36 protein-coding genes, 1 tRNA gene and 1 rRNA gene (1 of these 38 cut by a window edge) are annotated in these 43,160 nt (G+C 45.6%); 13 read left to right on the forward strand and 25 right to left on the reverse strand.

Features of this window, described 5'->3' with window-relative positions:
* Positions 1-987 carry the start of a hypothetical protein gene (locus HNP76_RS04380; RefSeq protein WP_184657873.1) on the reverse strand. It extends 2,214 nt beyond the left edge of the window, so only the first 987 of its 3,201 coding nucleotides appear in the window; its start codon is at positions 985-987; its stop codon lies beyond the left edge, outside the window.
* Positions 988-1,081: 94 nt separating this feature from the next.
* On the opposite strand from HNP76_RS04380, the gene HNP76_RS04385 reads away from it, so the two are divergent.
* Complete coding sequence (locus HNP76_RS04385) at positions 1,082-2,395, forward strand: UPF0164 family protein (protein WP_184657875.1); 1,314 nt, start codon at positions 1,082-1,084, stop codon at positions 2,393-2,395.
* Positions 2,396-2,400: 5 nt separating this feature from the next.
* On the opposite strand, the gene HNP76_RS04390 is transcribed toward HNP76_RS04385, so the two are convergent.
* Both HNP76_RS04390 and HNP76_RS04395 read right to left on the reverse strand, forming a co-directional pair.
* Positions 2,401-4,005, reverse strand: a complete 1,605-nt coding sequence (locus tag HNP76_RS04390; RefSeq protein ID WP_184657877.1) for a 1,4-alpha-glucan branching protein domain-containing protein — start codon at positions 4,003-4,005, stop codon at positions 2,401-2,403.
* 5 nt (positions 4,006-4,010) lie between these two features.
* Positions 4,011-4,685 (reverse strand): DUF4912 domain-containing protein, encoded by a 675-nt coding sequence (locus HNP76_RS04395; RefSeq protein ID WP_184657879.1) that lies wholly within the window; start codon positions 4,683-4,685, stop codon positions 4,011-4,013.
* A gap of 110 nt (positions 4,686-4,795) precedes the next feature.
* On the opposite strand from HNP76_RS04395, the gene HNP76_RS04400 reads away from it, so the two are divergent.
* Positions 4,796-6,487 (forward strand): putative bifunctional diguanylate cyclase/phosphodiesterase, encoded by a 1,692-nt coding sequence (locus HNP76_RS04400; RefSeq protein ID WP_184657881.1) that lies wholly within the window; start codon positions 4,796-4,798, stop codon positions 6,485-6,487.
* Positions 6,488-6,677: 190 nt separating this feature from the next.
* Here the strand turns inward: HNP76_RS04400 and HNP76_RS04405 are convergent, their stop codons facing one another.
* The 9 genes from HNP76_RS04405 to HNP76_RS04445 all read right to left on the reverse strand — a co-directional run bounded on the left by HNP76_RS04405 (position 6,678) and on the right by HNP76_RS04445 (position 14,522).
* Positions 6,678-7,715 (reverse strand): GGGtGRT protein, encoded by a 1,038-nt coding sequence (locus HNP76_RS04405; RefSeq protein WP_184657883.1) that lies wholly within the window; start codon positions 7,713-7,715, stop codon positions 6,678-6,680.
* Between the two features lie 17 nt (positions 7,716-7,732).
* The gene (locus HNP76_RS04410; RefSeq protein WP_184657885.1) at positions 7,733-8,434 is read right to left on the reverse strand and encodes an iron-sulfur cluster assembly scaffold protein; all 702 of its coding nucleotides are present in this window, start codon (positions 8,432-8,434) and stop codon (positions 7,733-7,735) included.
* Between the two features lie 193 nt (positions 8,435-8,627).
* Complete coding sequence (locus HNP76_RS04415) at positions 8,628-9,446, reverse strand: LytTR family DNA-binding domain-containing protein (RefSeq protein WP_184657887.1); 819 nt, start codon at positions 9,444-9,446, stop codon at positions 8,628-8,630.
* Between the two features lie 54 nt (positions 9,447-9,500).
* Positions 9,501-10,844 carry an MATE family efflux transporter gene (locus HNP76_RS04420; protein WP_184657889.1) on the reverse strand — a complete coding sequence of 448 codons (1,344 nt, stop codon included), beginning with the start codon at positions 10,842-10,844 and terminating at the stop codon, positions 9,501-9,503.
* Positions 10,845-11,417, reverse strand: a complete 573-nt coding sequence (locus HNP76_RS04425; RefSeq protein WP_184657891.1) for a hypothetical protein — start codon at positions 11,415-11,417, stop codon at positions 10,845-10,847.
* Between the two features lie 24 nt (positions 11,418-11,441).
* Complete coding sequence (locus tag HNP76_RS04430) at positions 11,442-12,020, reverse strand: hypothetical protein (protein WP_184657893.1); 579 nt, start codon at positions 12,018-12,020, stop codon at positions 11,442-11,444.
* Between the two features lie 9 nt (positions 12,021-12,029).
* Positions 12,030-13,244 (reverse strand): LIC_12708 family protein, encoded by a 1,215-nt coding sequence (locus tag HNP76_RS04435; RefSeq protein ID WP_184657895.1) that lies wholly within the window; start codon positions 13,242-13,244, stop codon positions 12,030-12,032.
* Between the two features lie 66 nt (positions 13,245-13,310).
* Positions 13,311-13,964, reverse strand: a complete 654-nt coding sequence (locus tag HNP76_RS04440) for a PTS sugar transporter subunit IIA (RefSeq protein WP_371733669.1) — start codon at positions 13,962-13,964, stop codon at positions 13,311-13,313.
* A gap of 135 nt (positions 13,965-14,099) precedes the next feature.
* Positions 14,100-14,522 carry a cytidine deaminase gene (locus tag HNP76_RS04445; protein ID WP_184657899.1) on the reverse strand — a complete coding sequence of 141 codons (423 nt, stop codon included), beginning with the start codon at positions 14,520-14,522 and terminating at the stop codon, positions 14,100-14,102.
* Positions 14,523-14,601: 79 nt separating this feature from the next.
* Between HNP76_RS04445 and HNP76_RS04450 the strand changes: the two genes are divergently transcribed.
* From HNP76_RS04450 to queA, 6 genes are all read left to right on the forward strand, one after another.
* Positions 14,602-15,690 (forward strand): TP_0783 family beta-propeller protein, encoded by a 1,089-nt coding sequence (locus HNP76_RS04450; protein ID WP_184657901.1) that lies wholly within the window; start codon positions 14,602-14,604, stop codon positions 15,688-15,690.
* A gap of 9 nt (positions 15,691-15,699) precedes the next feature.
* Positions 15,700-16,557, forward strand: a complete 858-nt coding sequence (locus HNP76_RS04455; protein ID WP_184657904.1) for a peptidoglycan DD-metalloendopeptidase family protein — start codon at positions 15,700-15,702, stop codon at positions 16,555-16,557.
* The gene (gene ruvA / locus HNP76_RS04460; RefSeq protein WP_184657906.1) at positions 16,557-17,198 is read left to right on the forward strand and encodes a Holliday junction branch migration protein RuvA; all 642 of its coding nucleotides are present in this window, start codon (positions 16,557-16,559) and stop codon (positions 17,196-17,198) included. Before HNP76_RS04455 ends, ruvA begins: the two co-directional genes overlap by 1 nt.
* An 88-nt stretch (positions 17,199-17,286) precedes the next feature.
* Positions 17,287-18,303, forward strand: coding sequence for a Holliday junction branch migration DNA helicase RuvB (gene ruvB, locus HNP76_RS04465; RefSeq protein WP_184657954.1), 1,017 nt, complete (start codon positions 17,287-17,289; stop codon positions 18,301-18,303).
* 117 nt (positions 18,304-18,420) lie between these two features.
* Positions 18,421-20,508: a methyl-accepting chemotaxis protein gene (locus tag HNP76_RS04470; RefSeq protein WP_184657908.1), complete on the forward strand. Its 2,088-nt coding sequence runs from the start codon at positions 18,421-18,423 to the stop codon at positions 20,506-20,508.
* A 17-nt stretch (positions 20,509-20,525) separates the two neighbouring features.
* Positions 20,526-21,581 (forward strand): tRNA preQ1(34) S-adenosylmethionine ribosyltransferase-isomerase QueA, encoded by a 1,056-nt coding sequence (gene queA / locus HNP76_RS04475; RefSeq protein WP_184657910.1) that lies wholly within the window; start codon positions 20,526-20,528, stop codon positions 21,579-21,581.
* Positions 21,582-21,614: 33 nt separating this feature from the next.
* Here queA and HNP76_RS04480 read toward each other — a convergent pair whose 3' ends face one another.
* From HNP76_RS04480 to HNP76_RS04520, 9 genes are all read right to left on the reverse strand, one after another.
* The gene (locus HNP76_RS04480) at positions 21,615-22,424 is read right to left on the reverse strand and encodes an FAD binding domain-containing protein (RefSeq protein WP_184657912.1); all 810 of its coding nucleotides are present in this window, start codon (positions 22,422-22,424) and stop codon (positions 21,615-21,617) included.
* Positions 22,411-22,899: a (2Fe-2S)-binding protein gene (locus HNP76_RS04485; protein WP_184657914.1), complete on the reverse strand. Its 489-nt coding sequence runs from the start codon at positions 22,897-22,899 to the stop codon at positions 22,411-22,413. The genes HNP76_RS04480 and HNP76_RS04485 overlap by 14 nt, the downstream gene beginning before the upstream one ends.
* On the reverse strand, positions 22,896-25,100 hold the full coding sequence (locus tag HNP76_RS04490; protein WP_184657916.1) for a xanthine dehydrogenase family protein molybdopterin-binding subunit: 2,205 nt from the start codon (positions 25,098-25,100) through the stop codon (positions 22,896-22,898). The genes HNP76_RS04485 and HNP76_RS04490 overlap by 4 nt, the downstream gene beginning before the upstream one ends.
* Positions 25,090-26,280 (reverse strand): DegT/DnrJ/EryC1/StrS family aminotransferase, encoded by a 1,191-nt coding sequence (locus HNP76_RS04495; RefSeq protein WP_184657918.1) that lies wholly within the window; start codon positions 26,278-26,280, stop codon positions 25,090-25,092. The genes HNP76_RS04490 and HNP76_RS04495 overlap by 11 nt, the downstream gene beginning before the upstream one ends.
* A 54-nt stretch (positions 26,281-26,334) precedes the next feature.
* Entirely contained in the window at positions 26,335-27,837 is a 1,503-nt protein-coding gene (locus HNP76_RS04500; RefSeq protein ID WP_184657920.1) for a polysaccharide biosynthesis protein, read from the reverse strand.
* A complete protein-coding gene (locus HNP76_RS04505) occupies positions 27,821-29,209 on the reverse strand; it encodes a GGDEF domain-containing protein (protein ID WP_184657922.1) in 1,389 nt (462 codons plus the stop codon). The genes HNP76_RS04500 and HNP76_RS04505 overlap by 17 nt, the downstream gene beginning before the upstream one ends.
* A gap of 13 nt (positions 29,210-29,222) precedes the next feature.
* Positions 29,223-30,560 (reverse strand): SPOR domain-containing protein, encoded by a 1,338-nt coding sequence (locus HNP76_RS04510; RefSeq protein ID WP_184657924.1) that lies wholly within the window; start codon positions 30,558-30,560, stop codon positions 29,223-29,225.
* Positions 30,561-30,571: 11 nt separating this feature from the next.
* Positions 30,572-31,090, reverse strand: a complete 519-nt coding sequence (locus HNP76_RS04515) for a hypothetical protein (protein WP_184657926.1) — start codon at positions 31,088-31,090, stop codon at positions 30,572-30,574.
* Between the two features lie 62 nt (positions 31,091-31,152).
* Complete coding sequence (locus tag HNP76_RS04520) at positions 31,153-31,857, reverse strand: RluA family pseudouridine synthase (RefSeq protein ID WP_184657928.1); 705 nt, start codon at positions 31,855-31,857, stop codon at positions 31,153-31,155.
* 45 nt (positions 31,858-31,902) lie between these two features.
* Here HNP76_RS04520 and HNP76_RS04525 point away from each other — a divergent pair, with 45 nt between their 5' ends.
* From HNP76_RS04525 to cobI, 4 genes are all read left to right on the forward strand, one after another.
* Positions 31,903-33,096, forward strand: a complete 1,194-nt coding sequence (locus HNP76_RS04525; RefSeq protein ID WP_184657930.1) for a hypothetical protein — start codon at positions 31,903-31,905, stop codon at positions 33,094-33,096.
* Between the two features lie 33 nt (positions 33,097-33,129).
* A tRNA-Pro gene (locus HNP76_RS04530) sits at positions 33,130-33,203 on the forward strand.
* A gap of 80 nt (positions 33,204-33,283) precedes the next feature.
* On the forward strand, positions 33,284-36,046 hold the full coding sequence (secA, locus tag HNP76_RS04535) for a preprotein translocase subunit SecA (protein ID WP_184657932.1): 2,763 nt from the start codon (positions 33,284-33,286) through the stop codon (positions 36,044-36,046).
* 98 nt (positions 36,047-36,144) lie between these two features.
* Positions 36,145-36,861 carry a precorrin-2 C(20)-methyltransferase gene (cobI, locus tag HNP76_RS04540; protein ID WP_184657934.1) on the forward strand — a complete coding sequence of 239 codons (717 nt, stop codon included), beginning with the start codon at positions 36,145-36,147 and terminating at the stop codon, positions 36,859-36,861.
* Here cobI and mnmL read toward each other — a convergent pair.
* Positions 36,845-37,780, reverse strand: a complete 936-nt coding sequence (gene mnmL, locus HNP76_RS04545) for a tRNA modification radical SAM protein MnmL/YtqA (protein ID WP_184657936.1) — start codon at positions 37,778-37,780, stop codon at positions 36,845-36,847. The genes cobI and mnmL overlap by 17 nt on opposite strands.
* Positions 37,781-37,791: 11 nt before the next feature.
* The gene (locus tag HNP76_RS04550; RefSeq protein ID WP_221301052.1) at positions 37,792-39,030 is read right to left on the reverse strand and encodes an aminotransferase class V-fold PLP-dependent enzyme; all 1,239 of its coding nucleotides are present in this window, start codon (positions 39,028-39,030) and stop codon (positions 37,792-37,794) included.
* A 139-nt stretch (positions 39,031-39,169) separates the two neighbouring features.
* Between HNP76_RS04550 and HNP76_RS04555 the strand changes: the two genes are divergently transcribed.
* The gene (locus HNP76_RS04555; RefSeq protein WP_184657938.1) at positions 39,170-39,709 is read left to right on the forward strand and encodes a hypothetical protein; all 540 of its coding nucleotides are present in this window, start codon (positions 39,170-39,172) and stop codon (positions 39,707-39,709) included.
* 30 nt (positions 39,710-39,739) lie between these two features.
* On the opposite strand, the gene HNP76_RS04560 is transcribed toward HNP76_RS04555, so the two are convergent.
* Complete coding sequence (locus HNP76_RS04560; RefSeq protein ID WP_184657940.1) at positions 39,740-42,643, reverse strand: hypothetical protein; 2,904 nt, start codon at positions 42,641-42,643, stop codon at positions 39,740-39,742.
* A gap of 287 nt (positions 42,644-42,930) precedes the next feature.
* Positions 42,931-43,040: ribosomal RNA gene (gene rrf / locus HNP76_RS04565) — 5S ribosomal RNA — on the reverse strand.
* Positions 43,041-43,160 lie beyond the last annotated feature (120 nt).

Genomic DNA, 43,160 nt, shown 5'->3' on the forward strand with positions numbered 1-43,160 from the left:
TCTCTCAACGCGGCTGTTGAAATAAGCGTCAAAGGCTCCGATTATGCCGGTGTCAGGATTTGATTCGTCACCGAGAATGAATTTCTGATGGAAGGTGATGTAAGAAGTTCCGTAAAGAAGTGGGTTACGCTCGTTGGCAAGTATGTCTGCCGCCTCAAGGACTTTGGCATCGGCAATAATTTTATTGCGCAGGGCGGCATATTTTTCAAAGGCGGCGTTCACATTTTTCAGGGCTGCTGAAATTGAATTGACATCCCGGGCAGAAACAGCCCTCATGTACTCGTTGAAAGCCTTCTCGCAGTCATTGATCCTTGACTCCATGCTCGCAGAAACAAGATTTCCGGCTACAAGGCTTCGGATATTGCTGACTGACTTTCTGACAGGCTCGGTTATGTCGCTCTCGTAGACGACAGGAGTACCTTCCGCGGCAAAGGAATGATTTTCGACATCAAAAACCAGATCCGAGACTTCATTTTTGATTGCAAAGCCTTCCTCAAATTTTACGGCCGCATCAGAGAATTTTTCACTTCTGACAAGGGCAACTCCTTCCCTCATGATTCTATCGTAAAGGATAAGGATTTCGCCCAGAGTTACAGTTCTTCGGGCCAGGTTTGTGAATTCAATGACATTTTCGTTTGACTCAAGTTCGGAACTTTCAAGCTCAGCGATTTTTGCCAGCTTTTCAGACTTTGACTCATCGCCGTTCCTGATAAGCTCAACGAGGGAATCTGCCCCCTTGTTGTATTCCTCGCGCAGCTTCATTACCCGGGAAATTCTTTTTTGAGCCCGGTCGAAGTCATTGGGGTGGGCGGCTATATATCTTGAAAGCTCCCTGAGGGCATCGTTGTAGGCCGTGGTGTCGATAAGAAGGTCAATCTGCTTTAAAGACAAAACTTCCCCTGCCTCATTTTCAGCATTTTCTGAAAAAAGAATAGAGGAATGAAAAAGAGAAATAATCAAAATCAAGGCTAAATGTCTTTTTGGCATTTCCTTATTACAAGCGACAAGCCTCCCATTCTATTTTTCGGTATTTTTAATAAGTTTAGCAAGATATTTATCCGAAAATATATTATAATATAATATGATGAAAAAAATCTTCTCCGTAAGCATTTTTTTTATTTTTCTCACACAGGTCCAGGCCCTGGATTTAACGTATGCCCAGTCCACTCTGGCTGATATCTTTCCGTCTTCAATCGATCCAAACGAGGGAAATACGGTTTTCCGCTCAATGAACATTCCATGCGGCGGCCGAACTGAAGCACTGGGCACGGCATTCAGCGCCCTCTGTGACGATTCAACCTTCTTCGACTACAATCCGGCCGCAAGCGCAATTCTCGAGCAGACGGAAGTTTCCCTTTCCCATAACGCATGGATTGCAGATTCAGCCCTGGAGACCCTTGCCCTCACCCGCCGAAACGGCAACACGGGCTACGGTGCCCAGCTCAAATGCTTTTACGTTCCCTTCAGCGAATACAATCTTTACGGTGACAGGGTGGCAGCAAGCTACTACAGCGAAACTTCCGCCACATTCAACCTTTCACACACTTTTTTAGCAGGCTACAATTTCAAGGGAATTTCTACCGGAGCAAATTTCAAGCTGGCCTGGCGCAGCATACCTGACTATACGGACAACCGCGATGACTCAATAATCTCAGGCTCAGGACTCGAGCAGTCGGCCCTGGGAATCATGGGCGATCTTGGCGCAATAGCATGCTTCAACGCCCTCAAATTCTATCAGGACAGGGATCCCAACCTCAAAGTCGCCCTGACCCTCAACAATTTCGGCGCATCCCTCACAGGCTTCGGCTCTTCAATTAAAAAGGACGATGACACGCCCGCAAGGATTTCAGCAGGACTTTCCTACCGCCCCTTTGCAAGACTGCTCATTACAAGCGAATTAAGAAAGCATGTCCTTTTAAGCGATTTTTCTTCCAGCGGCAAGATTTCATTCGCTACAGGAATCGAAGCAAAAGTTACGCCGGTATTCGCCTTTCAGTGCGGCTTTCTCCTGCAGGGAGCCAATCCAAGGTTCAGTCTGGGCAGCGAATTTGACATCAAGAGAATCAAGATGGACGTGGCCTACACCCTGGACTTAACAAGCTCGGCAAATCCAGTCAACCACATCAGTCTGAGCGCAAAAATGCAGCTGGGAGACCGGGGCAGAAAAGCCACGATGGCCCAGGTTGACCAGCTTTACCTAGAAGGCCTTCAGTTTTACGCCGAGGGCTACTACAACGAGGCAATCATGAGGTGGGAAGAGGCAATAAAAAAGGCCGCCTCACAACCTCTCTGCATGAAGTTTGAGCCGGCCATTCAGGCGAGGGACGCTGCACTCAACTTCAACAAGCAGAAAAGCAAGCTCGAAGACATGTACAAGGTCACTCTTGAAGATTAACAATTCTATTTTTTAGGCGAGAAGGTCCTGAAGTTCATCCATGGGAAAATCAGGTGCTCCCTTTCAAGTTTAGTCAGCCATTCAGTGCTTACTGTATTTGAGCCGAGGGCGTCAAAAACAATCATAAAGGCCTTGATTGACTCCTTGAATCTTTTTGTAGCGTATTCCGGGAAATAACCGTCATGAATCATTTTGCTCCACTCACCGCTTTCGGCAAGCATGAGTTCCCTCGCGCCCAGATTCAAAAGGCGGACTTTTAAGCCTGTCTCGTTAGGGAAGCGGTCAGACAAATCAACCATGCGCTCACTCATCTTTCGGGTGTAGCGGATCATCCAGTCATTTGAGCTGTCAAGCAAATCTTCGCCGTAGCTGTTGCCCTGAGCGGCTCCAGGATATGGAGTGATTTTCTGAAGTGAGAAAATATTGCCGATTAAAGGAGCCGGACCTGAAAGCTTGATGTCAGAAGCGGCTGTTTCGCGGATGAGGCTTTCGAGCCAGATGCAGCCCTCTGCCCAGTCCTGACCTATATTCTTGGCGTCAATTACGCAGAGAAGGGATGCCGGACTTTGGCCCAGACATTCCTCTGCGGCGTCAAGCTTAGCTTTTTTTGACTCAAAGAAAGTGACTGCATCCTTGTGAGCCTGGATTACAGCATCGTCTTCATTGTAAGAAGCGTCTTCAGAATTGTTCCAATAGCGGAAATATGAAGGAATTCGAGGCATTCCGTCCTCAATCAAGCCTGAGTCAACGAGAGCCTGGAAAGGAACTTCATAAGCGGCGTCCTTGCCCTGATTCTTGTAGACAGGATTTGAAGAGAAGCCGTTTTCACCGACGATATCCTCCGGCGTGTCAGGATCCTGACAGAAAAGAGCCAGGGAAGATTTTGAAAGGCTGGTAGTGTTGTCAAGATTGCATCTTACCGGCGAGAAAATGCCCTTTTCAGGAACAGTTTCGCTGAAAAGAACTGAACGGATGTCAACGATTGTATATTTGAAGCCGTAAGAACGGAGAACCTGCTCTACTCCCGGAGTGTAGCCCATAAAAGGAAGATAGAAGCCCTCTGGATTCATGCCGAAATAATGGCGGTGAGAATAGAGGCCGACTTCAACCTGGGCGTTAAGGATTTCAGTCATGTCGCCAAAATGAGGCAGGAAGGCAAAAGTGCCGCAGGTAGCAAGAAGCTCAAGATTTCCCTTACTGGCAAAATATGCGAATTCCTTGATAAGGTTCTGTGAATAAAGCTGGGTAAAATCAGCCAGGTCTTTTTTGGCTTTTGCAAGGCAGGCCTGGGCGTTTCTGAGAAGATCTGAATCATCAGCAAGGCGGGCAACCTCAGCCTCACCAAAGGCGATGCGTTTTTCAAGCCAGTTTATGTACTGAGACTTAATCAAATCATCATCAAGAAGGGAACACAAGGACGGAGAAAGAACAAGGGCAAGCTTAAAATCGATTCCGTCATTCTCAAGACGATGGAACATGTTCACGAGAGGCAGATATGTTTGAGAAATAGCCCCGAAAAGGATGTCATTCTGGAGCGCATACTGCTTTTCGTCCTCATGACGGATATATCCCTGATGACCAACTATTGTTAAAACAAGATTCTTAGCCATTTACCCTACTCCACAAAAGACTGTCTGTATTTTTCATAATGAGATTTGAGCAATTTTTTGATGCCGGAAACCTCAAGGATTTTTGGAACGTCAAACTCCTGCCCAGGAAAAGCCTTGGAGAAAATCGCAGGCGTCTGAGGAAGAGCGATTTTTTTCGAAATCGTGAGGCTGTCATAAGTTCCGTTGACAAAAAATGCAACCAGATCAACACGCAGGAACTTTCTGCCAGTTTCAATGAGGATATACTGATTGCGGTCTGTCAGAGAAACCTGCAGGTCATAATAATCAACAGGCGTTGAATCCTCTTCGTTTTCAAAATATGAAACCCGAAGAACCATATTCTTGAAGCGGGAAGACTCCGAAATCTTTTTGAGGGCCTCGGCACTGATATCCCAGTAAACAAAGGCCCAGGCCGGATTCCGAAGAATCACAGAAAGCTCGGTCTCATTGAATGAAGAAGGAATTTCCGTGTTTTCAAGGGGAATATCGCCATTCTCATTCATGACCGGAGCCTTTAGGGCAGGCTGGTTAGATTCCTGGGCAACTTCAAGAAGCTCACCGATTATAAAGCGGCGGTTAAGGTTGTCCGGGATGTCAATTCCGTAATCATCTGCAAGAGCAATGAGATCTGCAGAAGACAGGGTTTCAAGATATGCCAATGTTAAGATTTTATTTTCCATATAGTCCTAATTTTTATTAGTTTACAATTGTCTTAAAAAACGCAATAAAAATCAATAGAGTTATTGAAAAATAGGGAAACTGTTGTAAAATAATATTAAAGAGGACTATTGTGAAATCAGTTTTTGCCAGCGAAAAGTTATGTGATTTTATCTCTACGGCCCAAAAATCAGGCTATACCCTGCAGGAAATGAACGATTTTCTCCAGGATACCATCACTGATTTTGCAGAGGACCTTCAGCTGGGCAGGCTTTCCGTCACGGTTTCAAATCCTCAGACTGTCTACGAGCCTCTGGGGCTCAACACTGAAATTTTAAGCTATACAAGTCCCAAGGGCTTCAATTCCGACACATACGAAAAATTTTACTTTACCGAGGAAAACGGCTTCATAAAATTAAAGGCCAACCTTCTTCCCAACGTAATCTGGACAAAAGAAAACAAAAAGCTGATTGACTGCTACGTTGACCTGTCATACATCCTCTGCAGCCGCATCAGGCTCCTAAACATCATGGCGGCGGTCAAAATCACCGATTCCCTCACAGGTGCCCTCAATCTGCACGGTTTCCAGGAAGTCGTAGCAGAAATTCTATCAATGCAGAAAATCCAGTATTATTCGGTCATCCTGCTCAACTTCAAGAATTTCAAATACATCAATCAGAAGGTCACGACCGACAACGGTGACATCATCCTCCGCAAATACAGCATGATGGTTCAGGGCTTTCTGGAAAAGCAAGGCTACATTGCAAGATTGGGAAGCGACAACTTTCTGGTCCTGGTCCCCAAAGAAAAGCTCAAGGATTTCATCCGCTTTATCGAAGGAATCTCAATTTCGGTCAACAACAAGGGCACGGTCGAAGACGTCAAAATCAACGTAAGGGCCGGCATTTACGAAACAAACGAAGAAACAACATTCGGCGATATCATGTCAAATTCCGCGGTCGCTCTTGATACGGCACGGCATTCCCGCCATCACGACATTATTTTCTTCCGGCAGGAAATGCTTGAAAAGGCAATCCACGACAAAAGTATCTCCAATATGTTCATGGATTCTCTCGCCAAAAACGAATTCAAAGTCTATTACCAGCCAAAGGTTGATTTGATCACAAACACGCTCTGCGGTTGCGAAGCTCTTTCCCGCTGGTACGCACAAAGGCTGATTACTCCGGCCGAATTCATTCCGATTCTTGAGGCAGAAGGCACAATTAAAAACCTCGATTTTTACGTGCTTGAGGTCGTGTGCAAAAATATCCGTGAATGGATGGACAAAGGAATTGAACCTGTCCTAATCTCAACGAACTTCTCAAAGCTGCATCTTTCCGATGAAAATTTCGAGAATCATATCATCTCCGTCCTTCAAAAATACAATGTCCCGTCAAAATATCTGGAACTTGAGCTTACCGAGCTTTCCGATTACCAGTATTTTGACCGTCTCGTGCGTTTCGTAAACACCATGAAAGCAGCCGGCTTCAAAATCTCAATCGATGACTTCGGAACAGGCTTCTCATCAATGAGCCTGGTGCGTAACCTCAATCCGGACGTAATCAAGCTGGACAAGTCCCTCATCGACAACGTAGCCGCCGGAGACGACCAGAAAGCCAAAACCGACCGGGTAATCAGCCGCTCAATAATCAACATGGCTCACGAACTTGGCATCAAAGTAATAGCCGAGGGCGTCGAAACCAAAGAACAGGCAGAATTTTTAAAGGAAAACAATTGTTTCATGGCCCAGGGCTTCCTATTCGACAAAGCGCTGGAGCATGACGAATTTGAAAAAAGATTAGTAAGTAGGATTTATAATATTTAGTACACTAGCTATAAACAAAAAAAGGTGGCCTCCCGTCGGAAACTAAGCGAGCACGACAACGATTGTGCTCGTGTCAAAAATGTCGCGGTGAACAAGTTCAAGCGACATTTTGCCAGAACTCCGACTCCGGCCACCTTTTTTAGATAGACTGCCAATATAAATCAGCTTTCTATTTTTTCAGCTTCTTCAATTAGAATGAGCCTGCAACTGCTACAGCACATGCAACAGTACATCCAACCATTGGGTTGTTGCCCATGCCCATGAAGCCCATCATCTCAACGTGTGCTGGAACTGATGAAGAACCTGCGAACTGAGCGTCTGAGTGCATACGACCCAAAGTATCTGTGAAGCCGTATGAAGCTGGGCCTGCAGCCATGTTATCAGGATGCAATGTACGACCTGTACCGCCGCCTGAAGCTACAGAGAAGTATTTTTTGCCGTTCAAGAGGCGCTCTTTTTTGTATGTGCCTGCAACTGGGTGCTGGAAACGAGTTGGGTTTGTAGAGTTTCCTGTGATAGAAACATCAACATCCTCGTGCCACATGATTGCAACGCCTTCGCGAACGTCGTCTGCACCGTAGCATTTTACGATGAGGCGGTCTGGGTTTGAACCATAAGGAATTTCTTTTACAACTGTGAGGGCCTTGTCTGTACCCTCGCCGTTGAAGTAGTCGAACTTAGTCTGAACGTATGTGAATCCGTTGATGCGGCTGATGATCTGAGCTGCGTCTTTTCCGAGACCGTTAAGGATAACGCGGAGCTTGTTTTTGCGGACTTTGTTAGCGTTAGCAGCGATTTTGATTGCGCCCTCAGCTGCTGCGAATGACTCGTGACCAGCCAGGAATGCGAAGCACTGTGTCTCCTCAGAAAGAAGACGAGCACCCAAGTTTCCGTGTCCGAGACCAACTTTGCGGTCATCAGCTACAGAGCCTGGAAGACAGAAAGCCTGGAGGCCTTTACCGATGTTAGCGGCAGCTGTAGAACCAGTTTTGTCGCCTGTTTTCTCAGCTTCTTTGATAGCGATTGCTGAACCGAGAACGTAAGCCCATTTAGCATCTTCGAAACAAATCTGCTGTGTAGACTGACAAATCTCGTATGGATCGAAACCACGAGCTTTGCAGAGGTCACGAGCTTCGTTGAGACCAGCCTCGCCCTCTTTGAAACCATATTCTTTAAGAGCCTTATTCACCTGAGGAATGCGGCCTGCGAAATCTTCAAATAATGCCATAATTCTATTCCTCCTAATTACTCTTTGCGTGGGTCGATGAGTTTAACCATGCCCTGATCAGCTGTTACACGACCGTAGTGTGTGCGAGCCTTCTCGATAGCCTCTTTTGGCTCAACGCCAGCTTTGAGAGCGTCCATCAATTTACCGAAGTTGATACAGTTGTAACCGATAATCTGGTTGTCTTTGTCGATTGCACATGTCTCAACGTAACCTTCTGTCATTTCGAGGTAGCGAGGACCTGTTTTGCGTGTAGCAAACATAGTTCCGACCTGGCTTCGGAGGTTCTTTCCCAAGTCTTCGAGAGAAGCACCAACTTTGAGACCGTCTTTTGAGTATGCAGACTGTGAGCGTCCGTAAACAATCTGGAGGAAAAGCTCACGCATAGCTGTGTTGATAGCGTCGCAAACGAGGTCAGTGTTAAGAGCCTCAAGCAAAGTTTTTCCAATCAAGATTTCTGAAGCCATAGCAGCTGAGTGAGTCATGCCTGAGCAGCCGATTGTCTCAACCAAAGCCTCTTCGATGATACCGTTCTTAACGTTCAAAGAAAGTTTGCAAGCGCCCTGCTGTGGTGCACACCAACCGATACCATGTGTAAATCCAGATACATCTTCGATTTTTTTAACCTGAACCCACTCGCCCTCTTCAGGGATTGGGGCCGGACCATGATATGCGCCCTTAGCCAAAGGACACATATGTTCCACTTCTGCAGTGTAAGTCATGTAATGCTCCTTACATAAAAGTATAGAAAAGATTAGACCCGAAACGAAAATCCCAAGAAAATGAAACCTATTGCTAGAAACTGTCATTTTCTTGTAAGAAAACGTTTTTTGTCCTATAAATAAAAAGAATAGCACATTTTGAGGGAGTTTTCAATATTTAAATTCTGACTTCAAAAGGCGGCAGGGCTAAAATTTAGGAAAGCATTGCCTCTTTTAAAACAGGAGCGTACTTGCGGCTGAAAAGAACTTCCTCACCGTTGGGCATTTTTGCGTAAAGACGGCTGTTGAGGGCCGTGCGGACAGACTGAATTTTATTCAGGTTAACAAGATAAGACTTTGAGGCGCGGATTATTCCTGCCGGCTTGGAAATTGACTCAACCTGATAGAGACGCAGCTTCATCTGATAGATTTCGTCCTGAGTGTAGGCAAAGACATGCTCGGCATCAGCCTCAAAATAGAGGATTTCACCCAGCTTCAGCTGGACCTTTCGGTCAAATTCACCAAAAGCCTCGATATTTTCCATATTTTTACCGGCAGGCTCTTCGATTTTCTGACTCTGGCTTTCCTTATTCTCTGCCTGACTTTTTTTCTCTGCAAGCTCACGGAGTTTTTTGTTCAGTTTTTCAGTCTCAGCCTTTTCCATTTTGTACATGAAAAAATAAGAAAGAAAATCAAAAAGAACTACGCTTACGGCAACCGCAATCAGGCCCTTTATGCCGATTACAGGACCTACCAGCATTTTTGAAGCCGAAACAATCACGATTTCAAGAATGACCAGCTCAACGCTGCGCTGAATGAGGACCTGGGGAATTGTCATGTTTTCCTTGAGATAGACCGGAATACATGGAATCATGCAGATGAGTCCGAAAGCAAGGGGAATAAAAATGTGGGCATAAGAAATGCTTGCATTGCGGGCAAACAGAGTTCCGATTATTGCAAAGGAAAGAGTACATTCCGTCTCAACAAGAAACAAATCCCGTAAAAAGGATGTAAGATTCATATTAACTTTCATTTTTTAAATATTTGCCTCAGACTTTTTAAAACCTAAGATATTTTATAATTTTATTCAGTTTTCCTTCAAGCCCCTCATAATCCAGACAAAACTTGCGGTCAAAAAAGAGAAAGTTACGACCCAGCTGAGCGGATATGAATAGAAAATGCTCTGGAAAGTGTGGAATTTTGGAATCTGGAAGAAGGTGGCAAGATAAACAATGCGAAGACCGCAGGCACCCACCATCGTAATGACCATAGGAAGCACTGAATGACCGACACCGCGGATTACGCCGGCCATAGAATCCATCATGCCGCAGGTGAAGTAGGTTGCAAGGATTACCGTGAGCCTCAGCATTCCCGCCTCGATTACATCCGGGCTTTGAGAATAGATTCCGAGGATAGGACGGCCCAAAAAGAGAACCGCCATGCCCAGCAGGAGGCCGACGACAAAAACGCTGGCCTCGCTGATTACGATAAGGCGCTTGATTCTTCCGAATTTGTGGGCGCCCATGTTCTGACCCGCGAAAGTGAGGGTAGCCTGGGCGAAACTGTTCATTGAAATATAGACAAAGCCCTCGATGCTCTGGGCCGCAGAATTACCCGCAACCATTACAGCCCCGAAAGAATTTACCGCAGACTGAATCAGCATGTTAGAGAAGCTGAAAAGCATGCTCTGAAAGCCAGCAGGAACGCCAATCTTAATAATGCGCTTGAGGATAGGCATGTCCAGTCGGAGTTTTTTGAAATCAAGGCGGAATTCCTCATCCTCATGCATCAAAATCCAGACGACGCAAAAAGCCGCAAAAACCTGGCTCAGGACCGTAGCAGCCGCAACTCCGGCAACGTCCATTTTGAAGGGAATTACGAAAATCAGGTTGAGGATTACGTTAATCAGGCCGGCAACAAGAAGGATGTAAAGGGGCCTTTTTGTGTCGCCCTTGGCACGAAGAATCGCCGCCCCGAAATTGTAGATGACGGTCGCAGTAATTCCGCCGAAGAAAACCTTGAGGTAAAGAGTTGACAGGGGAAGGACATCCTCAGGAGAAGCCATGAGGATCAGAATCTGACGGGAAAAGGTAACTCCAATCAGGGTAAGGATGACTCCGCCGATAAGGCTCAAGACCATCGTGGTGTGAACGGTGCGGTTGACTTCTTCCTTTTTGCCAGCGCCAAGAAAATTTGCGGCAACTACGTTACAGCCGACTCCCAGTCCGATAAAAAAATTGACCAGAAGGTTTACCATTGAGGATGTGGAACCGACAGCCGCAAGGGAATTATCGCCTGCGTAGCGGCCAACGACAACAATGTCAGCGGCATTAAAGAGAAGCTGGAGGATTGAACTGAGAATAAGGGGAACGGCGAATTTTACCAGCTTAGGAAAAATCGCCCCCTCCGTCATATCGATTTGATTCTTCATTTACAGGAAGAGGACTCTCGGGAAAATAAAATGGAGTACAGCAGCGATGATACAGAAAATTCCAAGATATTTTCTGCCCCCTTCGTAAATGCCCTGAAGGGCTTCCGGCAAAGTCAGCTCAACTTCACTTCGCTCCTGATACCAGTCCAAAAGAAGAACGGCACCAGCCGCAAGACCTGCAAGAGCCGGGACAAGGTCACCGATAATGGCAATGTCGTACTGAATCGGAGAAAGAAGCTTCATGAGGCCTGTGAGAGCCGAAAGGATTCCGACTACGAGCTGCAAAGTTTTGTCACCGAGGAAAGGAAGAGCAAGCTCACCCAGTCCACCTGCTTTTTTTGCAGACGAGTCTGAATCACCGGCTTGTGAAGAAGAATCTCCGTCAAGGCCAAGGTCAAGGTCGTCAGTTTCCGGGTTGAAATCAGAAGAATTTGAAGAAGACTCCCCCTCTCCAAAAGGATCATCAGAATCAGAAAGAATAAGACTTGCCTCACCCTCGCCTTTTACCACATAAATAAAAATAAGGCCAGCTACAAGATTTAATAAAATAGATAAAAAATAAAACTGAAGCATAAAATCCTCACTTGCAAATCCGGGCTAACGCTTTTCGACGGGAGACTCCAAACTAAGAAGCCCGTCACCCATGCCACAGACTGCACCGATTCTTATTATATCATAATCCGAAAAAGTTGTCCGCAAGAAAATTTCATTTCCATCGTATTTTCCTGTCAGTTTTTCCTCTGCAACAGAAACTCCTTCCTTATCGTAAGCCGTTACAGTCGCATAAACAGGAAGACCGTCCGCAAAATCAGCCTTTATCTTTTTACCGGCCTCATTGAACTTTACGCTGGCATAAACTGAATCTTCATAAGAAAATGCAGAGACTGAAACATCGACCTTGTTTAAAGAGCCGCTGCGTTTTTCCGGTCCGAAATACCTCACGAAAAGGATGATTCCAAAAGTGAAGACAATCGTAACGAAAAGAAGCCTGTTGCCCCTGGTGGAAACGAGAGACTTTAAAAGGCCGCCCTTGTAGGGCTTGAAATCGCCCGAATAATAGTCCTGAACGATTTTCGGAGCCCGCTTGAGCCTTTCTGCCCGGCTGTAATGAAAGACAAGGTTTTCCTCGGGTTTCTGATTTTCTTCGCGGGTTTCCTCAATCTTTGAAAAATCCATAAAATGCCCCTACTGATTGATAAAGGACGCAAGAAGCGAATCCGTACGCCACCAAACGGCCTGAGCGTTCTCGTTACGAACAAAAAGACCCGAAATGATTCCGTTGCCGCTCAAGGAAAGCGTGTAATAAAGATTTTTCGAGTGATCAACGGAAAGAGCCCTTTTTACAATACGCTGGCCGTCAGGCTGAACCATCTGAACGATAAAGCCCTCTTCGTTTGGAACGATAAAGAAAAACCAGCCGTTTTCCGTTACGCCCAGAAAGTCAAAAGGCAGGTTGTAAATTTCCTTGGTGAGATTTTCGGTAACTGAATATTCGTAAGGTGGAATTTCAAGCGGCTCGTCATAAAGGGCCGTATCAACATTGAGGGGGCACAAAAATGTGGTGTAATAATCGATTCCGGACTGAACCTTGAGGGCTGAATCCATGGAAGCCATGTAATAATCGACCTTGACATAAAGCTTGTGCTCAGAGCAGTCAGGAATTATGTTCTCGACTGAAACATAGGCCGGAGCCTCTTCGTTTTCATTGGTTTTGAGTTTTGGAACTGTATTTTTTGAAACCGGAACAGTGTACAGAAGGAAGCCGTCGACGTTGAACCAGTAGGCTACCAGTCCTTCGTTTGTCGTGCAGACTACGACCAGTTCATTTTCACGGGTGGTGTAAATATTTTTGATGTAAGGAAATGGAGTTCCACCCGGTCCCTGCTGGCCAAGATAATCGATAAATTTTCCGTTTGAGTCAAAGCGGAGGACAACAAGCGAGAGAAGGAGTCGGTTTGAGGCATCACGCTCCTGGCGCTCGGTTGGAAGGGTATCAACTGCATAAATATATTTTCTTGAATCAACCGCAAGGGGACCCAGGGTGCTGAAAGGATAGGAAATCGCCTTTTTTGTGGAACTGATTGAATTTTTACCGGCAAAGGCGACATCTTTTAAATATTCATCGTTGTAATAAAGGCTGAGCAAATCACCGTAAGAATTAAGCTCAAGGATTTTTTTGGCTTCACCGTTAGCAATATAGAAAAAACCGTCACGCATGGTCATGTAAGTGGAGATGGTGCCGTTTCGTGCAAGGTCAAAAAGATTTAGTTCGTCTTCGAAACTGCCGTAGCCAAGCGTAAAAAGTGCATTTTCATTAACCGAATGCACCTGATTTGATTTTGAACATGAAATCAATAAAAAAGAAAAGACGCATGAAACAATCAAAATAAATTTTTTCATGCGCCTATTATACAAAATTAATATTGTATGTGGAAGTCGAAAAATAAGGGACTGACTAAGCCTATCCTACTCTGTAGTAAGGATGTTGTATGCCTGCATAGGATCCTTGCATTCAAGCAAAGCGTCGCGTACAGCCTTGTCCTTGAGCTTAGAGCTGAAGAAGCTGAGGGTCTGCAGGTAGTATGAATGCTGGTTGTATGCAGCTGCAATCATGATGAGCAGGCGTACAGGAGAATCATCGATTGTCTGGAAGTCGAGCAAGTCATGCTTACAGATACCGACGCTCATAACGAGGTCAGTCACTGAAGACAGGCGGACATGAGGAATAGCGATTCCACGACCGATTGCCGTTGACATGAGTTCCTCACGCTTGAGGATTTCCTCGACCAGCTCCTTCTCGTTTTTGACCTGAGGCGCTGTTGCAAGATTCTGAGCAAGCTCTACGATTGCATCATGCTTTGTTGAGTGCTCGATGAACACGATTCGGTCTGGAGAAAGAATATTTTTTGCAGAAATGACATGGCTTGACTCGGCAGGCTTCTGTGAAGATGAAAGCCGCTCGTTAACCCAGTTTTCGATTTCTGATTTTTTAAAACGCCAGACAGTACCAATTTTGCCAGCAGGAATCTCACCCTTCTGCGCCCAATCATAAACTGTTCGCTCTGAGACACGGAGATATTTGGCAACTTCTTCTATTGTAAGAATATCGTCTCCCACGATTTTACTCCTTATTTTTACCTTATTTTGAATTAGTTGATTTATTTTGCAAACTTTACGGTATTTTGTCAAGCCATACAATTCAGACAGGCAATACAAGAAATAAAAGTGCGTCTTTTTTTAAAATTCCGACATTATCTAATCGGCAAGTTCGTGAAGGCTGTCATACGGATAAAGTTCAGCTAAAGTTGTTCTGACAAGATTCTCGATTTTAGGCCCGAAAACAACAGGAACATCACCGTCACCAAATTCAGTGAGAACCTGACGGCAAGCTCCACATGGTCCGACCGGATAATCAGATTTTGGAGTGGCAATCGCAACCGCAGAAATTCTTGTGGCTCCTTCGGTAACAGCATTGAACATTGCAGTCCGCTCCGCGCAGTTCGTAAGCCCGAAAGAACGGTTCTCAATATTGCAGCCAGTAAACACACGGCCGTCGCATGTAAGAATCGCCGCCCCTACCGGGAATTTTGAGTACGGGGAATAAGACAATTTTGAAGCCTGCATCGCGGCCTCAAAGAGCTCATGAAGTTTTTCTTCTGTAACAATGATTTTTTCCATACTATGCCTCCTTTTCTGATAATTGCAAAATCTCAAAAAGTCTTTAACAATAATCTAATATCCTCTATAATATCACATTATGGATAAAAAGGTAAAAATAATTGCTCCAATTTGCATAGCTTTTGCAATTTTATATATCATCATCGCATCTAAGCCTCTCTCCCCCGAAATCCAATTTCTTCCGGTCTGGACAATCGACCTGGAAGCCTACACAAAGGGCGAAGGAGCAGAAGTCTTGTCCGAAGATTTCAAAAACGCCGTCTCTTTCAAGCTGGGCCAGAACCTGGGCTACTTCACCCCAGAGGGCAAAATCCTCAGCTACATTACTTTTCCATATAAAGCTACGATTTCAGACAATTCATACACCCTCTACGGAACTTCGTCACAGGAAATGGAAATCAATTCTCCATCCGGCAGCGAAATCGGCAAAATCAGCGTAACAGGCTTTCCCTACTTCACCGAAGACCGCAAATTCATTTTTCTTCCGGGCGGCTCGGCTTTTTCAAAACTCAACTCAGACGGTTCCGTCGCATGGACATACGAGGGCTTCACACCACTCACGGCATTCTCTTCATCAAAAACAGGAATCGTAACCGGCTATGCAGACGGCTCAGTAATCGCTTTTGACAACGAGGGAAACATCGCTCAGCAGTACCAGCCGGGCGGCTCTTCATACGAAGTCATCCTGGGAGCCGCAATTTCCGAAAGCTCAAAATACATCGCAACACTTTCAGGTCAGGGCGGCCAGCGCTTCGTAATATCAAAAAAGACTGATGCAAGCTACGGCTCACACACATCAATCGTTTTCTACAAGTCAATGACCGAAGAATTAAACAGACAGGTCCTCATCAAATTCACAAAGGACGAAAAAAAAGTCTTCTATAATAGTGCAAGCGGAATCGGAATCGTAAACACCCGCAATTTCAAGAACACGGAAATTCCAATCAAGGGCCGGATTCTCTCAATTCTGGAATCAGGCTGCGACAACGAGATTTTCATCCTCAGCAAGGAAGGAAAAACCTACACCGTTTCCACAATCGAATCTTTTGATGCATTCGCCGGCTCCTTCTCATTTGATGCCGAAAGCGCCTGCATTGCGGTCAAAGACGACTCACTTTTTGTCGGACGTGACGGCAAAATCTCCAGAATCGACATAATTCACAGATAAGGATTTTTTATGAAGAAAGCGATTTTTACACTTGCAGCGGCACTTACAATTTCAGCAATCTTTGCCTTTGACTGGCCTCAGAACGAAATTCTTTCTGACTCATTCTATTCTTACTTTGCCCAGCTCAGGGGCGGCACAATCGGCACTTCCCTCGTATTTTCAGAAAGCCGGGAAGTAAAGGCTGCTGACGACGGACGAATGCTTGCGGTAATCTCAGAGCACGACGAAGACGAGCTTTTTGAAAGCACTCTGGGAAATGCGGCAATCCTCGCCCACAAGGACTCACTGATTACGGTTTACGCAAACCTTGACGCGGAAAACCTTCCATCACTCTACTCCATGACAGACCTTAAAAGCGGCACTTCCTTTGGCACGACCGGCACTTCAAGCTGGCAGCAGGGTCAGGGCTGCCTGGAATTTCAAGTCCTCGACACCAAAAACCGCACTTACGTTAATCCCCGAATTCTCATGCCCCGCATCGGTAAGGAACTGCAGCTTTCAATCAAGGACGTTACTGCAATCAGCAAAAAGGGCGTAAGCTACGATCTGGGCACGGTAAAAACAATGCCGTCTGGAATCTACCAGCTTTACCGTGAAAAACAGGACATAGCAATGCCTTACAAAACGACAGTCTTCATCAACGGCGTCGTTTCAGAATCCCTTTCCTACGACACCCTTTCAGAATCAAACGGAAGGATTTGTGTCAGCGGCAAAAAGAATTACGACGTAAGCGTCATGTATCCAAACGAAGAGCAGCAATTTTTGGGCGAAGTCACCCTCACTAAAGGAAAGAATTCAATCATGGTCGTTGCATCGGATATTCTGGGCAAGGAAAAGCAAATCACTTACACAGTGGAAGTCAGATAATGTTCAATTCGCTCACAGGAACAATCACAGGCAAATTTCCTCAAAAGCTTTTTCTTGACGTGAACGGCATCGAATGGGACATAATCGTACCCGACACAAGCCTTGACGACCTTCCAAAACTGGGCGAAAGGGCCCGGGTTTTTACATGGATGCAGCACACGGACAGCGCCATGAATCTTTTCGGCTTTGCATCGGCAAAGGACCGGGATTTATTTTTTGACTTGAACAAGGTCGAAGGCGTAGGGCCAAAGTCTGCCATTAAAATCATGAGCAACATTCAGCGGGACCAGCTGATTCAAAGCCTTGAAAGCGGAGATCTGGCAGCCCTTGAAAAGATTCCGGGTCTGGGCAAAAAGACTGCCCAAAAGATGCTTCTGGCCCTCAAAGGAAAGCTAACCCTGGACGAAGAGCTCCCGGGTGCAAAAATCATCGTAAACCGCGGCGGCGAATATGCTGACGTAGTTTCAGCCCTGGCAAACATGGGCTACGACAAGAGGGACGTAGAAAGCTGCGTCTCAAATCTGGTTGAAGAACTCAACAAAGAGCTCCCGCAGGGCGGAGAGGTCGCATTTAAGGACAAAACACGAGACGCCAAGGAAGAAATCCTCTTCAGGCGGGCGATTGTCGCTCTGGCTCAATAAATTGAAAAGGGAAATTTGAAAATTGAAAGATAATTTTGATTCTGAAATAAACGAATTTTCTCAGCTTTCTTCTCAGGCTTCGACCCACATTGTCCGGGCTGACGTCCCCAGCGAGGAAGACAGTGCTGACGGCTCATTACGGCCAAAACTGCTCGATGAATTTTTAGGTCAAAAAGAAATAAAGGAAAATCTTTCGGTCTTCATTCAGGCGGCCCGCGAAAGACGAGAGCCTCTGGACCACCTTTTTTTAATCGGACCTCCGGGTCTTGGAAAGACGACACTTGCCGAAATCACTGCCCACGAACTCGGAGCGGATTTTAAAGTCACCTCTGCCCCTGCTTTGGACAAGCCAAAAGATTTGGCTGGCATTCTCTCAACAATTTCTCCGGGCACGGTTTTCTTTATCGACGAAATTCACCGCCTCAAGCCTGCAATCGAAGAAATGCTTTACATTGCCATGGAAGACTTTGAGCTCGACTGGGTAATCGGCCAGGGAGCGGCAGCCCGCACAGTTCGTATTCCCATTCCAAAGTTCACTCTCGTAGGAGCAACGACAAAAGCAGGCATGGTCTCAAAGCCACTGCAAACCCGCTTCGGAATCATCCAGCGCTTCAATTTCTACACCCATGAAGAACTTGCCTCAATCATAAAGCGCAGCGCCTCAATCCTTAACTGCAAGATTGACGATGACGCAGCCCTTCTCATGGCAAAATCAAGCCGGGGCACTCCGCGAGTTGCAAACAGGGTCCTCCGCCGCATGAGGGATTTCGCCCAGTTCTACGGAGACGGAAGAATCACCCTCAAAATCACGGAAGACGGACTCAAAAAGCTTCAGATAGACTCTCTCGGCCTGGAGCATTACGACCGTGAAATTCTCCTTTCAATAATCAAGAATTTTGGCGGCGGACCGGTCGGAGCAGAAACCCTTGCAATCTCAATCGGAGAAGCCCAGGACACCCTCGAAGACTATTACGAGCCATACCTGATTCAGTGCGGATTGATTCAGCGCACTCCGCGAGGAAGGATTGTCACGGCAAAGGCCTACCAGCATCTGGGCCTGGACTACAATTCAAACGCTACAAGCAGCCAGCCAAGCCTCTTCTAACCGCAAATTCTTCAAAAGTCTGTTAAAAAAGCGTAACATTTGCGGATTTTCATTGCTATTTCAATAATAAATACATATAATTATAATACTAAAGAATTTATTCAGGGGTATTTTCTTATGAATTTTAAAAGCTTGAAAGCAAAACTCATGCTTCTTCTTATTCTTATCGTTGCGGTCTCAAACGTAATTTTGGGATTAATTGCTTACAAAATGTCAAAATCTTCTTTGGAAGGTTCTGTCGAAAAAACTCTCACAACGATTTCTGACAAAGTAGCTTCAGAAGTCAAAATGGCAAATGACAGGGAATTCCACATGCTTGAAGTCCTTGCAAACATGTCAGTCATCAAAGACCCTAATGTATCAACTCAGGAAAAAAATGCAGTCATCTCAGAGGCTGCCAGCACTGACTCAAACTATGAAAACATCGCTTTTTATGACGAAAGCGGAATCAGCGTTACTGCAGACGGAAAGACAATCAACTTTTCTGACCGCCCATATTTCAGACAGGCTCTTTTAGGAAACCGTTACGTTTCAGATCCTGCCATCAGCCCTGTAACAAACCAGCTCCTCATGTTCTATTCCGTTCCGGTTTACAATCAGTACCGAACCCACATCGTCGGCGTAATCTGCGCTGTATTCCACGGCGAGACCATTTCAGCAATGTGCCGAAGAATCTACATCGGAAAAGAAAGCCATCCATTCATCATCAACATGAAAACAGGAAAAACCGTCGCTGACTCAAACATCGACTACGTAATCAAGGGCCAGATTCTCAAAAACGACACTACCGGTGCAATGCAGGAAGCAATCATCGACGCCATGAGCGGAAAAACAACATACAAGGCCTTCTTCGAGCCATGGCGCAAGAAAATCATGGTCGCTTCATATCAGCCTGTTGGCGGCAACTGTGACTGGGCTGTCTTCTGTATGGCTCCATACTCAGAATATTTCGGCTTAATCAGCAAGATGTTCGTTTCAATGGCAGCAGTCCTCTTTGGAATTCTTCTGATTGCAGGAATTCTCTGTGCCCTCATCATTTCCGTAAGCATCAAGCCACTCAAACTTGTTGAGGCTTCAATCACTGAAATTGCAAGCGGTCATGCAGATCTGACAAAACGAATCGCAGTCACATCAAATGATGAAATCGGCAACGTGGTAAAGGGCTTCAACCTCTTCACCGAAAAATTGCAGACAATCATTTCTAAAGTTAAGTCTTCAAAAGAAAACCTTGGAACAGTCGGTTCAGACATGACTGCCAGCGTTGACGATACAGCGGCATCAATAACTGAGATTATCGCAAACATCGAAAGCGTCCACAATCAGATTTCAAACCAGAACTCAAGCGTCCAGCAGACTGCAGGGGCTGTAAACGAGATTGCATCAAACATCGAGTCTCTGGAGCGCATGATTGAAACTCAGTCAGCAGGCGTCTCACAGGCAAGTGCGGCTGTAGAACAGATGATTGGCAACATCAACTCAGTAAACGCATCTGTCGACAAAATGGCAAATTCTTTCTCTCAGCTTGAGCTTCAGGCAAAGAACGGCTCTGACAAGCAGCGTGACGTAAACGAAAAAATCGAGGATATCGAGCGCCAGTCAACAATGCTTCAGGAAGCAAACGTTGCAATCGCATCAATTGCAAGCCAGACAAACCTTCTCGCCATGAACGCGGCAATCGAAGCGGCTCATGCAGGCGAGGCTGGAAAGGGATTCGCTGTCGTTGCAGACGAAATCCGTAAGCTTTCAGAGACTTCGACAATTCAGTCAAAGACAATCGGTGACCAACTCAACGGCATCAAAGACTCAATCAACTCAGTTGTTTCAGCTTCCGCAGAATCAAGCCAGGCCTTCCTCACCGTATCAGAAAAAATCAACGAGACAAACCAGCTGGTCCGACAGATTAAAGCCGCTATGGCAGAACAGACAGAGGGCTCAGCTCAGATTAACGACGCCCTTCACGCAATGAACGACAGCACTTCAGAAGTAAGAACTGCTTCACACGAAATGTCAGTCGGAAACCGGGCAATCCTCGAAGAAGTTAAGCACTTGCAGGACGCAACATCTACAATGCTGAGCAGCATGGATGAAATGTCAGTCGGTGCAAGAAAAATCAACGAAACAGGTGCCGCTTTGAACGGGATTTCTTCAAAAATGAACGATTCCATCACTGAAATCGGCTCACAGATTGACCAGTTTAAGGTTTAAGACTACACTTTCCAGCTATGAAACTAAGCGACTTTTACTTTGATTTGCCAGAAGAACTCATCGCACAAAAACCGAGCGGAATCCGCGGTCAGGACAGACTCATGCTCCTTAACCGCGAGACAGGCGAGGTCAGGCACCTCAAGATGGACGATTTGCCCGACTTAATCACGCCTGACACCCTCATGGTTTTCAACAACTCAAAAGTCCGCCGCAGCCGCTGTTACGGAATCAAGCTTTCCGATGTCGAAGGTCAGGGCGGCCGCGAACAGGAGTTTATGTTCCTCAATCAGATGACTCCCGAAGGCAATTTGTGGCACACAATGGTTAAGGGTGCCAAAAAAGTAAAAGCCGGCAACAAATACCGCTTTACGGACGGCTCGGTGGGCACAATCATCGAGCACGAAAATGACAGCGGAAGCGAATTCCGCACCATTCAATTTGACAGCCGCCTCGATGACGACTGGTTTGGCCGCAACGGTCACATTCCCCTTCCGCCCTACATCCGCCGCGAGGACGACGACACTGACAGCGAGAGATACCAGACTGTCTACGCCAAGGAAACAGGAAGTTCAGCATGCCCTACCGCCGGTCTTCACTTTACAGAAGACATGTTCCGCCGCCTTGACGAAAAGGGAATCGAGCGGGTTTTCGTAACACTGCATGTAGGCCTGGGAACATTCCTTCCAGTCCGCACGGAAAACATCGAAGAGCACAAGATGCACGAGGAAGTCTACACGATTCCATTTGATGTAGCCGAAAAAATCAATCAGGCAAAAAAAGATGGCCGCCCAATTCTTGCCGTAGGAACGACAAGCGTTCGCACCCTTGAAAGTGCAAGTGATGAAAATGGCTTTGTAAAGGGCGGTTCAAGCGCAACCCACATCTTCATGTATCCGGGCTACAAGTTCAAGTGCGTCAACCAGATGTTCACAAACTTCCACACACCGGAAAGCACCCTGATTATGCTGGTAAGTGCATTCGCAGGCCGGGAACACATCCTTAACGCCTACCAGAAAGCCGTCGAAGAAAAGTACCACTTCTTCAGCTATGGCGACTGTATGCTTATTCGGTAAGTAAGTTGCCACAAGGATGTCGCTGTATGCTGATTAAGTAAGCTGTTCCAGGGAATACTTCACCAGATTCCAGAACTGCCTCTTCAAAATATCGTTCACGCCTTTATCCTTAATTGCCCTGTTAAAGAAATCTTCCGCTTCCAGCATGAAATTTGAAATCGCCGTGTTTGAAAGGGGAAGATGGGCGCCAATCAGCTTGTTTTCCAAATCAATGTCACGGAATTTAAAGCTTCCCGCATAGGCAATACGCAAATCCGAAATCTGATTTTTCTGGGAATTCGCAAGAAAGGCAAAGCCGGCCGAAAGTTCATTTATTGAATTTGGAGGACCCAGCCGCCTGAAAACGGAAATTTCCCATTCCTCAAGGGGCAGGCGGACTTTTGACAAAATCATGCCGTGAGGAATCGAATCAAACCTCATGATTGCCTGAAGGTGAGAGTCATCTTCCTCCATAAACTCAACCCGGGCGTCCAGGGCAAGGAGAGGGGCATAAAGGGTATTGTAAAAGTCCTTGGTGCAGATGTTTCCGCCTACGGTTGCAATATTGCGCACGTTTCTGTTGGCTATTGTCGTGATTGCCTCGTAAAAAATCTTAGGCAGGTTGGCCTCGCCCAAGTCCTCGATTTCAGAAAGGGAAAGGGCCGCCCCCAGATCGATATAACGCTCCCGCTTATCAATGACCTTCAAATCTGCTATATCGCGGATTGAAAGGGCCTTGTCAGGCAGATTTTTGCCGACAAAACTGGTGCAGCCGCCCACAATGTTGAGTTCAGAAATATTCTTGAGCTGGTAAAAAACATCATTCAGATTCTTTGCGTAAAAAAAAGTCTTAGTTGAGGGCATTTCGTTTTCTCTCCCGCTCATGCTTGTTTGCAGTTGCATAAATCACACCGTTTATAAAGCTTTTTTTGTCTGTGCAATTGCATTTTATCGAGTCAGCCAGCTGTTCCAGTTCTTCCATTGAAGGGCGGTAAACCTTTTTAAGAAGCTCGTAGGTCGAAAAAATCCGGGCACTGTTGCAAAATCCGCAGAGATTGAGGCCGGCCTGCTTAAATCCGGCAATAATATCCTCACCTTCCTTTGTGAGCATGAAGAATTCCAGGGTTTCAATCGAAGCATTCCTTACGATTCCAACCGGAACGATGCAGCTTGGAACAGGCTTTTCATCAAGAAGAATCGTGCAGGAACCACATTTTCCCTTTGTGCAGCCCTCTTTGACAGAAAGAAGGCCCTGACGCCTCAGAACCTCAAGAAGACTTTCCGAGGGTTTTGCATCGAGAATCACCTTTTCACTGTTAAGCATTACAGGAATTTTCATTCTTCAACCTCATTTTTTCTTGCGTGATATTCACAAATCTTAAAAAGCGAATCCGTCTGCAGGGGAAGATGTGAGACAGGCTGGGCAAGGGCCTGGGAAAGAGCCGAAGTATAGGCCGCCGGCAAAATTGAATAGACCAGATGGCCGATTTGCTTGGGCTCTTCTTCTGACTGCATGAATTGAACTGAAATCGCAGGGCAGCTCAAGGGAGCCTCGTCAACCAGCATGGCAAGACAGCGCTGGATTGAGCGGTGCACGGCATTTTCGGCTGCTTTTGGCGAAAGAATCTTGCCGCCATCGATAATGACGCATATTCTCTTGATGTTTTCGCGGTAAGTGCATGAATCGAATTCAAGCTCCACAGTGCAGGTACCAAAGGCCGTATTGTAATATGGCAGGCCGGAAAATTCTTCCTGATTCCAGAGCTTTAGGCGTGACGGAGGCAGGGATTTTTTAACCGAAAAACTTGTTCCGTCGATTTTTTTACGCTTGATTGAATCCAGGCACTTTTTGAGCAGGATTGTCTTTATGCTGACTGTTCCGATTAAGGTTTCAGGAATCACAAGGGCGGAAGTTTTTGTCTTGCCGGTTTCCTCAATTGTTTCATTAGTAAAAACAATGTTACGCTTGTCGATTTCAATATTGTCAGTGATAAGCTTAGTCCAGATTTCCCGGATTGAATTTGACGGAGGATAGGCATGAACGATGAGTTTTTTTTCTTCGCTGACTGAGATTTGCATTGAAAGATTTGATTTTTCAAAGAAGGGGCCCAGATAACCACTTCCATCAAAGGCACAGGCCAGACCGATTCCCCTTGAAGGCGGCGAATAAATTGAAGAGTCATATTGCTCATACTTGCCGGACTCGCTTAGCCGGGCAACGGCATACTTTCGCTTAAAGTCACTTCGAATGGCAACCGCATTGATGGCATCACTTGAACGGCCAAAAGAAAATGTAAATGGCTTCGTGGATTTTTGAAGACCGCCAGCCTTGTTCATCTGCCTTAATTCAACCGGAGAAAAGCCAGTTACTTCAGCGATTTTCTGAATCTGATTTTCGACTGCAAAAAATGAATATGAATCGAGCATGGCAAGGTGAATTGATGATGGCGGATTATGACTTTTAAAAGCCCTTGCGTTCACGCGGACGTTCTTGCAGTTGTAAATTCCTGCGGCCGCAAGAGTGAGCCTGTCAAGAATGTCCTGGGCGCATGGATTGTAGGAGCCGGAATCATATTCAATCGAAATATCCATGGCGCTTATAAGGCCTTTTGAATCAAGAGCCGTTTTGTGTGAAATTGAAATTTCTGGTGGAAGCTCCATCAGCTCTTCCTGGGATTCCCGCGAAAGGGAATATTTTACAGGAGCACCGGTCTTTATCGCAGCGACTGCCGCCTGAGAAACGATTATGCCCGAAAACCAGAGGGCGTTTGTCGTTTTGTGGGAAATTAAAGTCCTGGTAATGAAAATCTTTTCTTTTGGGAAGCCAGTAACATCAGAAACGGTTTTGGTAAGCTGGCTTATCCACTGGCAGGGAGTGAAAATATGCAGGTTTCCGCCCTTTACATAGCAGAGGCAGCCTTCGGTTTCCTTGTTTGACTTATAGTGAATGTGATTATTCCACTTGCCCTCTACCAGAAAAGCAGTTTTTTCTTCATCAGCAAAGCTTTTATCGACATCACCGACGATAAGCCGGCGCTTTGCAATGACCTGACGGGGCTTGGAAAAATCTTCGAGGGTATTCCTCAGGGCAATCAGGCTCTGCTCAATGGCAGAACCGTCTTTTAATGAAACGGTAAGATAATTGTAGGCGCGGGCAAATCTTGATTCATCTTTTTGAAGCTCGTTTTTATCCAGCTGAACTCGGACGTCATTTTTGAGTTCTTCCAGGATTTCCTTATCCGGCCCAACAAGAATGGCAATAGGCTCGCCCTTGTAAGAAATTTCACCGGTGGAAAAAACAGGAACTTCTGAATCAAGTATTTTTACTTTTTTTTCGCCGGGAATGTCCCTGTATGTAAAAAGATGATAATTTTCAGGAATTTTCGTGCCTGGATTAAAATCTATCGAAGCAATCCGTCCGTAAGAAAAAGGACTTGTGATAGTGACAGCATAAAGCATGTCAGGCGCACTCATGTCGCTGTAAAATTCCTCAGAAAAGAGAACTTTTTTTTTGGCGGCAGACTTTCGCTTAGCGCACATGATGCTTTTCTCCGACCTTTTTGACGGCCTCGATTACAAAATCAGCCTGCTCTTCGCTCATGTCCGGGAAAAGAGGGATTGTAATCGTGTTTTTTGAGTGTTCATCGGCATTGGGGAAATTTTCTGCCCTAAAATCAGGATATTTCTCCCGCCAGTAAGTGAAATTGAAAATCGCAATGAAGTGCATAGAAATTCCGACTCCAAGAGCCTGCAATTCCTGGGCAAAAAGATTGCGGTCGCAGTCAAGTTTTGAAGTATCAAGGTGAAGAAGATACAAGTGCCAGGCATTTCCCTCGCCATCCGGAGGAAGAATAACATAGTCCAGGTCCTTGAAAGCCTGGCTGTAGCGAGCGGCGATTTTCTTGCGCTTTTCGTCGAAAGATTTTGCCTTTTTGAGCTGTACCCGGCCGATTGCACTGAGCACGTCAGGAAGATTTGACTTAAAGCCCGGAGCGATGATGTCATACTCCCAGCTGGCCTTGGGATTTGTGTAGCGGTCCCAGGCGTCACGGTTCATTCCGTGCAGGCGCATCTGGCTCATTCTTTTGGCAAGAGAGTCGTCGTTTGTGGTAATCATGCCGCCCTCGCCCGTGGTCATTGTTTTTGTGGCATAAAAGGAGAAGACTCCGATGTCGCCCAAAGTCCCGGCAAAACCATCTTTTGTGGGGCTGGGGAAAGAATGAGCCGCATCCTCAATGACGTAGATTTTATTTTCGGCTGTGGAATATTTTTTTGCCATCTCATTGATTTTCTTCATATTGCAGAGATTTCCCGCAATGTGAACAGGAACGATTGCAACGATTTTATGGGAAGTATCTTTTTTGAGGATTTCTTCGATTTTTTCCGGGTCGATTGAATAAGAATCACGCTCAATGTCGGCAAAAAAAACATCGCCGCCCAGGTGAACGGCACTGGCAGCCGTAGAAACGAAAGTGTAAGGAGTGGTGATTACGGCCTTCCCCGGACCCACGCCGCAGGCTTCCATGGCAAGAATCATTCCGCTGGTGTTTGAATTGACAGCAAGTGCATGCTTGGAGCCGACATATTCTGCAAATTCGCACTCGAATTCATGTGTGACTTTACCTGTGGTAAGCCAGAGCGAATCAATTACTTCACAAACAGCTTTTTTTTCTTCGTCAGAAAATGACGGCTTAAAAAAGGGAACTTTTATTTCTGCCATAATGAGAATATTATAGTACAAATTTCAGAAATTATAAACTACAGATTTTGCAGATTATAAATTTTTTGAATTGTCTTTCTTTGTGATTTTATAATATTCGTCAAGGGTCGGAACGTTTTCGCGCAGAATTGAAATCAGCATTTCCTTGTTTCGGAATTTTTCCTTGTCTCCGTTAAAGAAGCAGATTGGCTCCAGTTTTGAAAGAAGCAGATCCAGCTTTTCGTCACCGAATTCGATGTTTTTGAGGACAAGAAGTTTTTCGTATTCAGTTTTCTGGGGATTTTCCTCATCAAGCCAAAGGGGTTCGTAAACGCGCTCCCCTTCCCTGGCTCCGATAATCTTGATTTCAATATCCTTGCCGGGTTCAAGGCCTGAGAACCTGATAATCTGCTGGGCCATGTCGATGATTTTAAGAGGCTCTCCCATGTCCAAAAGATAGGAACGGCCGTTCTCGCCAACGCCGCCGGTTTCCAAAACCAGTGAACAGGCTTCCGGAATCGTCATGAAAAAGCGCTCCATGTCCTTGTCAGTGACCGTAACAGGACCGCCGCATTTTATCTGCTGCTGGAAGAGAGGAAGAATAGAGCCGCGTGAGCCCAGGACATTTCCAAAGCGCACGAACATGAATTTCTGATTTGAAGCAGCCTTTTTGGCGTACTGAAGGACCAGCTTTTCACAAAGCATTTTGCTGGCCCCGTAAATGCTGACAGGAGAAACAGCCTTGTCGGTTGAAATAAGAACGAAGCGCTGAACTCCGCTTTCAATTGCCGCATCCAGAAGATTTTTTGTGCCGAAGACATTGTTTTCGATTACAGCGACAGGATTTTCTTCCATCATTGGAACGTGCTTGTAAGCCGCACAGTGGAAAATCACATCAGCATGAGTCTTTTCGATGATGTAGCGGACGTATTCCCGGTCTTTCATGTCACCGATAATGGGAACGACAGTCGCCGCCTCACCGACACCTTCCTGCTGCAGGACATGAAGTTCCCGGTAAATTTGAACGATTGAGTTTTCGCCATGACCAAAAAGATAAAGACGCTCTGCCCCGCCGCTCAAAAGCTGCCGTGAAAGCTCCGAGCCGATCGAACCGCCGGCCCCAGTAATCAAAACGCGCTTTCCCCTCAAATACTGAAGGCTTTCGTGCAGGGGAATAATCACCGGAGTGCGGCCAAGAATATCAAGAGGGTCGATTTCACGGGTTTGGACAAGATGAGCCTTGCCGTCAATAATCTGACTTACGCTTGGCAAAATCCTGATATGGGCAAAACCGCCCTTTTTTAAGTTTTCGTATATTTCACGGATTTTTTCGGTAGGTGCGCTTGGAATGGCAATAATGGCCTCGTCCAGAGGACCGCAGCGCAAAAGCTTTGCAACCTCAGAGATAGGACCGAGGACAGGAATACCTTCAATCTGTTTTCCGATTAAATTTTTGTCGTCATCAAGAAAGGCCGCGACCGAGCCAAAAATCTTTTTGCGGAGCAAGTCACCGGCAATCATCTGTCCGGCAAATCCCGCCCCAATTATATAAATCTGTGAATCACACTTCTGTAACATAATTCTCTTCGTAAATCTCGCAGCCGCGCTTGCCCTTCTCCTTTACGATATACAAAGCTTTGTCCGCCTTTTTGAACAAATCATCCGTAAATCCTTCATCAGAGAAAGCAACACCGACACTGACCGAAACCGGCTTTATATTGTCCTTAATATTCAAAAGTTTTTCGTTTACATTCAAAATCTTTTGCTTAATGATGTTTGATGCAGACCTTGAACAGTTTGGAAGGATTACGACAAATTCATCACCACCGATTCGGGCTACATAGTCATCAGTTCGGAAGGTTTCAGAAAGAATCCGCGCAAGTTCCTGCAAAGCCGTATCGCCACCCGCATGACCATAATTATCGTTGATGTACTTAAAATTGTCCATATCAATAAGAAGAAGTGCCAGCTGCTGCTTTTTTTCTGAAGAAGAACGGCAAATCTGATCAAAGGCCCGGCGGTTGAGGATGCCTGTGAGGGAATCATACTCAGCCTTTTTAAGCAGGGATTTTTCATTCTGGGCCTTGATGTCGTAAATTTCGTTATAGCTTTCGGCCAGATGCTTACATTCAAGCGAACCGATAACATTAAGTCGCTCGTCGTTTTCAATTGCAGTCTTAAAGCGTTCCAGAGGAAGGATAATCAGATATGCAAATGAAATGAAAAGAATTACGTTCAAGAGAAGAAGGGTCAGGAAGAGGAAGCGAAGTCGTGAAATGTTCGTTCCGAGTTCATTTGAATTGAGGTTAAGGTCGTTTTTTATCTGCTCTTCGATTGCGGCGATTGTAAGGCGGCAGTTTTCATTAATTCTTGTTTTGTAGATAAGATAGCCTTCACCAAAAAGATTGTTCAGGGCAGTTTCCTGAAGTTTTTCCTTTGAGACATTCAGATCAATGGCCCGGATGGGGATTTCGCTGATTTGAGCCGGGATTTCATCGATATCAAGGGTGCTGTAGGCAAGGCGGATGGCATAAAGCTCCATGTTGATGAGGCTCTGCCCCTGCTCCAATGCAATTTTAAGACGCTGCAAGGCCAGATCCTTTTCGCTGCAAACTTTTTCCAGATTTTCAAGGGCCTTGTGCTGCCTGCGGTTTACGTTTATTTCTTCAAGATAGGATTTTACATAATCAGTTTTGTGAGTTACCACAAAAAGCCGCGCCTGATCCGTGAGGTAGCTTGAGCTTTCCTTGATGAGCTCGGAAGACTGCTCACAGATAATGAATTTATCAAGCGCGTTTTTAACTGCAAGAAAGCGATTGTTTACGGCATTTGAAATTATAAGGATAAAGCAAAAGACGATTGCCGTAATAACAATAAAAAAAACATTGAGAAGCTGTATGTTGATTCCGGTTATAGAATGCTTCTGAACAGATTCCTGATGGCTCTCCACAGTTTGTCATTCCTTATTTTATTCTTCGGACAAATGAATCTTTAAATCCATAATCCTTAAATTTTTCGCCTACTGCTCCATACTCATCGATGTTCAGAGGACCGACCATCACCTGATAAGTAGAAGAATTCTTAACAAGAACCACAGGATATTTTGCAGAATATTTTTCTACAAAGCTCTTGATGTTATCAGTGTTTCCAAGAGAAGCGACCTGAATGTAGTAAGAACCGCGGCGGAGATTGCCAGCCGAAGGAACTACATAGTTAGTCCAGTCATTTGAAACGACAACTTTTGGAGCTTCTTCCTTTACTGGAGCAACTTCTAATTCTACAGCAACAGGGGCACTTTCCTCAACAGGTACTTCTTCAGCAGCAGGAGGATTTGGCTCAGCCGGAACAAGAACGATCGGCTGGTAAGCATCAGCATTTTCATCAACAATCGGACTTTCATTCAGTACGACAGCAGGCTCTTCTTCGATGCCAGGAAGCTCGTCAAGCTCAACAGGCTGGTCAGTTTCGGCAAGGCTTTCAGCAGCAGGAATTTCTTCAACTGCAACAGGATTTTCCGAATCAGACTCAACTTTTGCCTCTTCTCCATCAGCACTTACGACAACAACTTTCTGAAGGTTTTCGTCCTGGGGAAGTGGAGGAAGCTCTTCGTAAACAGTTTCCGGAACGATTTCTTCTTCAGCAGGTTTTTCCTCAACAAGAGGCTCTGTGGCTGCAACAATTACAGGAGTCTCCTCAACTGGTCTTTCAGCAACAACAGGAGTCTCTTCTACAGCTTCTTCCTCTACAGGCTTTTCAGCGACAACCGGGATTTCCTCTACAGGCTCTTCCTCAATTGCCTTTTCTGCGACAGGAGCATTTCCTTCTACAGTTTCTTCTGCAAGGGCAGGACTTTCTTCTACTTCAGATTCACTTTCAGCAGGAGTATTTTCTGCCAGGGCAGGACTTTCTTCGACAGCAGCAGGCTGGTCATCACCCTCAGAAAGAACGGCTGAACCATTTGCATTTTCGTCAAGGCTTCCAGAACGCTTGGTCAGTTTAACCTGAACATTTGAATCCGGCTTAATGCGAAGGCCCTCGGCAGCTTCAGGAGAAAGGAGAATCGCAACACCCTCGCTCGGATCGATTGCACCCAAAATGAGGACGTCAATCGTGCTTCCGGTTGCAGGATTTGTCACAGTCACGCTGTCACCAGGCAGATATCCGACTGTGCGGGCAAAAAGACCTTTCGGCATGGTTCCGCCTTCCGCAACAACAGCACGACCATCAAGAGAAGGACGTGCAGCAGCAAACAAAGTTCCAACAGTAAAAATCGTAAGAATAAAAAGTGTAATTTTTCTCATAATCCCCTCTTTTAGTTGTATCTCATCTGAGTATTGATTTCATAAGCGACCAAACCGGCGAACTGGCTCAATCCCATCTCGTTATTTGTTTTTTCAGTAGGTTTTTCAGGAACAGCGCTGCCCTCGAAGATTTTCACTCCGGTAGAAACGGCATAAGCTTTCCACTGAACTTTTTTAATATTCTCAAGAAGAAAGGCTTCTGGATTTGAAGAATCATTTGTATCGTAAATAAGCTCAACGCGGACAAGAACGTCCATTCCCCCTTCAAGATTTTCACGAAGAGACGCTTTGAGAGCACCGAGATTTTTTTCATCAGAATCAGAAATCCAGACCGGAGAGCTGGAAACAATGTCCCCCGCATCAAAAAAATAGTCCGTGATGTTCTGCTCAAAAAGATAAGATGTCGCCCAGACTTTATCCTGTCCCGGATTGTTCTGAATAATCTGAATCGAAAGCGATTTTGCAAAAACACCCGAGACACAGAAAAGAGCGAAAAGACCAGAAATAAATATTTTTACCCACCTATTCATAAAAACCCCGACAGCAATATTTTTCACTGTCTTTATGAATATCGGATTTTGAAAAAAAAAGTTTAGAATTGAAAATAATCAGGCAGGTCTATCTCGAAAGCCCTGCTTTTTCCGCCGCCTGTTGGAATCGTGAGTTTTGAAGAACATAATAGAAGACTTTTGATTTTGAGATGCTTTTTGGCCAGCTTGTTGAGCTTGAAATTTCCGTGCTTGTCGTCCCCGCAGATAGGAGAGCCAACTGAAGCCAGATGGATGCGGATTTGATGCATTCTGCCTGTTCCAAGCCTGAGGTGGATTTTTGAGAATTCGAGCATGACGAGCTTGCTGGCCTCTTCTTCCGGATTGCCTGAAAAAACAGGAACTTCGACAGACCAGGATTTTTCAAGGGTGAAGTTCGTGACGGCCGACTGCTCACGCTGATTTTTTCCGTTTTTTTTGACGACGGAGCCTGAAATCGTGCCGGACTTTTCTTTCTTTCCATTGATAAGCGGCTGGCCGAAGCAGATTGCCGTGTATTCTTTTTGAACCTGCTTTGAGGCGATAAGGTCAATCCATTTTGAAGCGGCGGCAGGATTCTTTGCGACAACCATGAGTCCGCAGGTTTCCTTATCCAGCCTGTGCACGAGATGAACGCGGAAACCGACCTGTTTTGAAAATTCTTCATCGAGGGGATGGGCAATGCCCTCACCGCCCTGAACTGCCACTCCGGCAGGCTTATTTATCACGAAAATCTCATCGTCTTCAAAAAGAATTGGAATCTGCTGCATGAGAAAATGATAACGAAAATCCAGGAAGTGTGCTATAATTATTTCATGAAAAAATTATCAATCATTTTTCTTCTATATTTAATCACTTTTTCGGCATTTTCTGAAATCATCACTTCGGAGAAATTCAGCTACTCAATTGACTTCCCCGAAGGATATGAAATTCTCGACATGGAAAAGGACGAAACCACCGTCATTTTCAAGAACAAATACCTTCAGGCCCATGCCTTAATCCGAGTATGGCCCGAATCAAAATTCAAGTCAGCTGACGAGGCACTCAAAAACACCCTTTCAAGGCTAAAGGCCAAGGCCGACTATTCAGAGGCAATCTGGAGGCGGCAGAAGTGTTCAATCGCATCCTTTGAAAGTTCCCTTTTGCTTCAGGACGGAAGCGAGGCTCAGGGCTGGGGTGCATGCATTCCCCTTCCCCAGAAAAAGGGCTACCTTTCGATTCTTTCATATTCTCCAAAAACTGTTTTCGAGGATTTAGGTCAGGTTCTTGTCTCCCTTATTGATTCAGTCCTTATTGACGCAGGAAGTTTCCGGGAGCCGGGCCTGATTACAAGCGCATTCTATCCGCGAAAGGCTCCCAAAGCGATAAAGCTTACAATCAGCGGAAAATCAATTCCGACTCAGATTGACTCAATTGACGCGGAAGCAAGCCAGTTCGTAATTGACCGTGAATTCGCCGTCTTCTCTTTTTATGCGGCAAACAACCTTCCTGAAATGTACGATGCCTGGGTCCGCTTTTACCGTCTTCTTGCCCGCGATTCAATGGAACGGGTCAAAAAAGTTTCCTTCGACATTTACACAGCCCTGCGCGAAGACTGCGAGAAAAAGGATGCTCAAAATCCGGAGGCAGCTCTCGCCCAGACCCTTCTTTACTGGGCTCAGGATTTCCACTACGAACGAAAATCATCAACCTACGACAAGGCCGACATCGAAAGCATTCCGGCAATTCTTGAGGGCGGTTCAAGCGACTGTGACGGCCGCTCCCTTCTTCTCATGTGCATACTGAAAAACTGCTCTCTTGAAAGCTGCATGTTCATTTCGGCTCAGTACAGCCACGCCCTTCTTGGAGTCTATCTTCCCGGAAAGCAGGGGCAGACAATCAAAGTCGAAGACAACGAGGGCGGAAAAGAATACCTGGTCGGTGAGACAACCGCAAAACAGCTCACTCTGGGCATGATGCCGGCCAACATGGCAGACCGCAAGAACTGGATGAGCGTGGAATTGCCATAAAAACCGATTTGTGCTATAGTCATTTTCACATTTCGGGCTATAGCGCAGCTGGTTAGCGTGCTTGTCTGGGGGGCAAGAGGTCTCGGATTCGAATTCCGATAGCCCGACTTTAACGAGATTCCTTTTCAAGGGGTCTCGTTTTTTATTTCTTTACTATTATCTTGTTTTCCATTATATTAATAGAACTATGTTAGACAAAGTTTTATCCGTAATATTCGGCTCACAGAATGAGCGAGATGTAAAAAAATTAATTCCAATCGTAAAAGCAGTAAACGATAAAGAAGAATGGGCTAAGTCACTTGCCCCAGAAGATTTCCCAAAACAGACACAGATTTTCAAGGAGAGGCTTTCAAAGGGCGAGACTCTTGACGACATTTTGCCGGAAGCATTTGCCCTCTGCCGTGAAGCAGCCTTCCGTGTTCGTGGAGAGCGTGCCTATGACGTTCAGCTCATGGGTTCAATCAACCTGCACCAGGGTAAAATCACTGAAATGAAAACCGGTGAAGGTAAAACCCTCGTTGCCGTTGCTCCTGCCTACCTCAACTCTCTGAGCGGAAAGGGCGTTCATGTCGTCACTGTCAACGACTACCTTGCAGAGCGCGACGCAAACACAATGCGCCCTGTATTCGCATATCTTGGCGTTACTGTTGGTACAATTCTGTCTAACATGGACAACTCTGTCCGAAAAGAAAACTACAACTGCGACATCACATACGGAACTAACAATGAATTCGGTTTCGACTACCTTCGCGACAACATGCAGATTGAAATGGCCCGCAAGGTTCAGCGCGGATTCAACTACTGTATCGTCGACGAAATTGACTCCATCTTGATTGATGAAGCCCGAACACCTCTCATCATTTCTGGTGCAGGCGAAGACGACACTTTCAAATTCTACGAAGTTGACAAATACGTCGGTCTCTTTGAGGAAGCAGAAAAAGATCCGAAAACAGACGACTATTACGATGAAGTAGACATGACTCCGGAAGAGCGCGCTGAGCTCAAAGGCGACTACAAAATCGATGAAAAGTCAAAGCGAGTTTCTTTCACTGACAAGGGTATGAACAAAATCGATTCTATCCTTCATCAGCACAATTTGATTTCACCGGAAACAACTGTTTTCGACGAAGAAAACTTTGAATACGTTCACTACTTCACTCAGGCAATCCGGGCTCACCGCCTCTACAACAAAGATGACGAATATGTCGTCCGTGACGGAAAGGTTGAGATTGTCGACGAGTTCACTGGCCGTATTCTTGAAGGCCGCCGCTATTCAGACGGTCTGCATCAGGCTATCGAGGCAAAAGAGCATGTAAAGATTGCCCAGCGCAATCGCACGATGGCTACAGTTACATTCCAGAACTTCTTCCGAATGTACACAAAACTTTCCGGCATGACTGGTACAGCTGCAACAGAAGCAGTCGAGTTCCAGAAAATCTATAAACTTGACTGTGTTGTAATTCCTACAAACCTTCCTGTTGCCCGCGTTGACGAGCAGGACGAAGTTTACCTCAACGAATCTGACAAATGGAACGCAATCGTTAAGGAAATCCGTGATGCACATGCAAAAGGCCAGCCTGTTCTGGTCGGTACAGTCTCTGTAGAAAAGTCAGAGCATCTTTCTGCATTGCTCACAAAGAACGGAATCCGCCACGAAGTTTTGAACGCAAAGAACCACGCCCGCGAGGCTTTGATTATCGCTGAGGCAGGTGCCAAGGGCGCAGTCACAGTCGCAACAAACATGGCTGGTCGTGGTACCGATATCAAGCTCGGCGGAAGCTATGAACAGCGCGCATTGAGCAAGGTCGGCACAGAGGCAACTCCAGAAGAATATCAGGCAGCAGTAAAAGCCGAAAAAGAAAAATGGCTCAAGGACTACGAGGAAGTTAAGTCACTCGGCGGTCTTTATGTAATCGGCTCAGAACGCCACGAATCACGCCGTATCGATAACCAGCTCCGAGGTCGTTCAGGACGACAGGGTGACCCGGGACGCTCTAAATTCTTCATTTCAATGGACGACGATTTGATGCGTCTTTTCGGCGGCGAGAGAATGAAGAACCTCATGACCCGAATCGGCATGGAGCCAGGCGAGCCTATCTATCATCCTTGGCTTACAAAGGGAATCGAAAAGGCCCAGAAGAAGGTCGAAGAGCGCAACTTTGAAATCCGTAAGAATTTGATTGACTATGACGATGTTCTCAACGAACAGCGCGAATTCATCTATCAGCAGCGTGACTCAATCCTTGAGGATGAAAACCTGAGCGAGCGAATCATGACAACTGCAAAGGATTACCTCGACGACTGGTTCTACGACTTCGCACACTCAAAGAAAGGAGAGGGAATCAAAGTCCTCACCGAAAACATCAAGAACAACTTCGGCGTAATGCTTCCACCGGAAATGCTTCAGGAAGACAAGGTTCTCTCCCTTCTCCAGAACGACATCACCGAAAAAGAAACTTTGGTCGGCCACGAGCAGTTCAACATGTTCATCCGCTACCAGTACATTCAGGCAATCGACCGCAAGTGGCTGGACCAGCTCGAATATCTGGACAGCCTGCGTGAAGCAGTTCACTTGCGCTCATACGGCAGCAAGAACCCGCTTACAGAATACAAAATCGACGGCTTCAACCAGTTCGATGCAATGATTGAAAAAATCCGTATCGAAATCGCAGGCCGAGTATTCAAAGTTCGAATCCAGATTGCCCCGGCAGATCAGCCGCCACGCCAGGCAATGCAGGGTAACGCCCAGCACTCAGAAGCTCAGAGCATGAGCGAGCAGGCGCGCGGAGCACAGATGGCACGCAACGCCCAGCAGCAGGCAGGCCGCACAATGGCAGGAGCAAGCTCAGGTCAGAGCGTAACAGTAGTTCGCACAGGTCCGAAAGTAGGCCGAAACGATCCATGTCCATGCGGTTCAGGCAAAAAATATAAGAACTGTCATGGTCGTTAGGATAAAGCTGTAATCAGCAATTAGTAAACCACAGATTGCGCAGATTAAGATTTAGAATCTGTGTCCTTCTGTGGTTATTTTTTTGGAGTTTTGATTTTATGCCAGTTTTTTATGCAGTCAGTACGGGTCCCGGTGATGCCGAACTTCTTACTTTAAAGGCTGTCCGAATCCTCAAATCCTGTGACGTAATTTTTTATCCCGAAAGTAAGAATAATACAATCGCCCTAAATTCACTCAAAGCCCTTGAAAAAGAAATCGACTTAGCCCATAAAAATCTTATTCCCTGCACTTTTTCAATGACCGTGGACAAGGAAAAATCAGAATCAGAATACGAAAAAATCGCCGCCCAATGCATAGACTTTCTTCAAAGCGGGAAAAACGTAGCCATGCTTTCAATCGGGGATGTCTCCCTCTACTCAACGGCAGGAAGGACAGCCCGCTTGATTAAGGATTCAGGCTTTGAGATAAAATTCATAGCAGGAATAAATTCCTTTTCAGCAGCAGCCTCTTCCGCATCCCTCTCACTTTGCGACAGGGATGAAGGGCTTTCGGTAATCCCTGCAGACTCTTTTTTTAGCGAGGGCAAACTGGAAGCGGCTCTAAGAAATGACGGCACAAAAGTCCTGATGAAAATGGGACGGCATCTGAAGGAAATAATCGCCCTTCTTGAGAAAGAAAATCTCATTCAAAAGTCAGTCCTCGTCCAAAAGGCAAGTCTTCCCGAAGAAAAGATTTTTTGCGGCAGGGAAATTTCAAAAATGAGCGCCGAAGATTTTGAAAAGGCCTATCTTTCCCTGATTATTGTAAAGAAGTGATAAGCCCTCGGATTTCATTCATTACCCGCTTTTTGTCAGTCGTCCATGCAGGGGCGATCAGGCTGGCTTTGGGCGGGTCCCCCGTAAGCCGGTGGATTACGCACTTTTCAGGCAGCAGGCCCAGGGCTTTTTTGAGCAAGGAAAAATATTCTTCCTTTGAAAGAGGCTTCACTTCCCCCTTTTCGTACATCTGTGCCAGTTTTGTGTTTTTTACGATATAAAGCGTGGTTATTTTTATTCCAAAAAAAGGATTGTCATTGAAGTCTTTTTCTGCTTCCCTTTGATTTTCTTCCACTACAAATTTCACGGATTCAAGCATGTCGCCCTCGCTTTCGCCGGGAAGTCCGAAAATCAGGTGAGTTACGATGTGAATGTTTGGAGCAGCCTTTTTTATTCTTTTGACCGCATCAGAATAATCTTTCTTTGTATAGCAGCGGTTAATAAGCCTGCCGGTCTCCTCATTGCTTGTCTGAAGTCCAAGCTCAATCTGAACAAAATGACTGCGAGCGATTTCTGCAATGCCGGAAAGGATTTCTTCTGAAAGACAGTCGGGCCTCGTTGCAATGGCAAGACCTGAAACATCCTGGCATTCCAAGGCTTTCCTGTATTTTTGAAGCAGACTTTCCGCATCTCCGTAAGTGGAAGTGAAATTTTGAAAATAGGCGATGTATTTTCCAAAACGATTTCCGCTCCTGCCCTTCACTTTTGCTTCCACGAGTTTTTTTGCAGCTTCAACCTGCTCTTTTACCGGAAGGCCTCTCTTAGCCGCAAAATCTCCGCTCCCGCTTTCAGAGCAGAAAATACAGCCCCCGAAGCCTTTCCTTCCGTCCCGGTTGGGACAGGTGCAGCCGGCATCCAGGGAAAGCTTGTAAGTTTTGCAGGCGAAAATGTCATGATAAAAATCACTCAGACTAATCACGAAAGAATATCCTAGTCCTTAAATCCGCTCCACTTGCGCAATTTTGCGACATTTTCAATCAGGGCATCGATTTCTTCTTCAGTGTTGTAGAAGTAAAGGCTTGCGCGAGCAGTTGCAGTTTCCCCAAGATATGAGCCGAGCGGCTGTGCACAGTGGTGGCCAGCCCGGATTGCGATGTTTTCCTCGCTCAGGAGGGTCGCGATGTCATGAGGATGAACGCCGTCAACCGTGAATGTGACGATACCGCAGCGTTTCGTGCCGTCCTTGTTTCCGATGATGTTGACGTGAGGGATTTTCTTGAATCCTTCGATAAGGCGGACGGCAAGGGCATTGTCGTGCTCAGTGATTGTCTCAAGCCCGACAGACTGAATGTAGCGGATAGCGGCTGCCATACCGACAGCATCTCCTGCACTTACAGTTCCCGCCTCGAATTTGTGCGGGACTTCAGCCCATGTAGCGCCTGTCTCAGTTACATATTCAATCATCTCACCGCCGCGGAGGAAAGGAGGCATTGCTTCCAAAAGCTCAAGCCTGCCCCATACGGCACCGATTCCCATTGGACCGCAGAGTTTGTGACCGCTCATTGCAAAGAAGTCCGCTCCCAAATCCTGAACATCGACCTTGATGTGGGGAGTAGACTGGGCTCCGTCAACGACCATTACGGCTCCGTTTTTGTGGGCGATTTCAGCGATTTTTTTAATCGGATTTGTAGTTCCCAAAACGTTTGAAACGTGTGTAAGCGAGACGATTTTTGTCTTTGGCGTGATTTTAGCGTACTCGCTTTCAGGAATTTCACCAGATTCCTTGTCTACATACATGAATTTTAATGTAGCTCCCTTTGTCTGGCATACATGCTGCCATGGCAAAATGTTAGAGTGGTGCTCCATAATCGAAATGACGACTTCATCGCCAGAGCCGACATTGGCCATACCGTAAGTGTTAGCAATCAGGTTCAATCCTTCTGAAGTGTTTCGCGTAAAGATGATTTCGCGGCTAGAAGGAGCATTGATGAACTTTGCAACAGTCTCACGAGCATCCTCGTAAGCCTTTGTCGCACGCTCGCTCAAAGAATAAAGCCCCCGCAAAGGATTGGCGTTCTGAGTCGCGTAAAAGTGAGTCATCGCGTTCAAAACAAGATAAGGCCGCTGGGCAGTAGCCGCAGTGTCGAGATATATGAGTCCTGAGTTATCTACAGAATTTTTTTCATCAATCGCCTTAAAAAGCGGAAAGTCATTTCGATATTTATTCATAGAAATGATTATAGAATTTTTTAAATAAATTGAGAAGTAGTTTACCTAGAAAACTAGTAGGTTTTTACAAAAAAAAAGTGCTAAGGATTGTAAGTGAACACTACTAATTGCCAATTTTTTACATGCCGATAATTTACTGATGAAGAAAATTCTTTTCCTGATTTCCGCCCTTTTCTCTCTCGCCTTTCTTCCCGCTGACAGCGATTTCCCGCGCGCAAGCCACAATCCCTGGGAACTGATAATTTACCGCCCTGAGAACAAGACCGACTTCAATTATGTGCGCTGCTATGTAAAGATTGAGGACGAAAATGGAAACGACGTGAGCAAAAGCAAGGTCAAGGCCACTTACGAATGGACAACAATTCCAAACGTTGTTAACAATTACAAAAATTTACTCTACCTTGACGGCGGAATGGCAATGCACTTAAACCTGCGCCCCGGGAAATACCGTTTTTCAGTCTACACCCCGGTCGACAAGCAAGCAGGCTTTGAATGTACAAAAAGTATAGCCGGAAAATTTCAGTGGGAATCAAACATATTCGAATATGACACAGAAAATCCCACAAAAGTAATTTTCGTAACGCCGGTAATGGACGACAACGGCTTTTTCAAGGGAGAATGGTGGATTGACTGGAAGGCTCCCAGATTCTTCAAATGGAGCGAGATGAAAATCAAATAAAAGTGATTTCCGAAAAATTCCGGCCGCCAGCTAATAAGTCATCGATGCGGTTATTCCATAGGCCACCCGCTTTTCTGTCAACCTTGGATTGGGCCGGTAAATCAGAGCATAGCCCAGAGAAAACTGAAAATCACTATTAGCCACGAATCCAGTGTTCGGAGAAAGCAGAAAATCAGCGGCAATTTTTATCGAATCCGAGTAATCTTCCTTTTTAGCATTCTCAAGAATTTCCTTAGTCCGCTTGCAATCCCAAAATTCATCGTGAATATAAGAAATCTTTCCTGCATAAGTTGCAGAAATCAAAAATCTCTGTACAAAAAGTGAGAGAGCCGGAATTCCCCTATGAATCTCCAAGTCAAAAAGAATCGCCCTGACAGATCCCGATGCCACATAAGTATCAGTAGGAAAGAGGGTCGCAGTAAAGGTAAAAGGAATAATCAGAGGAAACTTGACCTGGGCAGTAAGGCCTGCGTTCAAATATTTGTCCTCAACAAAGCGCTTTTCCGTATCGCGATATGTATTAAGCAAAAAAGGTTTAAGAACAATTCCTGCATAATCATAAAAAGCCGGTGAAATTTTGTGAATATTTGAAAACTGAAGGAAAGTCATTAAATCATAACTTTTTCCAATAGAATCATCCCGGCCCTTTTCAAGGTCATCATCACAAATCTGCCTGCCATACAGGTAGAGTCCATTCATTCCGACAGAAAAATCACTGACTTTTCCACGCCAAAGCACCTTGGCAAACTGCAAAGACTCTGAAGTCTGCATAAAGTCATCTTTATCAAAAACGAAAGCCCCGTATAGAGAATAGTTAAAACTATCATTGCCGCCAGTAAATGCAATTTGTGAGCCATATTTGCCATAAGTAAAATCATAGCCCCCTGAAAAGCTAATCTGCTTGTCTCCCCAGGGATTCGTTGAAACAAAGGTCAGGCCCAAAAGGGTCGAAGAATCCTGCTTGAAATCATGGTTGTAAATCGGAACCAAACCGAGTCCAGGAAAGAAAATTCCCCGTTTATAGTAAGAAAATGGATTGTAAGAAATTTCAGGAGCAGCAGTCATCTCAAATTCATTTAGGGGCTGCTCTTTTTCAAGATTTTCAGAAGCCCGATTTTTATCAGCCAAAGCATTTGCCCCAGAAAAATCATAGAGCTTCACAGGAAGAAGAACTTTCTCAAAATCGCAGGTTTTCATCTCAAGACGGTAAAGGGGCTTTTTATCATATTCTGCTGCAATCAAATAGACAGGAAAAGAAGGACTTTCTTCATCAGCAGAATCAAAATCAAGTCCCTCAAAAAAATTAACTTCCCTAAAATCAGGGATTGAATCAATCAGGCCCGCAAAAGCATTTTCCTTCTGAAGAAATCCAGTCGCCTGAAGGGAAGTACGGTCAATTTTAATAAATCCTGACCTCGAAAGCATTTTAGCGCCCATTCCAAGCTCAGCCCATGAAAATGAAAGGAAGACAGAACGTTCATCGCAGGAAAGCAAATGAAGATTATGCAAAATCAGATTTTTTGTCCTTTGTCCGTCAAGAAGAGCCGAAAAATCATAATCACTCAAAACATTTTTACCGTCAAAAAGGCGGATTTTCCAGCTGAGGCCATCTTTAATAATCGCAGCGTAAAGATTATCGCTAAGCGCAAGCGGGCTAAAGGGAATCTCATCATTTTTTAAAAGGACAGCCGCATTTCCCCCTGCCAAGCCCCCTTCAATTCTGACGCTTGCAAGCTCTTCCTTGCCGTCACGAAGGCGGAAATATCCGTCACGCCGGCCATTGGTTCCAATTTCTTTGTAGCGGCCTTTGACCAAATCATATTCAGCGATAATGCACTTAGTATTTTTTTTAAGGACATCACGGCTCAAAGCTATTTTTTTACCGTCCGGAGAAAAAGAAATGCGGTTCACGCCTTTAATTGCAAGAAGTTTTCGATTATTCTTGATTTTACCGTTTTCATAGATTGTCACAAGCCTTAAAGAAGAAGACTCCGTGTCAAAATAAGCGATTTTAAGATTTCCCTGCTCCCTGTCAAAAAAAGCATCCAAAGCCGTGACCCTGGACATTTTTTTAGAAAGCAAATCAGCCCTTTTTTCAGCAGACTCAATTTCCAGCGTCTTTTCAAAATCTTTCCAGGCATCTGTAATATTAAATCCGTAAGTCTTTTTAAAAACACCAGCTATAAAACTCAGAGAAAGGCTCGAACCAGCCCTTTCCCAAAAATCAGCATATTTCGACATTCCGTACTTATCCTGCAAATAGGAAGCGAACATAGAGCCAAAGAGATAGGCATCCGTGCCGCCAGGATATGTATCACGGGCACCGGTGACATCCCGCCAGGAAGGAAAGCGATTCTCTATCACCGACTGATTTGCAAGTTGAGTAAAAAAAGGATCGTTCAAACGGCCGCCTTTGCCCTTACTTTCAAAAGAAACCGTCGCACCTTCAGCCCAGAAAGTCGTAATCGAAAGCCAGGCCGGATTCATCATGTCCGAAATGAAAGAAAGAGCTTTTGCAACACTTCCCTTCATGTTGTATGTGACTGCATGAGTCAGCTCATGATAGAAAACCTGCTGAATCGTATTTTCATACATATCAAGACTTTCTTCGGGCAAAGTATCATACAAGACAATGCGGTTGTAGGGAACTGCCGCGTAATAAGCGTTCAGAGACTCAACCGAGCGGGTAATTGTCACAGGAAAGCGCTGGTAGGGCTCAGTTTCAAGAAGCTTCGTTATTTCAAGATAATAGTCATCACAGACCGCCTCAATTTTCTGAGCTGACTGGCGGCACTCCTCCGGGAAAATTATGTCAAAAAATTCCGTCCGGACAACATGAAGTGGAGAAGAAGAATCCGCAAGAACCCCGCCCAAAGAATAAAGCGGAAAAAGAAAAAAAACAAAGAAAATACCCAAAAAAAACTTGCGAAACATACCTTACTATACATTATTTTAAGATTTTAGAAAATAAATAAAGCCAAATAAGAAGATAAAAATAATGCGCGAATCCCCTGCAATCCCGGCTTTGCGCCCTTCCGCTGACCGCTCCATTCCTCCGCTACGCTCCGCGGGCACTCTCGCTGTCGTGCCCGTTCGAACGCCTTACGGCGGGGCTCCAATCCGGCGCGGGCGCTTCACTCCGTAGGGAAAAAATTTCCGCAACCAGGCAAAAAAATCCGCCCCCTGGGAAGGATGGCGGACATGCAGTTTAAAAAGAAAAAAGCCGGCGGCTCCCTACTTTCCCCCGTATCGGAGTATCATCGGCGCAGGGGTGCTTGACTTCCGTGTTCGGAACGGGAACGGGTATATCCACCCCACCATGGCCACCGGCATATTATACACCAGCAATTAAATCATCAGGAACTTTCCCGGAAGAAGGATTCCGCCTCATCACGGCGGGAATGAGGATATGGCCAGGGCTCACGACCTATTAGTACCGCTCGGCTGTGTA

This window comes from Treponema ruminis (assembly GCF_014201975.1).
Taxonomy (GTDB): domain Bacteria; phylum Spirochaetota; class Spirochaetia; order Treponematales; family Treponemataceae; genus Treponema_D; species Treponema_D ruminis.

Excerpts from the sequence above, each read along its gene's own strand:
- HNP76_RS04385 (WP_184657875.1), top strand. The coding sequence starts at position 1,082 with ATGATGAAAAAAATCTTCTCCGTAAGCATTTTTTTTATTTTTCTCACA.
- HNP76_RS04390 (WP_184657877.1), bottom strand. The coding sequence starts at position 4,005 with ATGGCTAAGAATCTTGTTTTAACAATAGTTGGTCATCAGGGATATATC.
- HNP76_RS04395 (WP_184657879.1), bottom strand. The coding sequence starts at position 4,685 with ATGGAAAATAAAATCTTAACATTGGCATATCTTGAAACCCTGTCTTCT.
- HNP76_RS04405 (WP_184657883.1), bottom strand. The coding sequence starts at position 7,715 with ATGGCATTATTTGAAGATTTCGCAGGCCGCATTCCTCAGGTGAATAAG.
- HNP76_RS04410 (WP_184657885.1), bottom strand. The coding sequence starts at position 8,434 with ATGACTTACACTGCAGAAGTGGAACATATGTGTCCTTTGGCTAAGGGC.
- HNP76_RS04415 (WP_184657887.1), bottom strand. The coding sequence starts at position 9,446 with ATGAAAGTTAATATGAATCTTACATCCTTTTTACGGGATTTGTTTCTT.
- HNP76_RS04420 (WP_184657889.1), bottom strand. The coding sequence starts at position 10,844 with ATGAAGAATCAAATCGATATGACGGAGGGGGCGATTTTTCCTAAGCTG.
- HNP76_RS04425 (WP_184657891.1), bottom strand. The coding sequence starts at position 11,417 with ATGCTTCAGTTTTATTTTTTATCTATTTTATTAAATCTTGTAGCTGGC.
- HNP76_RS04430 (WP_184657893.1), bottom strand. The coding sequence starts at position 12,020 with ATGGATTTTTCAAAGATTGAGGAAACCCGCGAAGAAAATCAGAAACCC.
- HNP76_RS04435 (WP_184657895.1), bottom strand. The coding sequence starts at position 13,244 with ATGAAAAAATTTATTTTGATTGTTTCATGCGTCTTTTCTTTTTTATTG.
- HNP76_RS04445 (WP_184657899.1), bottom strand. The coding sequence starts at position 14,522 with ATGGAAAAAATCATTGTTACAGAAGAAAAACTTCATGAGCTCTTTGAG.
- HNP76_RS04450 (WP_184657901.1), top strand. The coding sequence starts at position 14,602 with ATGGATAAAAAGGTAAAAATAATTGCTCCAATTTGCATAGCTTTTGCA.
- HNP76_RS04455 (WP_184657904.1), top strand. The coding sequence starts at position 15,700 with ATGAAGAAAGCGATTTTTACACTTGCAGCGGCACTTACAATTTCAGCA.
- ruvA (WP_184657906.1), top strand. The coding sequence starts at position 16,557 with ATGTTCAATTCGCTCACAGGAACAATCACAGGCAAATTTCCTCAAAAG.
- HNP76_RS04470 (WP_184657908.1), top strand. The coding sequence starts at position 18,421 with ATGAATTTTAAAAGCTTGAAAGCAAAACTCATGCTTCTTCTTATTCTT.
- queA (WP_184657910.1), top strand. The coding sequence starts at position 20,526 with ATGAAACTAAGCGACTTTTACTTTGATTTGCCAGAAGAACTCATCGCA.
- HNP76_RS04480 (WP_184657912.1), bottom strand. The coding sequence starts at position 22,424 with ATGCCCTCAACTAAGACTTTTTTTTACGCAAAGAATCTGAATGATGTT.
- HNP76_RS04485 (WP_184657914.1), bottom strand. The coding sequence starts at position 22,899 with ATGAAAATTCCTGTAATGCTTAACAGTGAAAAGGTGATTCTCGATGCA.
- HNP76_RS04490 (WP_184657916.1), bottom strand. The coding sequence starts at position 25,100 with ATGTGCGCTAAGCGAAAGTCTGCCGCCAAAAAAAAAGTTCTCTTTTCT.
- HNP76_RS04495 (WP_184657918.1), bottom strand. The coding sequence starts at position 26,280 with ATGGCAGAAATAAAAGTTCCCTTTTTTAAGCCGTCATTTTCTGACGAA.
- HNP76_RS04500 (WP_184657920.1), bottom strand. The coding sequence starts at position 27,837 with ATGTTACAGAAGTGTGATTCACAGATTTATATAATTGGGGCGGGATTT.
- HNP76_RS04510 (WP_184657924.1), bottom strand. The coding sequence starts at position 30,560 with ATGAGAAAAATTACACTTTTTATTCTTACGATTTTTACTGTTGGAACT.
- HNP76_RS04515 (WP_184657926.1), bottom strand. The coding sequence starts at position 31,090 with ATGAATAGGTGGGTAAAAATATTTATTTCTGGTCTTTTCGCTCTTTTC.
- HNP76_RS04520 (WP_184657928.1), bottom strand. The coding sequence starts at position 31,857 with ATGCAGCAGATTCCAATTCTTTTTGAAGACGATGAGATTTTCGTGATA.
- HNP76_RS04525 (WP_184657930.1), top strand. The coding sequence starts at position 31,903 with ATGAAAAAATTATCAATCATTTTTCTTCTATATTTAATCACTTTTTCG.
- secA (WP_184657932.1), top strand. The coding sequence starts at position 33,284 with ATGTTAGACAAAGTTTTATCCGTAATATTCGGCTCACAGAATGAGCGA.
- cobI (WP_184657934.1), top strand. The coding sequence starts at position 36,145 with ATGCCAGTTTTTTATGCAGTCAGTACGGGTCCCGGTGATGCCGAACTT.
- HNP76_RS04550 (WP_221301052.1), bottom strand. The coding sequence starts at position 39,030 with ATGAATAAATATCGAAATGACTTTCCGCTTTTTAAGGCGATTGATGAA.
- HNP76_RS04555 (WP_184657938.1), top strand. The coding sequence starts at position 39,170 with ATGAAGAAAATTCTTTTCCTGATTTCCGCCCTTTTCTCTCTCGCCTTT.
- HNP76_RS04560 (WP_184657940.1), bottom strand. The coding sequence starts at position 42,643 with ATGTTTCGCAAGTTTTTTTTGGGTATTTTCTTTGTTTTTTTTCTTTTT.